This is a genomic window from Microbacterium sp. W4I4, from assembly GCF_030816235.1.
GTDB lineage: Bacteria > Actinomycetota > Actinomycetes > Actinomycetales > Microbacteriaceae > Microbacterium.
In genome coordinates, this window is the sequence record NZ_JAUSXT010000001.1 from 285426 (window position 1) to 343096 (window position 57671).

The following is a 57671-nucleotide window of genomic DNA, read 5'->3' on the forward strand; positions in this document are numbered from 1 at the left end:
AGAGCTGCTCGTGGAGTTCTTCGAGGACGAGGACCGCGGATGCAAGGACGTGCGAAAGCACGTCTCGTGGTACTTCAAGGGCTACCCGGTCGGCGGTGAGGTGCGCGCGGCTCTCACGCGGGCGTCGACCTTGCAGGAGATCGACGACCTGCTCGGTACCCTGGGCGACTCGCCGTACCCGGGAATCGGCGCGGAGGGACAGCGTGGGCGTGCAGGGTCTCCCAAGCGCACCGCACTGCCTGAGGGCTGGCTGGACTCGCGAGAGATCGGCGAGGGCATCGGCGACATGATGCGCGGCGCGGAGGTCGAGAACAGTGGTGGTTGATCCGGCGGGGGATTCCGGTACACCGGGCTACAGCACCCACGACGCCGAGCGCGTCTTCGCCGAGACGCACCGATCCTCGCGCAACGACTTCTCCCGTGACCGCGCCCGTGTGCTGCACTCCGCGGCGCTGCGCCGCCTCGCTGCCAAGACACAGGTGCTCAGCCCAGCCAGCACGGCCGATTTCGCCCGCAATCGCCTCACCCACTCGTTGGAGGTCGCGCAGGTCGGCCGTGAGCTCGCGAGCGCACTGGGCGTGTCCGAGGACGTGGTCGACACGGCCTGCCTCAGCCACGACCTGGGCCATCCGCCGTTCGGGCACAACGGCGAACGCGCACTCAACGACTGGTCGGCCGACATCGGCGGGTTCGAGGGCAACGCGCAGTCGCTGCGCATCCTCACTCGGCTCGAGACGAAGGTGATGGACGACGACGGGCACTCCGTCGGCCTGAACCTCACCCGTGCAAGCCTGGACGCGGCGTGCAAGTATCCGTGGACGATCGACAACCCGATGCCGGATCCGGGCGGACGCCTGAAGTTCGGCGTGTACCCCGAAGACGAGCCGGTCTTCCGGTGGATGCGGGAGGGCGCCCCCGGACGCCTGCGCTGCATCGAGGCCGAGATCATGGACCTCTCCGATGACATCGGATACTCGGTGCACGACTTCGAGGACGCCATCCTCAACGGCTACCTGGACGTCTCCCAACTCTCCGACCCCGTCGAGCACGACGCGCTCATCGACCGGATCCAGCAGTGGGTCGGCTACGACTACACCCGCGAGGAGCTCGCCGACGCCCTGTACCGGCTGGCCCGCCAGCCGATGTGGCTGAGCACCTTCGATCGGTCCCGCCGCGATCTCGCGAGGCTCAAGAACCTCACCAGCGACCTCATCGGCCGATTCGCGCGGGCATCCGTGGCGGCGACCCGCGAGGCGCATCCCGGCCCGTCCATCGCCCGCTACAACGGCCACGTCGTGGTGCCGCGGGTGGTGGAGACCGAGATCGCCGTGCTCAAGGGCATCATGGGTCAGGCGATCGTCACGATCGAGGCCCGCAAGGGCGTGTACAAGGAGCAGCGCCGCGTGCTGGGGCGACTCGCGGATGCCCTGTGGTCCACGGACGCGCTGTGGTCGGCCGGCGCCGATGTGCTCGAGCCCGCCTTCGCCGCCGATTTCCTGGACGCGACGACGGATGCCGAGCGTGCCCGCGTCGTCGTCGACCAGATCGCGAGCCTCACTGACCAGACCGCAGTCGACTGGCACAACCGCCTGGTCGGCGAGATCGACCCGGCCGAGGTCGGCATCTGGACGCCGAGGCACGTACGCCCCGCTGCGCACCGTCGACCTGCCGCGCGGGTGTCCGCCGAAGGGGCGCACTGATGGCACGGATCCTGCAGGCCGACGTCGAAGAGGTGAAGTCCCGCACGAACATCGCGGACATCGTCGGGGAGCGCGTGGCGCTGAAGTCCGCGGGGGTCGGGTCGATGAAGGGGCTCTGCCCGTTCCACGACGAGAAGAGCCCCAGCTTCCACGTGCGCCCGCAGGTGGGCTTCTATCACTGCTTCGGATGCGGCGCCTCCGGCGACGTGTACTCGTTCCTGCGTGAGATGGACCATGTCAGCTTCACCGAGGCCGTCGAGCGACTGGCCGGGCGGGTCGGATACGCCCTGCACTACGAGGACGGCGGGGCGGCTCCGGAGACCAGCGGGCGCAGCCGGCTGTACGCGGCGAACACCGCGGCGGCGGAGTACTTCCGCGGCCGGCTGCTCAGCCCCGAGGCCGAGAGCGCCAGGCGGTTCCTCGGGGAGCGCGGCTTCGACGCCGGGTCCGCTGCCCACTTCGGCGTCGGCTACGCGCCGCGCGGCTGGGACCACATGCTCAAGGCGCTGAGCGATCAGGGATTCACCCGCGAGGAGCTCAGCAATGCCGGACTGGTCTCCACCGGTCAACGCGGCGTGTACGACCGCTTCCGCGGGCGGGTGGTCTGGCCGATCCGCGACGTCACCGGGCAGACGATCGGCTTCGGCGCACGCAAGCTGTACGACGACGATCAGGGCCCGAAGTATCTCAACACACCCGAGACGCCGATCTACAAGAAGGCGCAGGTGCTCTACGGACTCGACCTCGCCAAACGCGACATCGCCCGCGGTGACCCGCGTCGCGTGGTCGTCGTGGAGGGATACACCGACGTCATGGCCGCCCACCTCGCCGGCGTCACCACCGCCATCGCCACCTGCGGCACGGCGTTCGGCACCGAGCACATCAAGGTGCTGCGCCGCGTGATGGGCGATGACTCCGCGGCCGGTGAGATCGTCTTCACCTTCGATGGCGACGAGGCGGGCCAGAAGGCCGCGCTGCGCGCGTTCTCCGAGGATTCGCGCTTCACGGCGCAGACGTTCGTCGCCGTCGCGCCCGACGGTCTGGATCCGTGCGACCTGCGCCTGCAGCGCGGGGACGCCGCGGTGCGCGGGCTGATGGATGCCAAGGTGCCGATGTTCGAGTTCGCGATCGATCGCAAGCTCGCAGGATACGACCTCTCCACAGTCGAAGGGCAGGTCGGTGCGCTGCGCGCCGCGGCGCCCATCGTCGCCGTGATCCGCGACGAACTGCTGCGTCCCGGTTACGAGCGCGTGCTCGCCCGTCGTCTCGGCATGGACCCGACCGACGTGCACCAGGAGGTGCAGCGGGCCGCACGAGGCGCCGCTGCGGCAGAGCGAGAACCCCAGCGCAGCACGCAGCAGAGCTCGACGGCAGCGGCCGCCGAAGCGCCTTCGACGCGCGTGCGTCTGGCGGACCTTCCTCGCACGGCCGACGTCGCCATCGAGCGGGACGCGCTGATGGGCATCCTGCAGTACGGGCATCTCATCGATCCCGAGCTGCTGGGGCGCGCCGTGGCGGAGCAGTTCCGGAACCCGGGACTGGATGCGGTGCGCGAGTCCGTGGCCGCGGTCGAGGACCGCACGCGGGTCGGCTGGTCGACGTCGGCCGCGGATGCGGTGCGCGAGCCCTACCGGAGCCTGGCGGGTGAGCTGCTGATGATGCCATTCCCCGCGAAGGACGAGGAACGGGCGCTGTTCTCGGCCACAGACCTCTGCCGCCGGTTGATCCTGCGCGCGATCGACCGCGAGAAGAACGAGCTGCTCGGGGCCGTGCAGCGCATCCCGGCGGACTCCGACGGGGGTCGCGCGCTGCGCATGCGACTGCGGGACATCGACCTGGAACGGATGAGATTCGTCGAGTCCTGACCACCGGGAGCGCGTTCAGCGGGCAGGATGGAGGAATGCCATCCGCCGACGACATCGCGATCGAGTGCTCCGACCTGGTCATCGACCGGATCGGACACGGCGGCGTGACCCGTGCGATCGACGGCGTCACCTTCACGGTGCGCCCGGGCGAGCTGATGTGCGTGGGAGGGGCGACCGGCTCCGGCAAGTCCACGCTCGTGGCCGCCCTCGCCGGCGTCCAGGACTCCTCGCTGAAGGTGGCCGGTGGGCGCGCCCAGGTGTGCGGCGTCGACATCCGCCGTCCCGGACGCAGGCGTCGGATGCTGACGGCTCGCAGCGGTTACGTCGCTCAGGGAGCCGGCGCGAACCTCCCGCCGAGGCTGACTGTCGGCGAGGTCATCGCCGAGCCGATCACCTCGCGGGAGAAGAAAGTGAACAGCCGGGCGCTCGCGATCCGTGTCGCCTCGCTCCTCGACGAACTGCATCTGCCTCTCGGCGCTGCCTCGAAGTTCCCCTACGAGCTCAGCGCGGGTATGCGTCAGCGCGTCGCGATCGCCCGAGCGTTCATGCTCGAGCCCCGTGTGCTGATCGCGGACGAGCCGCTCGCGAACCTCGATCTGGAAGTGCGGCCGGTGGTGTTCGACGCGATCACCCGGCGACGCACCGAACAGTCCATGGCCGCGCTGCTGGTCACCAACGATGCGGCCTTCATCCGGGAGCTGGATGCTGAGGCCCTGATGCTCCGTGGCGGTCACGTGGTCGCTCGAGGCATCGGGCGCAACCTGGTCTGGGCGCCGAACGCCGAGGCGGATGCCGCACGCTGATCGCGCCACGCCCGGGGTGTCGCTCGTGTTCGAAGCATGGTGCGGAGTTTGCTAAGCTGGATGAGTTGCCCGCCCGCGGGGAACATGATCCTCGGTAGCTCAATTGGCAGAGCAGCCGGCTGTTAACCGGCAGGTTCTTGGTTCGAGTCCAAGCCGGGGAGCCAACCCCACTGAAACCCCGCCCTCGTGGCGGGGTTTCGTCGTTGCGGAACCGCTCAGGCCTACGGCTTGAGCTCCTGGGCGAGCATCACGAGGATCCCGCTGGGGCCGCGCAGATACGTGAGCTTGTAGATGTCCTGGTAGGTCGCCACAGCGCGCAGCGGGTGGCATCCGTGCCGCGCGGCGATCGCCAGGGACTCCTCGATGTCGTCGACGGCGAAGGCGACCCGGTGCATGCCGATCTCATTCGGCTGCGTCGGCTGCGTCTCGATGGCATCCGGATGCAGGTACTCGAAGAACTCGAGCCGGCCGTGGCCGTCGGGAGTCTGCAACACGGCGATCTTGGCATGGTTGCCGTCCAGACCGACAGCCGTGTCGGCCCACTCACCGCTGACGGTGTCACGGCCGACCAGGCTGAGTCCGAGGTCGGTGAAGAAGGAGATCGCCTCCTCGATGTCGCGGACGGCGATGCCGACGTTGTCGAGCCTGATGATCATCGGTGATCCTCTTCCTGTCCATTCGTGGGTGTCAGAGCAGTTCGGCGCGCAGCTGTTCCGCCGACTTGGGGGAGAGCAGCCCGGGCGCCACATCGAACGGGGTCTTCGCACCGTGGTCGCCGCCAGCCGCCATCCTCGCCGCGGCCCGTGCGTAGGCGACCAGGACGCTGGCGGTGAACTCCGGGTTCGAGTCCAGCGTCAGGCGGAACTCGACGGTCTGATTCGCGCTGGCAGAGGTCGTCCCGCTGCGGATCACGAAGCCGCCGTGCGGCGCGCCGGCATGGGCGCGTGCGAGCTCTTCTGCGGTGATGAAGTGCACCGTGGTGTCGTACGGCGCGAAGTAGTCCGGCATGCTCACGATCGCCTCGCGCACGGCATCCGGATCCGCATCATCCTCAAGCACCACGAAGCACTCGCGCGTGTGCCTGTCGCGCGTGCTCAGTGCGGGGCGCCCCCCGGAGCGCACCTGAGCGATCGCGTCGTCGGACGGGATCGTGTACTGCACGCCGCCGGCGACTCCTGGAACGCGCCTGACCGCATCGGAGTGCCCCTGGCTGAGTCCGCGGCCCCAGAACGTGTGCGTCTCGCCCTGCGGGAGGATCGCCTCGCCGTACAGCCTCTGCAGCGAGAACAGGCCAGGGTCCCAGCCTGTGGAGATGACGGCCGTCGTCCCCGCCGCGCGGGCAGCCGCGTCGACGGCGGCGAAGTGCTCGGGAATGCGAGCGTGCGTGTCGAAGCTGTCGACGACACTGAAATCGGAGGCCAGTGATGGCGTCTGCACGGGCAGGTCGCTCTTCGATCCGCCGCACAGGACCAGCACGTCGATCCGGTCGCGCATCGTCGGAAGATCATCGACGGAGCGCACCGACGTGTCGGGGGAGAGCGTGGTGACCGAGACCGGATCGCGACGCGAGAACACGCCGACCAGATGCATGTCCTCGTTCAGGGCGACCGATCGCTCCACGCCCCGGCCGAGATTGCCGTAGCCGACGATTCCGATGCGGATCGGAGTGCTCATCATCCCTCCAGGTCGTCGACCCCGGGCATCCAGCTCGCCCCGCCGCGCGACCAGCCGCGCTTGCGGGCGATCTTCTGCGCCGTCTTCCAGTCGCCGTCCGACAGGCGATCGACGTACAGGATGCCGTCGAGGTGATCGAACTCGTGCTGCATGATCCGCGCGCGCCAGCCGTCCACCTCGATGCGCACCGGCGCGCCCGAGAGATCGATGCCGGTCACCATCACCCGGTCGGAGCGGCGCAGGGGGAACCGCTCACCGGGGAAGGACAGGCACCCCTCGGACTCCTCGTCGGGGTCGGGTTCGCCGGGCTCGAACGGCGTCATCCACAGCACCGGGTTCAGGATCTCGCCGCGCCACGGCTGCTCGTCGTCGTCGACATACGAGTAGACGTATATGCGCAGTGCCACACCCACCTGCGGGGCCGCGAGACCCACACCGGGAGCGATGTCCATCGTCTCGTACATGTCGGCGACGAGAGTGCGGATATCGTCGGTGATGTCCGCGACCTCCGCCGCGGGGGAGTGCAGAACGGGATCGCCCATGATGCGGATCGGAAGAACAGCCACGCCATAACCCTACTGGGCCGCTCCCGCCCGGTAGGGTGAAACGGTGCACGGGGTGGAGATGGCGACTGGTGTCAGCGACCAGCTGATCGGTGTCTTTCAGAACCCCGCACTGCTTCTGGGCATCCCGCTCGCTCTCGCCGGCGCCGTGTTCATGTCCCTCGGGGCGCAGTACCAGCACCGCGGCGTCGAGAAGGTCGAGAAGCTCACCGGCGTCGAAGGCGCCTCCGGGCTGAGCGGCGCCCAGCTGAAGAGCCTGCTGACCCGCCCCTCGTGGATCATCGGCACGATCATGCTCGGCTTCGCGATCATCTGCCAGCTCAGCGCGATGGCGATCGCCCCGCTGATCGTCGTGCAACCGCTGGGAGCGGTTGCCCTCGTCGTCACCACCCTGCTCAACGCCCGCGTGTCGGGTCATACGCCCACCAGGAAGTCGCTGATCGCGATCGGCAGCTGCCTCGGCGGCATCTTCCTGTTCGTGGCACTCGCGGCCCTCTACGCGGTCGAGCGCGAGATCAGCGACGAGGACCTGTTCACGATCCTCGCCATCCTGCTGGTGGTCATCATCGCTCTCGGCACCTGCTGGCTGATCCTGCGGCACCGCATGCGCGCACTGTTCTACGTGACGGGCGCCGGCATCCTCTACGGATTCGTCGCGACGCTGGCGAAGGCGGTCATCAGCCGCATCCAGACCGGCAGCTTCGGCTGGCTCACCATCGTGTGCGTCATCGCCCTGATCGCCGCGGCCGCGGTCGGCGCCTACTTCGTGCAGTCCGCGTACAGCTCCGGCCCGCCTGACCTGGTGATCGCCGGCCTCACCGTGGTGGACCCCATCGTCGCCGTGCTGATCGGCGCCCTGGTGCTCGGTGAGACGGATGCCGCACCGGTGCCGGTTCTCGTCCTGTTCGGGATCGCAGGAGCGATCGCCGTGTTCGGCGTCTTCGGGCTCGCCCGGTATCACCCGCAGGTGCTCAGCGAGAGCCAGGAGCTGGGCATCCAGCGCGGCAGCGCGCATCCGGAAGCGTCAGGAACCATGACGCGTCCGGGTGACGCGACGCCGCGGACGGATGAGCCGGAGCACCGAGGCCCCTCGATGGATTCAGGACCCCCGAGCGCTCAGTAGTCGCGGTCGATGAGCTCGGGTGCGACCTCGGCCGCTGCCGCCTCATCGACGAAGAACACCGTGCGGCGGCGTCCCTTCGCGCCGGCTGCCGGCACGCTCGCATAGCTGGCGCCTGCCAGGGCCAGACCGAGCGCAGAAGCCTTGTCTGCGCCGGTGATGACCAGCCAGACGCGCTTGGAGGCGTTCAGGACGGGACGCGTGAGCGTCACCCGCTCGGCGGGCGGCTTGGGGGAGTTGCGCACCGGAAGCGCGGCGGCATCGGTCGCCGTCACCTCTGGTCGATCCGGGAACAGCGACGCGATGTGACCGTCCGGGCCGACGCCCAGGAAGCACACCGCGAACGAGGGCCACGCCTCATCATCGGAGCCGAAACGCGCCAGTTCCGCGGCATAGGCGGCGGCGGCCTCGTCAAGGCTCAGGCCGTCCGACGGAGCAGCGACCTCGTGGATGTTCTCTGACGGAACCGAGATGTGATCCAGCAGCGCCTGACGCGACTGCAGCGAGTTGCGGTCGGTGTCGTCGCGCTCCACGAAGCGCTCATCGCCCCACCAGAAGTGCACGAGCGACCAGTCGATCTCCGCGGTGCGCGGATCCTGCGCAGCAGCGGCGAGCACCGCCCCGCCCATCGATCCGCCGGTGAGGCAGATGTGGGCGAGGCGGCCGTTGCGGGTGCGCGCGCGCACCCGGGTGAGGAACCGGTCGGCGACGCGCGCAGCCAGGGCTGCCGGTGTCGGCTCGACGACGACGGACTTGACCGATCCCTGCACCTTCACGTGCTCACGCTCCCTTGTCAGCGGGGCCCAGACGATTCCAGCCCTCGGTGATGACACGACCGTACAGCAGGTCGGCGTCGAGGCGACGCAGCTCCTCCGCCAGGCACTCGCGCAGAGTGCGACGCGGCAGATGCAGCTCGTGATCGGGCTGGTCGGGCTGGGTGAGGATCGCCACATTCGGCATCGGGCGCTCCAGCAGGATGTCTCCGCTGGCGCGCGTCAGGCGCACCGACTTGATGCCCTCCTGCCAGTGCTCGGGGTCCTCGTACGACCAGCTGACCGGCACATCCAGCGCCATGCGCAGCCAGGCCGCCAGCAGCGCGGTGGACGGCGATGCCGCAGCTCCCCGCACCTCGACCGCGGTCACCCGCTCGTACGGCGGCTGGTCGAGCACGGCGGCGAGCTGCTCGCGCCAGTGAGTGAGACGCGTCCATGCCAGATCCGTGTCGCCGGGTGCGTGGGTCCTGCCGAGCAGCGCGAGCCGGTCGCGCACGTCCGGCGACGTGGCGGCGTCCGTGATGCGGCGCTGGGCGATGCGTCCGAGCGGGGATGACGCGGCATCCGTCGGAGCCTCACCAGGCCACCATGCGACGACCGGGGCGTCCGGCAGCAGCAGGCCGGTCACGAGGCTCTCCTCGTTGCTGGCCGCGTCGCCGAAGGCGTGCAGCACCACGACCTCGCTCGCTCCGGCGTCGCCTCCGACGCGGATCTGCGCGTCGAGTCGGGCGTCGCCTTCGCCGGTGACCAGCACGATGACGCGCATCGGGTGCTCACGGGAGGCGTCGTTGGCGGCGTCGATGGCCGCTTCGGCGACGCCGTTGCGGGCGACGATGAGCAGGGTCAGCACACGTCCGAGGGCGACGGCGCCGCCCTCCTCGCGCACCTTCACCAGTTGCTTGGCGACCCGGCTGACTGTGGTGTCGGGAAGATCGATGATCACGGGCGTCTCCAGACTCGTCCATCACGGGCTAGAAGGGCGTCAGCGGATGCCGGCCCCCAGGATCCGGGCGCGTACTGCTCCAACGGGGCGCGCAGCGTCGCCCAGTACTCCTCCACAGGGTCGAGGATCTTCCAGGACAGCTCCACCTCCTCATGGCGGGGGAACAGGGGCGGATCGCCCAGCAGCACATCCAGGATCAGACGCTCGTACGCCTCGGGGCTGGCCTCGGTGAACGCGTGGCCGTAGCCGAAGTCCATCGTCACGTCGCGCACGTTCGCGCCGCTGCCCGGCACCTTGGAGCCGAAGCGGATGGTGACGCCCTCGTCGGGCTGCACGCGGATCACCAGGGCGTTCTGCCCCAGCTCGGAGGTCTGCGAGCGGCCGAAGAGGTGCTCGGGTGCCCGCTTGAAAACCACCGCGATCTCGGTCACGCGGCGTCCGAGCCGCTTGCCGGTGCGCAGGTAGAAGGGCACACCCGCCCAGCGGCGCGTGTCGATCTCCAGCTTGACGGCCGCGTAGGTCTCGGTGCTGGACTGCGGGGCCATGCCGTCCTCTTCGAGGAAGCCGTTGACCTTCTCACCGCCCTGCCAGCCTCCGGCGTACTGTCCGCGGGCCGTCGCCTGCGAGATGTCCGCCGGAAGGCGCACGGCCTCCAGGACCTTCTCCTTCTCGGCGCGCAGATGGTCGGCCGACATGCTGATCGGCTCCTCCATGGCGGTCAGCGCCAGCAGCTGCAGCAGGTGGTTCTGGATGACGTCGCGCGCCGCTCCGATGCCGTCGTAGTAGCCGGCACGGCCGCCGACGCCGATGTCCTCGGCCATCGTGATCTGCACGTGGTCGACGTAGTTGCGGTTCCACAGCGGCTCGTACAGCTCGTTGGCGAAGCGCAGAGCCATGATGTTCTGCACCGTCTCCTTGCCGAGGTAGTGGTCGATGCGGAAGATCGCGTCGGCCGGGAACGCCGACTCCAGCGCCTCGTTCAGCGAACGGGCCGACTCGAGGTCGCTTCCGAACGGCTTCTCGATCACCACGCGACGCCAGTGCAGATCATCCGCGGTCTGCTCGCCGACCAGGCCGGACTCGCGCAGCTGCTTCGCGACCTCGGGGAAGGCCTTCGGCGGGATCGACAGGTAATAGGCGTGGTTGCCCATCGTGCCACGCTCGACGTCGAGCTTCTCGACGGTCTCGCGCAGGCGGGCGAACGAATCGGGGTCGTCGAACGTGCCCTGCACGAAGCGGATGCCCTGCAGCAGCTGCTGCCAGGTCTCCTCACGGAACTCCGTGCGGGCGTGCTGCTTGACGGCCTCGTACACGACCTGTGCGAAGTCCTGGTCCTCCCAGTCGCGGCGTGCGAAGCCGACCAGGGCGAACCCGGGGGGCAGCAGGCCGCGGTTGGCGAGGTCGTACACGGCGGGCATGAGCTTCTTGCGCGACAGGTCGCCTGTCACACCGAAGATCACCAGCGCGCTGGGACCTGCGATGCGATTGAGGCGACGGTCATCGGGGTCGCGGAGCGGATTGCGTCCGCGCGAGATCGGGGCAGTCATCGAGGGGGATATCTCCAGATCTTCCGGATGGTTCACTGCGTCGCAGTGAACAGGGTGAGGACGTCATCGGCGGCATCCGTGATGGTCAGCGAAACGACGGGCCTGCCGTGCCCGGACAGGACGGCGGCATCGCCGGCCGCCTGGGCCTGGATCAGCTGTCCGAAGGTGAACGGACGGCCGGGAATCTCGAGGTCGACGTCCGTGCGCTCGAGGATCTGCAGGAACACGCCCTGCGCAGGACCGCCCTTGTGGAACTGGCCGGTCGAGTGCAGGAAACGCGGACCCCACCCGAAGGTGGTGGGCCGCCCGGAGTCGGCGGCGACCATCTCGCGGATGCCCTGCAGCTGACCCAGCTCGAGCCTGTTCACGTAAGCCTGGACCGAGACGTAGCCGTCATCGGGCAGCGCCGCCCAGAGCGCATCGAGCACGCCTTCGATCGTGCCCGAGGCGGCGAGTGCGACGTCGCTGACGCGCACCTCGATGCCGTCCTGGACGAATGCCGGTTCGGTGACCTCGGGACGTGCGTCGAGAAGTCCGCGCGCGGCGGTCTTGGCCGCCTCGACATCGGGCTGGTCGAACGGGTTGATGCCGAGCAGATGCCCGACGATCGCCGTGGTGTGCTCCCAGAGCAGGAACATCGCTCCCAGGCTGCCGCTGACGAGGATCTCGCCGGGGTGCCGATCCCGCAGGTGGAACTCGTCGGCATCCTCGACCAGACGCACGACCTGAAGATCCGACGGACGGGCTTCGAGTTCGGGGGAGACGGGGAGCAGGACGACGGGCAGGATGCCGGTGCCGTTCTTGCCGGTGGATTCGGCGACCAGCTGCTCGATCCAGTCGGGGAGCCCGTCGATGTACGTGCCGTCCGTCACGAGTCCCAGCTTGTCGCGGTGCGGCTTCGTGCCCGCGATGGCGGCGGCCAGTCGAAGCGCCGGGTTGTCGGGGGAGTCGATCGCGAACTGCAGCAGCGAGGCCTCGGCCTCATCCAGCAGCTCGCCGATGTCGGCTCCGGCCAGCCCCGCGGGGACCAGGCCGAACGCCGTGAGCGCCGAATAGCGCCCTCCGACGTTCGGGTCGGCGTAGAACACCCGGTATCCGGCCTCGGTCGCGGACCGGCCCAGTGCGGAGTCCGGGTCGGTCACGACCACGATGTGCTGGACCGGATCGATGCCGAGATCGCTGAACGCGGCCTCGAAGGCCCTGCGGTGCGAGTCGGTCTCCACAGTGGTGCCGGACTTCGACGAGACGACCAGCACGGTGCGGGCCAGATCGCCGTCGAGTGCGGACAGCACCTGTGCGGGCGAGGTCGAGTCGAGGATGGTGAGCTGCACGCCCACCGTCTTCGCGATGACCTCGGGGGCGAGTGAGGACCCGCCCATTCCGGACAGCACGACCCGGTCGACGCCCCTGGCCGCAAGATCCGCGCGGAGCGCGAGGATCTCGGCGACCAGGGGACGCGACACGGAGACGGCGTCCACCCAGCCGAGGCGGACGGATGCCTCGGCCTCGGCATCCGGCCCCCACAGGGTGGGATCGCCTGCGGTGACACGCGTCGCCACGAGATCGGCGACAAGGCGGGCGACGGTGTCGTCCACCGCCGTCCGCGCGCCCTGCGACACGTGCACCGAGACGGTCATCGCGCTTCTTCCAGACCCTTCGTCACCTGTGCCAGCAGATCGTGCCAGGAGTCGATGAACTTGGAGACGCCCTCGTCCTCGAGCACCTGGGTGACGTCGTCGAAGTCCACGCCGACCGCCTTCAGGCCCTCGAACACCTCGCGAGAGGCGTCGTAGGTGCCCGTCACGGTGTCGCCGCTGACGACGCCGTGATCGAACACGGCCTCCATCGTCTTCTCGGGCATCGTGTTGACGACGCCCGGTGCGACCAGCTCGGTCACGTACAGAGTGTCGGACAGGGACGGGTCCTTGACACCGGTCGAGGCCCACAGCGGACGCTGCAGTGTTGCGCCGGCGTCGAGCAGAGCCTTGGCGCGGTCGCTCGCGAACGAGGTCTCGTACAGCTCGTAGGCGAGGCGCGCATTGGCGAGACCCGCCTTGCTCTTCAGCGCCAGCGCCTCGTCGGAGCCGATCGCCTCGAGGCGCTTGTCGGTCTCGGTGTCGACGCGCGAGACGAAGAACGACGCGACCGAGTGGATCGTGGACAGGTCGATGCCGGCGGCCTTCGCGGTCTCCAGACCGGTCAGGTACGCATCGATGACGCCCGCGTAGCGCTCCAGGCTGAAGATCAGCGTGACGTTGACGCTGATGCCCGCGCCGATCGCCTGGGCGATGGCGGGAAGGCCGGCCTTGGTCGCGGGGATCTTCACGAGGAGGTTCTCGCGGTCGATGCGCTTCCACAGGTCCTTGGCCTGTGCGACGGTGCCGTCGGTGTCGTGGGCGAGGTCGGGGGAGACCTCGATCGACACGCGACCGTCGACCTGGTTCGACGCGTCGTAGACCGGGCGGAACACGTCCAGCGCGTCGCGCACGTCCTGCGTGGTCGCCGCGAAGACGGCGTCGACGGCGGACGAACCGGAAGCGGCGAGTTCCGCGACCTGCGCGTCGTACGACGTGTCGTCGGGGTTGGTGATCGAGTTGGCGAAGATCGTCGGGTTGGTGGTCACCCCGACGACGTTGCGGGACTCGATGAGCTGCTGCAGGTTGCCCGAGTGGATCCGGGTGCGGGACAGGTCGTCCAGCCAGATGCTGACGCCGGCGGCAGAGAGGTCTTCTGTGGGGGTGCTCATGCGTTCTCCTTGATGCTGTCGCGTGCCGCCTCGACGACGGCCTCGGCGGTGATGCCGAACTTCTGGAACAGGGTCTTGTAGTCGGCGGAAGCGCCGAAGTGATCGATGCCGACCGAGCGACCGCGGTCGCCGACGATTCCTCGCCAGCTGAGCACGGAGCCCGCCTCGACGGACACGCGTGCGGTCACCGACTTCGGCAGCACCGACTCGCGGTACGCCTCGTCCTGCTCGGCGAACCACTCCAGCGACGGGGCGGACACCACGCGGGCGTTGACGCCCTCGGCCGCGAGGGTCTCGCGTGCGGCGACGGCGAGCTGCACCTCGGATCCTGTGGCGATGAGGATGACATCGGGGGTGCCGTTCGGCGCCTCCGCGAGCACGTAGGCGCCCTTGGCCGTCGCGGACGCGGCCGCGAAGACGTCGCCGGAGGCCTCGCCCTCGCCGCGTGCGAACACGGGCACGTTCTGACGGGTCAGCGCGATGCCGACCGGGCCGCCGTGACGGCGCAGGATCTCGAGCCACGCGGCTGCGGTCTCGTTGCCGTCCGCAGGGCGCACCACGGTGAAGTTCGGGATGGCGCGCAGCGACGCGATCTGCTCGACCGGCTGGTGCGTCGGGCCGTCCTCGCCGAGGGCGACCGAGTCGTGCGTCCACACGAACGTGCTGGGGATGTCCATCAGCGCGGCCAGGCGCACAGCCGGGCGCATGTAGTCGCTGAAGATCAGGAACGTGCCGCCGAAGGCGCGCGTCGGTCCGTGCAGCGTGATGCCGTTCAGGATCGAGCCCATCGCGTGCTCGCGGATGCCGAAGTGCAGCACGCGGCCGTACGGGCTGCCCTTCCAGTCGTGCGTGGACCACTCGGCGGGGATGAACGACGCGGCGCCCGAGATGGTGGTGTTGTTGGAGCCCGCCAGGTCTGCGGAGCCGCCCCAGAGCTCGGGGAGCTCGGCGGCGAGGGCGTTGATGACCTTGCCGGATGCCGCGCGGGTGGACACCTCGGTGCCGCCTTCGAAGACGGGCAGCACCTTCTCGATGTCGTTCGGCAGGGCCTTGGCCTCGAGACGGTCCAGCAGCGTCTTGCGCTCCGGGTTCGCCGACGCCCACGCGTCGAACGACTTCCGCCATTCGGCGCGCGCCTCCTTGGCGCGGTCGCCGAGCTGACGGGTGTGCTCGATGACGGCGTCCTCGACGACGAAGGACTTCTCGGGGTCGAAGCCGAGAACCTTCTTGGTCGCGGCCACCTCGTCGGCGCCGAGCGCGTTGCCGTGCACCGACTCGGTGCCCGACATCGTCGGGGCAGGCCAGCCGATGATGGTCTTCAGGATGATCAGGCTGGGCTTGGCCGTCTCGGCCTGCGCCTGCAGGATCGCATCATCCAGCTCCTGGACATCCTCGACGTACTGCCCGGTGCGGCGCCAGTCCACTTCGAGCACCTGCCAGCCGTATGCCTCGTAGCGGGCACGGACGTCCTCGGTGAACGCCACGTTCGTGTCGCCCTCGATGGAGATCTGGTTGGAGTCGTAGAAGGCGATGAGGTTGCCGAGCTGCTGGTGACCGGCGAGCGACGACGCCTCGCTGGTGACGCCCTCCTGCAGGTCGCCGTCGCCGGCGATCACGTACACATGGTGGTCGAAGGGGCTGGTGCCCTCTGGTGCCTCGGGGTCGAACAGGCCGCGCTCGTAGCGGGCCGCGTACGCGAAGCCGACGGACGAGGCGAGGCCCTGGCCCAGCGGGCCGGTGGTGATCTCGACGCCCTTGGTGTGGTGGTACTCGGGGTGGCCGGGGGTCAGCGAGCCCCAGGTGCGCAGCGCCTCGAGGTCGGAGAGCTCCAGACCGAAGCCGCCCAGGTAGAGCTGCACGTACTGGGTGAGGGAGGAGTGGCCGACCGACAGGATGAAGCGGTCGCGTCCGAGCCAGTCCGTGTCGGCAGGATCGTGACGCATCACCCGCTGGTAGAGGAGATAGGCCAGCGGTGCGAGGCTCATCGCCGTGCCCGGGTGGCCGTTACCGACCTTCTGCACGGCATCCGCCGCCAGGATCCGAGCGGTGTCCACCGCTCGTCGGTCGATCTCGTCCCACTGAAGTTCTGCCACGGTCATGCTCCTTCTGACAACTGCGGAGGCGCCCGTATTCCTGCGCGATCCGCGTCGTCACGGAGAAGAGGTGCACAGCGCCCGGGCGCGCGAGTATTTTCAGCATACTCGGGCGCAAACACGTCCTGTGGGCGGATTTCACCTCGTGACGGGGTGTGTCGGGACAGGGAGGAATCCGCCCGGATCGTGGGGATTCCGGGGTCCTCTGGAGCGCGGTGGAACGCTCTAGACTGGAAGGAGTGTCCATTTGCGTTCAGAAGGAGGGGATCGCGATCTCTTCGATATCGCAGACCGTCGGGTCGAAGCACTCGGTCGGTCAGAAGATCCGCGGCTATTTCATCCTCACCAAGCCCCGCGTGATGGAGCTTCTGCTCGTATCGACCGTTCCGGTGATGATCCTCGCGATGGGCGGTCTGCCCGACCTGCGCGGTCTGTGGCTGATCATCGCCACCGTCATCGGCGGCGCCATGAGCGCGGCCTCTGCGGCATCCTTCAACATGTACCTCGATCGCGATATCGACGTGCACATGAAGCGCACCGAGAAGCGTCCACTGGTCACCGGTGAGGTCTCGCCGCGCGGCGCACTGGTGTTCTCCTGGGTGCTCGCGGTGGTCTCCACGATCTGGCTGCTGGCGTTCACGAACTGGCTGGCAGCCAGCCTCTCGGTCGTCGCCATCTTCTTCTACGTCGTTATCTACACGATGATCCTCAAGCGCCGCACCGAGCAGAACATCATCTGGGGCGGAATCGCGGGCTGCTTCCCCGTGCTCATCGGCTGGACGGCCGTGACCGGGTCGCTGGACTGGCCGCCGATGGTGCTCTTCGTGCTGGTGTTCCTGTGGACGCCCCCGCACTACTGGCCGCTGTCGATGAAGTACAAGAGCGACTACGACGACGTCGACGTGCCGATGCTCGGCGTCACCCGCTCGGCATCCCAGGTGGGTCTGCAGGTCATCCTGTACGCCTGGGCGACCGTGGCGTGCTCGCTGCTGCTCGTGCCCGTCGCGCAGATGGGCGTCGTATACACCGTCTCAGCACTGGTGTTCGGCGGATGGTTCATCTACGAATCGCACCGTCTGTACAACCGCGCCGTGCACGGTGACGAGGCACGACCGATGCGCGTGTTCCATGCGTCGATCACGTACCTGACCCTGATCTTCTTCGCCGTCGCGGTGGATCCGCTGCTGCCGTTCTGATCGCGCACCGATCTCGGACATGAAGAACGCCCCGGCCTGATGGTCGGGGCGTTCTTCGTGCGGTGCGGGGGGCGATCAGTCCTCGTACGGATTGGCCGCGACCGGTCGCTTCAGCGTGGTGACCATGACGGTGTACGCCGCAGCGGACAGCGAGGCGAGGACCATGTGGACCCCGACGAGGATTCCGGGCAGTCCGGTGCGGGACTGGATCACGCCCACCAGGACCTGAACGAGGATCGCGCCGATCAGCACCAGCAGCCACCTGCGCGGCGGCAGGCGCAGCATCCACGCGGCGACCGTGAGCGTCAGCACCAGCGCCGCCAGGATGTAACCGGGCCAGGAGTGCACGTGCGCGAGGATCGTGGCATCGAACCCCTCGCGTTTGATGGCGGCGTCTCCCGAGTGCGGGCCGGAGCCGGTGGTGAGCACGCCCACGGCGATCGTCACGGCCAGCGCGAACCCGGTCAGGTGGCTCAGCCACATGAACCAACCCGGCACGGCGAGCTCCCGCGGACCGGGCTGCGTGCCCAGTCGGACGAGGAACAGCGCGGTCACGCACACGAGCAGCAGGGATGAGGCGTAATGGAAGCCCACGATGAACGGGTTCAGGTCGCTGATCACCGCGAACCCGCCCATCACCGCCTGAGCCATGACGCCGATGAGCACGACCCACGCGAGCACGGCCAGGTCCCGGCGCTGCACGGTCTGGCGCAGCGAATCGACGGCTCCGGCGAGCACGGCGAGCAGCAGCGCCGCCGACATCAATGCGGCAGCGGGCAGTCCGAGTGCGGAGGCCGCCATGTAGACGCCGATGGCGACCACGATGCCGCCGACCGCGAACCAGACGGCGCGCACGACCAGGCGACGGCCGCTGACGGCGTGCAGGGTGAACATCAGCACGGCGAGGGCGAGCAGGCCGACCACGCCGGTCATGGTGCGGTTCCCGAACTCGATGGCCCCGTGCAGGCCCTGGATCTCCAGGATGGGCACCAGCGACTCCGGTGTGCAGAGCGGCCATTCCGAGCAGCCCAGTCCCGACCCCGTCAGGCGGACCGCGCCGCCCGTGGCGATGATCAGCACCTCCGCCAGGAACGACAGCCAGGCCAGCACCCGAAGCGGGCGGCCGAAGGCGGAGCCCGATGAGATCGCGGTCTGTGCGGGCGTGGCGATTTCAGTCATGGGGCCTCCGGCCCATCGGCGCCCGAGCGGATACCGCCCGGCTCACCGACGAAACCTGTAGAATCGGATTGTTGTGATGGGTGCGCGAAGCGCGGCGTCCATCACTGACAGTTTAGGCGCGATGTGAGCGCCGATGATGGGGCCCACCAGCGGCATCCGATCTCCGAAGACTCGACGGAGATCAGGTGTGTCGGGGCGGATGACACCGTTGAGGCCCATGTGAGGAGAGTGTGATGTCGGATGTGTTGATCGACCGCCCGGAGCTGGAAGGTCTGGGGGTGTACGAGTTCGGCTGGCACGATCCCGATGCCGCCGGAGCGAGCGCGAGACGTGGACTCAGCGAGTCCGTCGTGCGCGACATCTCCGCCCTCAAGAGCGAACCCGAGTGGATGCTCAAGTCCCGTCTGAAGGGCCTGTCGCTGTTCGAGCGCAAGCCCATGCCGACGTGGGGCGCGGACCTCAGCGGCATCGACTTCGACCACATCAAGTACTTCGTGCGCTCCACGGAGAAGCAGGCTCAGTCCTGGGAGGATCTCCCCGCCGACATCCGCGAGACGTATGAGCGGCTCGGCATCCCCGAGGCCGAGCGTCAGCGCCTCGTCGCCGGCGTCGCCGCGCAGTACGAGTCCGAGGTCGTCTACCACCAGATCCGCGAGGACCTGGAGCAGCAGGGCGTCATCTTCATGGACACGGACACCGCGCTGCGCGAGCACCCCGAGTTCTTCGAGGAGTACTACGGCACCGTGATCCCGGCCGGCGACAACAAGTTCGCCGCGCTCAACACGGCCGTCTGGTCGGGCGGCTCCTTCGTGTACGTCCCCAAGGGCGTGCACGTCGAGATCCCGCTGCAGGCCTACTTCCGGATCAACACCGAGAACATGGGCCAGTTCGAGCGGACGCTGATCATCGCCGACGAGGACAGCTACGTCCACTACATCGAGGGCTGCACGGCTCCGATCTACAAGTCGGACTCGCTGCACTCGGCCGTCGTCGAGATCATCGTGAAGAAGAACGCCCGCGTGCGCTACACGACGATCCAGAACTGGTCGAACAACGTCTACAACCTGGTCACCAAGCGCGCGATCGCGCACGAGGGCGCGACCATGGAATGGGTCGACGGCAACATCGGCTCCAAGGTGACGATGAAGTACCCGTCGATCTACCTCGTCGGCGAGCACGCCAAGGGCGAGACGCTGTCGGTCGCCTTCGCGGGTCCCGGTCAGCATCAGGACGCCGGCGCGAAGATGGTGCACCAGGCGCCGTACACGCAGTCCTCCATCGTCTCCAAGTCCATCGCGCGCGGTGGCGGACGATCGGCCTACCGCGGCGAGGTGCGGGTCGACCCGGGCGCGCACCACTCCTCGAACTCGGGTCGTCTGCGACGCGCTGCTCGTGGACACTCAGTCCCGTTCGGACACCTATCCGTCGATCGACATCCGCGTCGACGACGTGAAGCTCGGACACGAGGCCACGGTCTCGAAGGTCAGCGCGGAGCAGCTCTTCTATCTGCAGTCGCGCGGCATCGCGGAGACCGAGGCCATGGCCATGATCGTGCGCGGCTTCATCGAGCCGATCGCCCGTGAGCTGCCGATGGAGTACGCGATGGAATTGAACAAGCTCATCGAGATGGGCATGGAAGGCAGTGTCGGCTGAGATGACGCCCTCTACCCAGGCGCCCGAAGCGACGCCGCGTACAAACACGCATATCGACCCCGCCGCCCAGGTGGCGAGCGCCGGTTTCGTGCCGGTGCAGACCCGATCCGAACGGCCCCGCTCGTTCGATCCCGAGGATTTCGGCGCGCCCACCGGCCGCGAGGTCAACTGGAAGCACACCCCCGTCGCGCAGCTGAAGTCGCTCTTCGCGACGGCGCCGGCGAACGAGGGTGTCGCGTACACGATGAGCCATGAGCAGTACCTGGCTCCGGCTCTGCCGTTCGGCTCCGCGCCGCGCGGTGAGTTCTTCCGTCCCGAGGACGTCGTCTCCGCCGTCGCCTGGCAAGGCGCGGCGGATGCCATGCACGTGCGCATCCCCGCCGAGGAGGAGGTCGCCGAGCCGATCGTCCTGCAGATCGACGGTGTGGGCGGTCGTGCCGACGCGCACCTCGTGATCGAGGCGGAGCGGCACAGCGTCGCCACGATCGTGCTGCGCCACGCGGGCACCGCGGAGTACGCGCAGAACCTCGAGATCATCGTCCGCGAGGGAGCGAAGCTCACTCTCATCAGCGTGCAGCAGTGGCAGGATGACGCCATCCACGCCGCAGCCCACCAGGCGCGCGTCGACAGCGATGCGGAGTTCACGCACTTCGTCGTGAGCTTCGGCGGGGGCGTCGTCCGCGTCAACCCGAGCGTCGAGCTCGCCGGCACCGGCTCGCACGGCTACCTCTACGGCCTCTCCTTCGCCGACGCCGGTCAGCATCTGGAGAGTCAGGTGTACCTGCATCACAAGGGTGCGCGGACGACCGGCGACGTGCTCTACAAGGGTGCGCTGCGCGGTGCGAGCGCGCACAGCGTGTGGGTCGGCGACGTGCTGATCGGACCGGATGCCAGCGGCACCGACTCGTACGAGGCGAACCGCAATCTGGTGCTCACCGAGGGAGCCAGGGCCGACTCGATCCCGAACCTCGAGATCCAGACCGGCGACATCGCCGGGGCCGGTCACGCCAGCGCGACGGGTCGCTTCGACGACGAGCAGCTGTTCTACCTGCAGTCCCGCGGCATCACCGAAGCCGAGGCGCGGCGCCTCGTCGTGCTCGGCTTCCTCACCGAGGTCGTGCAGCGCATCCGCATCCCCTCGCTTCAGCAGGAGCTGCTGGATGCCATCGAGGCGGAGCTGGTGGGGGTGACCGCATGAGCGCGCAGCGCGCGTGCAGTGCCTCCGAGCTCGAGCTGGACACGCCGCTGCGCGTCGAGCTCGACGGCGTGGCGATGGCCATCGTGAAGGACTCCGACGGCGAGATCCACGCCATCGGCGACCGCTGCACCCACGGTGACGTCTCCCTGTCCGAGGGATTCGTCGAGGGCAAGACACTGGAGTGCTGGGCCCACGGCTCGGCGTTCTCGCTCGAGTCCGGAATCCCCCTCAACCTCCCCGCTTACGAGCCCGTTCCCGTCTACGTCGTCGCGATCGACGGCGACGACGTGCTCATCGACCCCACTGTCATTAAGGAAGTCTGAAATGTCTGTTCTCGAGATCCGCGACCTGCATGTGGCGGTCCAGACCGATCAGGGCCTTTCGCCGATCCTCAACGGCATCGACCTGACCATCAACACCGGTGAGACGCACGCCATCATGGGCCCCAACGGCTCCGGCAAGTCGACCCTGGCGTACACGATCGCCGGGCACCCGAAGTACACCGTCACCCAGGGCACCATCACCTTCGACGGTGAGGACGTCCTGTCGATGACCGTCGACGAGCGCGCCCGTGCCGGACTGTTCCTCGCGATGCAGTATCCGGTGGAGATCCCCGGCGTCACGGTGACGAACTTCCTGCGCACCGCGAAGACCGCGATCGACGGCGAGGCCCCCTCGATCCGTCAGTGGACCAAGGACGTCAAGTCGTCGATGACGAACCTGCGCATGGACCCGAAGTTCGCGCAGCGCAACGTCAACGAGGGCTTCTCCGGCGGCGAGAAGAAGCGTCACGAGATCCTTCAGCTCGAGGTGCTCAAGCCCAAGTTCGCCGTGCTCGACGAGACGGACTCCGGTCTGGACGTCGACGCGCTGAAAATCGTGTCCGAGGGCGTCAACCGCGCCAAGGAGGCCACCAACCTGGGTGTGCTGCTGATCACGCACTACACGCGCATCCTGCGGTACATCCGTCCGCAGTACGTGCATGTGATCGTCAACGGCAAGATCGTCGAAGAGGGCGGCCCCGAGCTCGCAGACCGACTCGAGGACGAGGGTTACGACCGCTTCCTCGACCCCGCTGCTCCGATCGAAGCGTAGGCTGAGGGCATGACCGCAACGCTGACCGATCAGAAGTACGAGGACGTCACCGAAGCGCTCAAGGACGTCATGGATCCCGAGCTCGGGATCAACATCGTCGACCTGGGACTCATCTACGACCTCGCTTGGGATGACGAGAACGACGCGCTCGTGATCCACATGACGCTCACGAGCGCCGGCTGCCCGCTCACCGATGTCATCGAGGAGCAGACCGCGCAGGCGCTGGACTCCGTCGTCGATCGCTTCCGCATCAACTGGGTGTGGATGCCGCCGTGGGGTCCGGAGAAGATCACGGACGACGGGCGCGACATGATGCGCGCGCTCGGCTTCGCGATCTGACCGATCCGTCACAGGAGCAACATCATGGTGACGCCGGTGCGGGCGCTGCCGCTGGCGAAGCTGCGCGAGCGCAGCAGTGAGAAGTGGGCGGGAGTACCCGGCAGACGTGCTGCCGCTGTTCGTCGCGGAGACGGACTTCCCGCTCGCGCCGGCGGTCACCGCCGCGCTCGAGCGCGCGGTGCGCACCGGTGACACCGGCTATGTGGCGTCCCGTACGCCGCTGGCCGCGGCGTACGTCGGCTTCGCGGAGCGCCGCTTCGGCTGGAGCGTGGATCCGCGTCGCATCCGCACCACCGCCGATGTCAGCATGGGCATCGTCGAGATCCTGCGCCGCGTCATCCGGCCGGGGGAGCGCGTCATCGTCAATCCGCCGATCTACCCGCCGTTCTTCGATCTGGTCGAAGAGGCCGGCGGGGTCGTCGAGCGGGTTCCGCTGCGCGACACCGGGGAGAGCTGGGTGCTCGACCTGGACGGCATCCGACGGGCGCTGTCCGCCGGCGCACGGGCGATCCTGCTCTGCAATCCCCACAATCCCACCGGCACGGTGCCCTCCGCCGCCGATCTGGATGCCGTGGCGCGCCTGGCCGAGGAGTACGGCGCGACTGTCGTCTCGGATGAGATCCACGCGCCGCTCGTGCAGCCGGGAGTCGTATTCACTCCGTTCCTGGCCAGCGGCGACGCCGCGCAGCGCGTCGGTTACGCCGTCACCAGCGCGAGCAAGGCTTTCAATCTCGCCGGCCTGAAATGCGCGCTGATGATCAGCGCGTCCGATGAGACCACGGCGGTGCTGCGCTCCCTGCCCATCGAGGTGGAGTGGCGCACAGGTCAGTTCGGGATGCTCGCGGCCGTCGCGGCCTTCGCACCCGAGAGCGACGAATGGCTCGACGGACTCCTGGTCACGCTCGATGAGAACCGGCGACTGCTCGCGGATCTGCTCGCGGAGCATCTGCCGGGGTCGCGGTACCGGATGCCGGATGCCGGCTACCTGGCGTGGATCGACCTCACAGATCTCGGCTGGGGCGACAACCCGTCCAAGCAGATCCTGCGCCAGGCGAAGGTCGCCCTGCATTTCGGCCCCGCGTTCGGTTGCCGAGGGCGCCGGGCACGTGCGCGTGAACTTCGGGACCAGTCCGGAGATCCTCACCGAGGCGATCGAGCGGATCGCGGGGGCGCGCGACGCCATCAGTGCGGCACGGCGGTGAGCGCGACCGCATCCGCGACGATCTGGGATCGCGAGCGTTTCGGCATCACCGTCGGCACGGTCGTGCTGATCTTCCTCGGCGCCATCGAGGCGCTGGCGGTCACCACGGTCATGCCAGTGGTGGCCGCGGACCTGCACGGCGAGGAGCTCTTCGCCGTCGCGTTCTCCGCGACGCTCGCCACCGGGGTGATCGGAATGGTCGCCGTCGGGGCATGGAGCGACCGCTCTGGACCCCGAGCTCCGCTGTACACGGCGGTGGCGCTGTTCGCCGTGGGACTGATCGTGTCGGGGTTCGCGCTGGACATGCACGTCTTCATCATCGGTCGGCTGATCCAGGGTCTCGGTGCGGGCGGGCAGACGGTCGCGCTGTACGTCGTCGTCGCGCGGATCTATCCGCCGCACCTGCACGGCCCCATCTTCGCCGCATATGCGGCGGCGTGGGTCGTCCCCTCGATGGTCGGCCCGTTCCTCGCCGGTGCGGTGACCGAGTACCTGCACTGGAGATGGGCCTTCCTCGGCGTCGCGGTGCTCACCGCCGCGGCGTTCGCTCTCGTGGCCGCTCGGCTTCGAGGCGTGTCGCTCGACGCCGATGCAGGGGAGCAGACGCCGGGCGACGCCGCGGCGACCGTGATCGTTCGACGCGGCGGCGTCGGACTGCGGATGCTGCTGGCCGTCGTCGTCGCCGCAGGCGCCGTCACGGTGGGCCTGTCCGCCGACGCCCCGACGAACATCGGCGGGCCGGTGGCCGCGGGGGCGATCGTCCTGATCGCGTTCGCCCTCCTGCCGCTGCTGCCCAAGGGCACGCTGCGCGCGGCATCCGGTCTGCCCAGCGTGATCCTGATGCGCGGTCTCGCGGCCGGTGCGTTCTTCGCTGCCGAGGCGTACGTGCCCAGGCTGCTGATCGACCGGTTCGAGTTCTCCCCGACCATCGCCGGTCTGGCCCTGACGCTCTCGGCGCTCGGCTGGTCGGCTGCGTCGGCTGTGCAGGGTCGGCACGGCGACCGCCTCGGCAGTGCGCGCATCGTCTGGATCGCCGTCGCGCTGCTGATGATCGGCATGGGCAGCGTGCTGTTCGTGAGCATCATCACAGCCGATCCGTGGGTCGTCGTGATCGGCTGGGGATTCGCCGGCGCGGGGATGGGACTGCTCTATCCGCGGCTGACCGTCCTCACCCTCGCGTACTCGACGACGGCGAACGAGGGCTTCAACTCCTCGGCGCTGTCCATCTCGGATTCGACGGGATCCGCGGTGATGATCGCCCTGGCGGGACTGGGGTTCGTGCTTCTGCCCATCGTGGGCTCCGGCTACATCACCGTGTACGCGATCGCCATGGCGGTGCTGCTGGTCTCGCTCCTGCCCGGCCTCAGGATGGGCGACGCAGGACGCTGACGGCGTCGAAGGCGCGGATGCCGGCGGTGAAGACCGCATCGGCCTGTGCGGTCGGGTCGGATTCGTCGGAGGCGACCGCGCCGATGCTCTGCGCGTGCATGCGCTGCTGGAGCAGCATGACGTGACCCAGGATGAACTCGAAGATCGCATCGGCGACATCCGCATGCTCCGGGGCTCCGCCGAGGGACGCCAGCAGCGCATCCTGCGCGCGTCGGGCGCCGAGGCGCAGCGCGTATGTGCTCAGGACCACCTCGGCGCCGTCGCGGTAGGCGAGCAGCGCGTCGCGGATCGATGCGGCGGTGCGAATCAGGGAGAGGGCCTCGTCGGGATCGGGCACGGTGAGCAGGATCCGGTCGGCGACGGCTCCGAGGAGCTCCTGCTTGCTGTCGAAGTGCCAGTAGAGCGCGCTGGGCTGCACCTCGAGCTCGGTGGCGAGCCGTCGCATCGACAGATCGGGGAGGCCGACGTCGTCGAGCAGACGCAGAGCGCGGTCGATGATGCTCTGTCGGTCATGTCGCGCGGTGGCCATCGCATCAGTATAGTGAACACCGTTCAGGTGAACAGTGTTCAGGACGAGCGTGATGGCCGTCCGAGAGGAGAACCCCGATGACCGAAGCACCCCGCCCGCTCGGAGCGGACCTGGCCAGGATCGCCGTCTTCGCCGCCTTGATCATCGTGCTCGGCACGGTGACGGTGCCCGTGCCCGGTGGCGTCCCGATCACCGCGCAGACGCTCGGCGTGATGCTCGCCGGACTCGTTCTCGGAGCCAGGCGAGCACCTCTGGCGGTGCTCGTCGTGATCGTGCTGGCCGCGGCGGGTCTGCCGGTGCTGGCCGGTGGACGAGGAGGACTCGGCGTGCTGGTCGGCCCGACAGCGGGCTACCTCGCCGGGTGGATCGCGGGCACCGTCGTCATCGGCCTGATCGCGCACAACGGGCGATTCACCTGGTGGCGTGCGGCGATCGGCGTGATCCTCGGCGGCATCGTGGTCGTGTACCTGTTCGGCATCCCTGTGCAGGCGCTCGTCACGGGCGTGCCGATCGTCCCGACCGCCCTGTCCAGCCTGGTCTTCCTGCCCGGCGATCTGCTGAAGGCGGGCGCAGCCGTCCTGCTCGCCGTCGCCCTGCGCCGGGCCTATCCGCGGGCATTCCCGGCTGTAAGCGCACCAGCGCCTACGTCCGTCGCACATGCGCGCTGAGCGGACCGTCGTCGACACGGCGATCGAGTGCGACGGAGTCGGAGTCGAGGTCGATGGCGCGGTGCTGCTGCGGGACGTGAGCCTGCGCCTATCCGCAGCACGCACCGCCGTCATCGGGGCGAACGGCTCGGGAAAGTCCACGTTCGCCCGGGTGCTGAACGGGCTCCGCACGAGCACCTCCGGCAGCATCCGGGTGCACGGGCTGGATCCGGCACGGGATGCCGCACGGCTCCGCCGTCGGGTGGGCTTCGTGTTCACGAACCCGGAGGCGCAGATCCTGATGCCCACGCCGGCCGAGGACGTCGCGCTGTCGCTGCGCGACCTTCCCGCCGCGGAGCGGACGGCACGGGTGACGTCGATCCTGGAGCGCTACGGTCTCGCCGAGCGCGCCGAGGTGCCGGCATCCGCCCTGTCCGGCGGACAGCGGCAGCTGCTGGCCATCGCCTCCGTCCTTGCGACCGAGCCGCAGCTCGTCGTCGCCGACGAGCCGACCACCCTGCTGGATCTTCGCAACGCGCGGCGCATCGGCGAGCTGCTGCTCGGTCTGGAGGTGCCCGTCGTGCTCGTCACGCACGATCTGGAGCTGGCGGCTCAGTGCGATGAGGCCGTGCTGTTCGAGGACGGGCGCGTGCGCGCGGTCGGTGCACCGGGCGACGTGATCGCGGAGTACCGCCGGAGCTGCGCGTGATCTCGCTCTATCGGCCGGGTGCCGGCCTGCTGCATCGGATGCCTCCGCTCGCCAAACTCGGCGGGCTCGCCGCGATCGCCCTGGCGTTGTCGTTCGCCCCGATCGGAGTGGCGGGCTCCGTCATCGTCCTCCTCCTCGTGTCCGCGCTCTATCCGGTCGCGGCGCTGCCGGTGAGTGCGCTGGGCGAGGGATGGTGGCGTCTGCGCTGGCTCATCCTCGTTCTCGGCGGTGCGCTGTGGGTCTTCACCTCGTGGCAGGCTGCGGTCGTCAGCACCGGACGCGTCGTCGCCCTGCTGCTTCTGGCCGACCTGGTGACGCGCACCACGCGGATGGGAGACCTGCTGGACGCCCTGCGTCGCGTCCTGCGGCCGCTTCGCCGCGTCGGCGTGGATCCGGAGACCGTCGCGATGACGCTGTCGCTGACGATCGCGATGATCCCGGTGATCGCCGCACTGGCCGGCCAGGTGCGCGATGCGCAGCGGGCGCGGGGGATGCGGCTGGGCCCGCGCGCCGCGCTGCCGCTGCTGGTGCTCACCATGAAGCACGCGGACGACGTCGGGGATGCCCTCGTGGCACGGGGGATCGCGCGATGACGGTGCGGGTCGGCGGACATCTCGTGCGCGGTGCGGTGGTGGACGATCAGTCGCGGTGCGTGCACTACCGCACCGACCTCGACGTGGTGGCCCTGCGCTTCCGCTGCTGCGGTGAGTGGTATCCGTGCGTGCACTGTCACGACGAGGCGGTCTCTCATCCACGCGTCGTGTGGGAGCCGGAGGCGGCGGATGTGCACGCGGCGCTGTGCGGTTCCTGCGGGACGACGATGCCGATAGCGCAGTACCGTCTCAGCGCCGCGTGCCCGGCATGCGGTGCGGGATTCAACCCGGGATGCGCGCGACATCACGCACTGTACTTCGGGTGAGCGCGGGCACGGGGAGCGGAGTCGTGAGCATCCCCGTGATGCGCAGGGCGAGCAGCCAGGATCCGACGGCGATGACGGCCGTCATCGGTGAGGTGCCCACCACGAGCAGGAGAGCGACCTCCGCTGCACCGATGAGCACGGCCACCGCGGCGCGGGCGGGCGTGGTGTCGATCGGTGCGCTGAGGCGCTCCAGACGCGACAGCGGCACGGCCAGCAGCGCAGTGGTGCTGAGCGCGAGCACGAGCCACAGCGGGCGGCTGAGCCACCATTCGCCGGAGGTCGGCACCGGCAGCTGATCGCCCGTGACCATGGCGCTCAGCGCGGTGAGGCCGGCGAGAGTCAGCAGCACCGGCATGTGCCACAGGTAGACGGTCATGGCCCGAGCGGACATGAATCCGGTGAAGGCCGCGACCGGGCGACGGTCGGCGAACGCCGTCAGCTGCTGCTTGAACAGCGAGAACGCCGCGGTCTGGATGACACCCACCAGCAGCAGGGCGGTCGTGGGCGGGTTGGTGTTCGCGATGAGGTCGGGGGAGTGGAAGCCCGTTCCGAACGACACCATCAGAAGCCCGAAGGCGACAGCCGCGGCGGTGATGCGGATACGACGGGAGAGCGCGTCGATCCGGCCGTCGGCGAGAAGGAAGCCGACCTGCTGCATGGTGAGCCAGACGAAGAGCAGGTTGAGGTAGCCGATGCCGTCCGAGCCGGTGATGACGCGTGCGACATCGACCACGAGGGATACGGCGGCCAGCGCGGCGAGCGTCCGCAGCGGCGCCCGCTCGTGCAGGCGGGCCATCGCGGGGAGCACGGCCTGGAGCACGAGGAAGACGCCGAGGAACCACAGCGGCTGCCCATAGCGGTAGCCGGCCATGTCCACGAGATCCGGATCCAGCCCGGCATCCGCCAGCAGTGCCAGCAGCAGTCCCGCGGTCGCCACGGAGGCGATGGCGGGGATCAGCAGGCGCCGCACGCGGGAGACCACGAAGGCCGCACCGCTCGCGCCCCGACGGCGCTGTGCGCGCAGGGCGGTGATGCCCGCGAAGCCCCCGACGACGAAGAACATCGGCATGACCTGCATGACCCAGCTGACCGGTACGATCCAGTGACCGACATCCCCGGCGTTGGCGAACACGGGACCGTCCGGCGACAGCGTCACCCCGACCATGAGCGAGTGCAGAGTCACGACTCCGGCGATGGACAGTGCGCGGACGAAGTCGACCGCGCTGTCGCGGTGTGAGGTGACGGTGTGCATGGAGTTCTCCCGGTCTGTTGCCAGGAGAATATGGACGCGGTGGGATGCCGCACATCACGCCACGGAGTCGAACTCCCTCATACCCAGGGGTGAGGACGCGGTGGCGTGCTCACGCGGGCTCGACGAGCCCGGCGTCGTAGGCGAGGATGACCGCCTGCACGCGATCGCGCAGGCCCAGCTTGGCGAAGACCTTGCCGACGTGCGTCTTGACGGTCTGCTCTGCGATGAACAGCTCCGCCCCGATCTCGGCGTTGGAGCTGCCACCGCCGATGAGGGTGAGCACTTCGAGCTCGCGCTCGGTGAGATCCTGCAGACGTGCCCGCGCCTGGGGCGTGCGCGGCCGGCGATCGGCGAAGTGCTCGATCATCATCCGCGTGACCCGCGGGGCAAGCAGCGCGTCGCCGGCGGCGATCACCCGTACGGCGTGAACCAGCTCGTCGGGCAGGGCGTCCTTGAGCAGGAAGCCGCTGGCACCCGCCTGCAGGGCGTCGTACACGTAGTCGTCGATGTCGAACGTGGTGAGCATGAGGATCCGCGGGATCTTCGCCGCGGGGTAGGAGGGCCCGAGGATGCGCCGGGTCGCCTCGATGCCGTCCAGCTCCGGCATCCGCACGTCCATCAGGATCACGTCGGGATCCAGACGCGCCGACAGGGTCACCGCCTCGAGACCGTCGGCGGCCTGCCCGGTGACGTGGATGCCCTCGTGGGCATCCAGCAGGGCGGCGAATCCCGCCCGGACCATGGCCTGATCGTCGGCGATGAGGACCTCGATGCTCACATGGTTCCTTTCCGGAGGGGATCGGCGGCGTGCCGGGGGATGCGTGCGGCGACGGTCCAGCCGTCACCGTCGGGACCGGCGTTCAGCTCGCCGTCGAGCAGCGTGGCGCGCTCGTTCATGCCGCGCAGTCCGTGGCCGGCGGCATCGGAGGTGGATGCCGCAGTCGATGCCGGACTGTTGCGGACCACGACGGAGACGTCCTCCGCGTCGGCGGTGACGTTCACGTCGATCGCGGACGAGGGTGCGTGGCGCACGGCGTTGCTCAGGGATTCCTGAACGATGCGGTAGATCGCGATCTGGCTGGCTGTGGAGACGTCACCGCTCACGATCTGGTTGAGGGCGATCGATGCTCCCGCGTGACGGGTCGTCTCGACCAGTGCGGGGATGTCGCCGATGCCGCGCTGCGGCGCGAGCTCGGCCGTCTGATCCTCGGTCCGCAGCACACCCAGGATGCGGCGCATCTCCGTCAGCGCGCCCCGGGCGGATGCCGCGATCGACTCGAACTCGGCCACCGCTTCATCCGACAGCTCGGGCGCACGGTAGCGCGCGGTGGAGGCCTGCACCTGGATGAGCGACATGCTGTGCGCGACCACGTCGTGCAGCTCCCTGGCGATGCGGGTGCGCTCCTCGGCGAGTTCACGGCGGGACTGCTCGGCGGCGGCGTTCTCGCGCTCCCTGGTGAGCTCGGCGCCCAGCTGGATGCGCCCGGCCAGCAGCACGCCGACGATGAACGCCGCGGTCGCGAGGGACGCGACGACGATCAGGTCCGCTCCCGCGGCGTTGGCACTGGCGGCCTCCGGCAGCAGCAGGGGAGAGGCCAGCGTCACCATCAGACCCAGCAGCAGCGCGAGCGATCCTCGACGCCAGCCGTGCAGCATCGTGATCGTCAGGACGAAGACGACGAAGACGATCAGAGTCGGAACCGACCAGGGCCAGGGCCAGAACCGATCCCGATCAGGCGAGACCACGAGCGGCTGGGTGAACGCGGCGACCGTGAAGACCGCGATGCTCGTGCGCGGATAGCGCAGTGCCAGTGCCGGCGCACCGGTCAATGCGGCGCCGACCAGGAACACCACGAGAACGTTGACTCCGTAGAGGGCGGTGTGGATCGGGACCATGATCGCGTACAGCGCGACGAGGATGCTTCCGAGCGACCAGAGGGCGAAGCGACGCCCAGGGCGAGGACGTCGAGGGGCGCTCATGTCCTTCATCCTGCCACTGTCGCGTCGAGCCGGGCTGCTTCGGCGTCGGTCGCCGGGGTCTCGCGCGCCTCGCGGGTGCGTCGCCGCCAGGCGATGACCCGGTCGATCACGATGCCGATGGCCAGAGCGATGGCGATGCCGATCACCACGCTGAGGAAGGGGCTGCCCTTCAGCCAGTTCCCGGCGATCATCCCGATGACGATGCTGTACGCGGCCCAGGTGAAGCCGCTGATGACGGACAGCGGCAGGAATCGACGCCAGGGGTAGTGCACCGCCCCGGCGGTCATGTTCACCGCCACGCGCCCCACGGGCACGTACCGGGCGCCGAGGATGAGCCCTGCGCCGCCGCGCTCGAGGGCACGAGCCGAGGCGTCGAAGGCCGCGATGACGCGTGGCCGTCGCATCCATGCGAACCGTTCGGTGCCGACCGCTCGTCCGAGGCGGTAGGCGATGTTGTCTCCGAGGACAGCCCCGAGCCCGCCCACGACCCCGAGCAGGATGACGTCGACATCGCCGCCGGATGCCGCGACCGCGGCCGCGGCGATCAGCACGGTCTCGCTGGGCACAGGGGGGAAGAAGCCGTCGATGACCGCCACGGCGAAGAGCACGAGGTACAGCCACGGCGAGGCGACAGCCTGCATGATGAGGTCGTTGATGATGTCCACCCGTTGAAGGTACGAAGCGGGTGCCCAGCTGCACATCACTCTGCAGTATCGACCGTGTCATACCGCAGAGGGGTCTTACATGCGGCGCGAACTATACTGAGAGGCTGGCCCTTCGGCCGCTTCCCCCTCGACGATCGGAATACCGCTGTGCTTGCCGTGCATGAACTCGAGATCCGTGTCGGAGCGCGCGTGCTCATGTCGGACGTGTCGTTCCGCGTCGCCGACGGTGACAAGATCGGTCTCGTCGGACGAAACGGCGCGGGCAAGACGACGCTGACCAAGGTTCTCGCGGGCGATCTGCTGCCGTCGGACGGAAAGGTCACCAGCTCAGGAGACCTCGGCTACCTTCCGCAGGATCCGCGCACGGGTGATCCGGAGATGCTGGCGCGCACCCGCATCCTCGATGCTCGCGGGCTCGGCACCCTGCAGCTGGGCATCTCGCAGGCGTCGCATGACATGGCATCCGATGACCCGAAGATCGCCGAGCGCGCGATGCGGAAGTTCGGCAACCTCACCGAGCGCTTCGAGGCGCAGGGCGGATATTCGGCCGAGGCCGAAGCGGCGTCCATCGCGAACAACCTGTCGCTGCCGGATCGCATTCTCGACCAGCCGCTGAAGACCCTGTCCGGCGGTCAGCGCCGGCGTATCGAGCTGGCGCGCATCCTGTTCTCGGATGCGAAGACCATGATCCTCGACGAGCCGACCAACCACCTCGATGCCGACAGCGTCGTGTGGCTGCGGGAGTTCCTCAAGAACTACAAGGGCGGGCTGATCGTGATCAGCCACGACGTCGAGCTCGTCGGCGAGACCGTCAACCGGGTGTTCTACCTGGACGGCAACCGCCAGGTCATCGACATCTACAACATGAACTGGAAGAACTACCTGCGCCAGCGCGTCGCCGACGAGGAGCGCCGCAAGAAAGAGCGCGTCAACGTCGAGAAGAAGGCCACCCAGCTGCAGATGCAGGCCGCGCGCTTCGGCGCGAAGGCCTCCAAGGCTGCCGCCGCGCACCAGATGGTCGCGCGCGCCGAGAAGATGCTCTCCGGTCTCGATGAGGTGCGTTCCGTCGATCGGGTCGCCAAGCTGCGCTTCCCGAAGCCGGCCCCGTGCGGAAAGACGCCGCTGATGGCATCCGGACTGTCGAAGTCGTACGGATCATTGGAGATCTTCACGGATGTCGACCTCGCGATCGACCGCGGCTCGAAGGTCGTCGTGCTGGGGCTGAACGGTGCGGGCAAGACCACGCTGCTGCGCCTTCTCGCCGGGGTCGACGAGCCCGACACGGGGCAGCTCGAGCCCGGTCACGGCCTGAAGATCGGCTACTACGCGCAGGAGCACGAGAACCTTGACGTCGATCGGTCGGTGCTGGCGAACATGATGTCCGCAGCGCCCGACATCAACGAGACCGAGGCGCGCAAGGTGCTCGGATCGTTCCTCTTCACCGGCGACGACGTCCTCAAGCCTGCAGGAGTGCTCTCCGGCGGCGAGAAGACCAGGCTGTCGCTGGCGACCCTGGTGGTCTCCTCGGCGAACATGCTGCTGCTCGACGAACCGACGAACAACCTCGACCCCGCATCGCGCGAGGAGATCCTCGGTGCGCTCGCGCACTACGAGGGCGCCGTCGTACTCGTCTCACACGACCCAGGTGCCGTGGAATCGCTGAACCCCGAGCGCGTGCTGATCCTGCCTGACGGCGTCGAGGATCTCTGGAGCAAGGAGTACCAGGACCTCATCGAGCTCGCCTGAGCTTCAGCGGCGCTCAGCGAGCTCCCGGGCGCTGTGCGTCGCCGCGGCGGGCGATGATGAAGGTCTGCTTGCCGTTGATGTAGGCGAGACGGTCGGACGGATGCCTCGCTGCCAGGTCGTGCTTGCAGTGCGGATGAGCATCATGTGCACCGCCGCGAAGGTGCGAGCCCAGGCGTCGGATGCCGGGGAGAGGTCGACGACGCCTCGTCGCAGTCCGAGATCGGAGCCCGCGAACGCGGCGGCGAGATCTGCGCGATGCACAGTTCCACGCTATCGCGAGTCGTCCCTTCAGGCCGAGGGCGGACTCCGGTCTCAGGAGTATCCTCGGCGCAGCAGCATCCCGGCCGCGCGGTCGAAGTCGGCGCCGGAGGGGATGTCGAAGTCCAGGGCGTTGGCATTGCGGGTGATGATGGCGAACACGGCTCCGACGGCGGCGACGTCCTCCAGTTCCTCGACGGTCAGCCCGGCATCCAGCGCTGCACGGACATGTGCTGCCGACAGCTGGTCCGGATCGTTCGTCAATCGTTCGAGGAACGTCAGTGCTGTCCGGAGCCGCCCGCTGATCGGTGCGGTGCGATAGTCCGAGAGAGCAGCATCCGCCACAGCCGGATCCATGCCGCGCACCGCGATGGCGCGGTGCGCGCCGATGCAGAACGGACAGGTGTTCCACGACGCGACCATCGCCGCCATCAGTTCGCGCTCCGATACCGACCACGGGCTGGGGGAGCGCATCGCCTTCTGCGTCCATCGCCCCAGTGCCGGTCCGGTGAACTTCTTGTCGTAGAACGCGACCCGCGCGGCATCCGGCAGCCGGTACCCGGCGACGTGAGAGATGAACCGGATCAGCAGCCGGTGCGCCGCCGTGTCGCCGCGCTCGACGTCAGCCAGCCGCATCGGATGCCTCCCGTATGGCCGCGATCGCGGCATCCCACCGCCGAAGACCGGCGGCGACACTGGCCGACATCACCACTTCGAAGGCGGCCTTGTCCGACCCCATCGCTGCCCGAACCGCATCGACTTGTGCATCCGTCACGCGAAACGACGCCTCGCCGATCGTGCGCGCGAGCACAGCCGCCGGCGACGATCGATCGACCGCCTCACCCGGGTCGGTGCGCAGAACCGAGTTGCGGGTCGCCGCGTCGAGAACACCGGTTTCGACGACGCTCCTGCGCAACGCAGCGGCCAGCGAGGCATGATCTTCGTGCACGACCATGGGCAGAGCCTACGCCCGTATGTCGGGCGTGTCAGGACCTTCAGCCGTGCAGGGCGTCGAGCAGGGCGTCCTCGTCGTCGGCGTCGTGATCGCGGCGGCGCTTGACGCGCTTCGGACGCTCACCGGCATCCTCCTTCGCCTTCACGATCTCGGTGCGGATGATGTAGCCGATGAACGCGAAGCCCATGACCGCGAACAGGATCCACTGGATCGCGTACGACAGGTGCGGACCCGGATCCTCGGTGGGGGAGTCGAAGCCGCCGAGACGCTCGGCGGGGGCGGGGGTCTCGGATGCCAGCTGCCCGTACGCGCCTGTCACGAGCTCCGGGTTCGCGAGCTCGGCGATCGTGGGCAGGTTGATGGTCGGCACCTGGCCGTCCGGGGCGCCGCGCCCGGAAGACGGCAGTCGCTCACCGGGGCGCAGACGCACGATGACTGTCGCCTCACCCGAGGGCGGAGCGGGTACGACGCCGGGAGAGGAGTCCTCAGCCGGCGGCACCCATCCGCGATCCACGAGCAGCACGTGTCCGCTGCTGTCCTGGAACGGCACGAGAACTTCGAAGGCGCTGGTTCCGCCGTGCGGGCGGTTTCGCACGAGCACCTGCTGGTCGGCGAGATACTGCCCGTGCAGCTCGACAGGATGCCACTCGGAGTCGGCCGGAAGGCTGCCGTCCGCACCGATCAGATCGTCGAGCGGCGCCGGCTTCGCATCGTAGTTGCGCTCCACGAGGGCGATCTGCGACGTCGTCTGCTCGTTGCGGGCGAACTGCCACTGGGAGAGCAGTGCGCACACGACGGCGAAGGCGGCCGCGACCAGGAGATACGCTCCCCAGCGCAGCAGACGCTCCCTCACTCCGGAAGTCCTTCGTGGACCTCGACGGGGAAATCCCGCGTGCGCAGGTAGTCGCTGAGGAAGCCGACGTGCTCATCGCAGGCGAGCCAGATCTTGCGGCGATCCTCGCTGTGGATCCGCGGATTGCGCCACACGATGTGATGCGTCGCGGCGGCGCGGCACGAGGCGCGCGCGCATTCGAACGCAGCGGTCATATCGGGCCGCTCCGGTCGTCACCGGCGTCCGTCGTGTCGGGGTGCTGCTCGTGGATGGTGATGACCGGCGGCGTGTGCGCCGCGGCATCCGGGACAGGCGGGGCGGTGTCGAGCTCCAGCACGGGCGATTCGACCGCCATCGGGATGCTGTCGCTGCCGGCGTTCGCGGAGATCACCGCGATATACGGAAGGAAGATCGCACCGGCCGCGAACACGAACGTCCACCAGCCCACCGGATACACGACGGCCATCAGGACGAAGCACACCGTGCGGATGCCCATGGTGATCGCGTAGTGGCGCACGCGACTGCGCGCCTCGTCCTGCGGTGACTGCGGGAGCGAGGTGACAGAGGCGGCGTTCCTGGTGTGTCTCACGGTGCTCCCAGCCTACGCCGCGCGGGGCCTTCCGGATGCCCTTGCGCGGGCTCGGCGCCGCCCGTGCGGTCGGTAGGATGGCCTGCGTCCGTCCCCCTCAGGCAGGAGCCCTCATGAGCACTGATCGCGTCGTCCTCGTCACCGGCGGAAACCGCGGCATCGGCCGCGCCATCGCCGAGCGCTTCGTGCGCGAGGGCTATCGCGTCGCCGTGACGGCCCGCAGCGGCGAAGGCCCCGAGGGCACTCTGACCGTTCGGGCGGACGTCACCGACGCCGCTACCGTGGATGCGGCGTACACCGAGGTCGAGCAGAAGCTCGGGCCGGTGGAGATCGTCGTCGCCAACGCCGGCATCACCAAGGACACGCTCCTGATGCGCATGAGCGAGGACGACTTCGACAGCGTCATCGCCACCAACCTCGGCGGCGCGTTCCGGGTCGTCAAGCGCGCCTCGAAGGGCATGCTGCGCGCGCGCTTCGGCCGCGTGATCCTCATCTCCAGCGTGGTGGGCCTGTACGGCTCGGCCGGACAGGTCAACTACGCGGCATCCAAGAGCGCTCTGGTCGGGTTCGCACGCTCGCTCACCCGCGAGCTCGGCGGGCGCGGCATCACCGCGAACGTCGTCGCCCCCGGATTCATCGAGACGGACATGACCGCCGAGCTGCCCGAGGAGACGCAGAAGCAGTACAAGGCCAGCATCCCCGCCGGGCGCTTCGCCACGCCCGACGAGGTCGCCGCGGCCGTCACCTGGCTGGCCGGCGATGACGCAGGCTACATCTCCGGCGCAGTGATCCCCGTCGACGGTGGTCTCGGCATGGGTCACTGACCCGACACGCAGCCCCGCACCGGTCAGCGGTCGACGGCGACGAGGATCTGCTCGGCGAGCCGCTGCGGCATCGAGAACTGCGGCCAGTGGCCTGAACCGAGCGTGATCACCTCGACATCCTCGAGAGCACGGTACTCGTCGAGTGCGGCACCCCACTCGGTGAGCATCTGCTCGAACGCGTCGCGGTCGATCCCGCCCATCAGCAGTGTCACGGGCACCGCGAACCTGCCCGGGTTCGAGAGCTCGATCGGATCCGTGGGCACGCGCGCGGGGACGCTCTTGGTGAGCGGCGCGGTGCGAGCGCGCGTCGCGGCGTCGAGATCATGCACGTCGGGCTCGTCGAAGAAGTCCCAGCCAGGGAAGGGGACGACGCCGTCGACCACGTCGAACTCGCTGATGCTGAATCCGGATGCCGGGGGAGCCGTGTCGACGAAGACCACTCGCGCCACGCGCCCGGGCCTGGCGTCGGCTGCGCCCCAGACCACATTGCCGCCGCCGGAGTGGCCGACCAGCACCACGCGGCCGTCGATGCGGTCGATCACGTCGACGACCGCGTTCACCCAGTCGGACATGCCGATCGCGGACGACTCCGAGGCGGGTGCGCCCGTGCCGGGCATGGTCAGGGGATGTACGCGGCGGCCGGCGGCGATGAGTGGAGGTGTGACGTCCGCCCAGGAATCGGCGTCGAGCCAGAGGCCGGGGATGAGAATGATGTCCATGCCGTCGACGGTAGCGACGGCCACCGACATCGGCAACGGTCAGGGCAGCAGGGGGATGACGTCGGACAGGTCCTGCGGGCCGATCACCAGCGATGCGGCCGCGCGCACGGCCGGCTTGGCGTTGAACGCGATCCCCAGCCCCGCGACCGACATCATGGTCAGATCGTTCGCGCCGTCGCCGATCGCGATCGTCGCGCGCGGGTCGACGCCGAGCTCGGCCGCCCACTGCTGCAGCGATTCGGCCTTGGCCGCGGCATCCACGATCGCTCCGTCGACGACCCCGGAGAGCGCACCGTCGACGACCGCCAGGCGGTTCGCGCGCCAGCGATCGACACCCAGCCCGGGAGCGACGTGGTCGAGGATCTCGTGGAATCCGCCGGAGACGACCCCGACGACGCCGCCGCGCTCGTGCACGGCCGAGGTGAGCGCCTGCACGCCCTGCGTCGGCTCGATGCGGGCGAGCACCCGCGCGAACGCATCGGTCGGCACACCCGTCAAGGCCGCCACTCGGGAGCGCAGGCTCGCGGCGAAGTCCACCTCGCCGCGCATCGCGGCCTCCGTCGCCGCCTGCACCTCCTCGCGCCGTCCCGCCTCGTCGGCGAGCAGTTCGATCACCTCATTGCGGATGAGAGTGGAATCGGCATCGAGGACGACGAGGAAGCGCGCAGAAGTCACCCGACGAGCGTAGCGGGCGCGTGGCTCTGCAGAAGCGCGGGGGCGCGTCTGTGTCAGCGCGTGATGTGGAAGCCCTTGCCGACGACGGTGATGCCCGACTCCGTGACCGTGAATCCGCGCTGCAGATCGCGCTCTCGATCGACGCCGACCGTGGCGCCGTCGTCGAGGATGACGTTCTTGTCCAGCACGGCGCGGTGCACCCGGGCGCCCAGGCCCACCTGCACATGGTCCAGGAGCACGGAATCGGTGATCGTCGATCCGCCTGCCGCCACCGTGCCGACGCTGACCACACTGCGCTCGAGATGGGTTCCCGAGAGCACCGAGCCCGCCGACACGATCGAGTCGATCGTGTTGCCGATGCGGCCCACCGCGTCTCTCACGAACTTCGCCGGCGGCATGTTGACGTTCTGCGTGCGGATCGGCCAGACGGTGTTGTACAGGTTGAAGATGGGCAGGGTGGCGATGAGATCCATGTGCGCATCGAAGTACGAGTCGATGGTTCCCACATCTCGCCAGTAGGAGCGGTCGCGCGGCGAGGATCCGGGAACGTCGTTGTGCTTCATGTCGTAGTAGCCGGCCTCGCCGCGGTTCACGAAGTAGGGGATGATGTCGCCGCCCATGTCGTGCCCGGAGCTGGCGACCTCGCCGTCGGCCTCGACGGCGGCGATGAGCGCGTCGGTGTTGAAGACGTAGTTGCCCATCGAGACGAGCACCTCGCCGGGCGAATCGGCCAGTCCCTGGGGATCGCTCGGCTTCTCGAGGAAGTCGCGGATGAGGCCGGTCTCGGGATCCGCATCGATGACACCGAACTGCGATGCCAGCGCCAGCGGCTGCCGGATGCCGGCCACCGTCGCCTGCGCGCCGGATTCGATGTGCGCATCCACCATCTGCTGGAAGTCCATCCGATACACGTGGTCGGCGCCGATCACGACGACGATGTCGGGCTTCTCGTCGTTGATGAGGTTCAGGCTCTGCAGGATGGCGTCCGCCGAGCCCGAGAACCAGCGCTTGCCCAGGCGCTGCTGTGCGGGGACCGAGGTCACGTACGAGTCGAGCAGAGCCGACATCCGCCAGTTCTGCGACACGTGCCTGTCGAGACTGTGCGACTTGTACTGCGTGAGCACGACGACCTGCCTGAACCCCGAGTTGATCAGGTTCGATATGGCGAAGTCGATGAGCCGGTACTGCCCGCCGAACGGCACGGCAGGTTTGGCGCGATCCGCCGTGAGGGGCATCAGCCGCTTGCCCTCGCCGCCGGCGAGGATGATCCCGAATACCTTCTTGGGTGCCGACATGGCTCCACAATAGAGCGCGCGCGGCCCGATGTACTACCGTGCAGACATGCGAGTCGACATCATCACCAAGGAGTACCCGCCGGAGATCTACGGGGGCGCCGGTGTGCATGTCGCCGAGCTCGTCACCGCACTGCGCGCGAGCATTGACGTGCAGGTGCGGGCCTTCGGAGCCGACCGCGATGAGGCCGGCACCTTCTCCTACCGGACGCCGGCGGAGCTGTCGGGGGCGAACCCCGCGATCCAGACGCTCGGCACCGATCTGGCCATGGTCGGCGACGTCGCCGGGGCCGACGTCGTGCACAGCCACACCTGGTACGCGAACTACGCCGGGCATCTCGCATCCCAGCTGCACGGCATCCCGCATGTGCTCACCGCGCACAGCCTGGAGCCGCTGCGCCCGTGGAAGGCCGAGCAGCTCGGCGGCGGGTACGCGGTCTCCAGCGGGATCGAGCGGACCGCCTACGAGAACGCCGCCGCGATCGTCGCCGTGAGCGCGGGGATGCGCGCCGACATCCTGCGCAGCTATCCGCAGGTGGATCCGGCGCGCGTGCGCGTGATCCACAACGGCATCGACGTGGAGCGCTGGCGGCCGATCGAGAATCCGGAGTTCCTCGCGAGCATCGGCATGGACCCCACGCGTCCGTCGGTGGTGTTCGTCGGTCGCATCACACGGCAGAAGGGGCTGCCATACCTGCTGCGCGCGGCGCAGCTGCTTCCGCCCGAGGTGCAGCTGGTGCTCTGCGCCGGCGCCCCGGACACCCCCGAGATCATGGCCGAGGTGCAGGAGCTCGTGCGCCTGCTGCAGCAGAGCAGGCAGGGCGTCGTCTGGATCGAGCGGATGCTGCCGCGCGACGAGCTCGCGGCGATCCTCACCGCGGCGACGACCTTCGTGTGCCCGTCCGTCTACGAGCCGCTGGGCATCGTGAACCTCGAGGCCATGGCCTGCGGGGCCGCCGTGGTCGGCACGCGCACCGGTGGCATCCCCGAGGTCGTGGCGGACGGTGTGACCGGGCGGATCGTCCCCATCGATCAGCTGCAGGACGGCACGGGAACCCCGGTTGATCCCGAGCAGTTCGTCGCGGATCTCGCCGACACCCTGACCGAGGTGACGGGAGATCCCGAGCGAGCCGCGCAGTACGGCGCCGCCGGTCGGGAGCGTGCCAGGGATGAGTTCAGCTGGGGTGCGATCGCCGACACCACGCGCGCGCTGTACGAGGAGCTGACCGCCTGAGCCGATAGGCTTGAGCACATGTCGAGCGCCCTGGAATTCACCGATGTCGTCGTGCGCCGTGAAGGTCGCGACATCGTCGACCACGTCACCTGGCAGGTATCCGACGAGCAGCGATGGGTGGTGCTCGGGCCGAACGGCGCGGGCAAGACGACGCTCCTGCAGCTGGCGGACACCCTGATGCACCCGACGTCCGGCGTCGTGACGATCCTGGGGGAGCAGCTCGGCCGCACCGACGTCTTCGAGATCCGGCCGCGCATCGGCTTCGCCTCCTCGGCGATGGCCAGGCGCATCCCGCGCGACGAGACGGTGCTGAACACCGTCATGACCGCCGCATACTCGGTGCTGGGCCGCTGGAACGAGGACTACGAGGGCATAGACGAGCGCCGGGCGCGCCGCGTGCTGGCGGACTGGAAGCTGGAGCACCTGTCCGAGCGCCTGTTCGGCACCCTGAGCGACGGCGAGCAGAAGCGCGTGCAGATCGCGCGAGCGGTGATGACCGATCCCGAGCTGCTGCTGCTGGATGAGCCGACCGCCAGTCTGGACCTCGGCTCCCGCGAGGAGCTGCTCCAGCTGCTCAGCGGCTATGCGGCATCGCCCACCACGCCGGCCATGGTGATGGTGACGCACCATGTGGAGGAGATCCCGGAGGGCTTCACGCACGTGCTGCTGCTGCGCGAGGGACGGGTGGTCGCGAGCGGCCCGATCGCCGAGACGCTGACGGCCGATGCGCTCAGCGAGGCCTTCGGCATGCCGATCGTGCTCACGGCCGATGGCGGCCGGTACGCGGCACGTGCGGAGTGATCTGCTAAACTTGACCCTCGGTGCGTTCGCGCCACAGACTTCCCTCGTTCCTGGCACAATCCAGGACACCATGTAAGGAATCCCATGAAGACTGACATCCACCCCGAGTACCAGGCCGTCGTGTTCCGCGACCTCGGATCGGGCGAGACCTTCCTCACCCGTTCGACCGTCTCGAGCGACAAGATCATCGAGCTGGACGGCGTGGAGTACCCCGTCATCGACGTGGAGATCTCCTCCGCTTCGCACCCGTTCTACACGGGCAAGCAGCGCATCATGGACTCGGCCGGTCGCGTCGAGAAGTTCAACCAGCGCTTCAAGGGCTTCGGCGGCTCCAAGTAAGTCGTCTCCTCGATGGCCCCGCTTCGGCGGGGCCTTCGTCGTATCCGGTGCGTGCTCAGCCGCGGACCGGCCAGCTCCCGTCGAGAGTCTCCTCGGGCTCGAGTCGGCCGACCTTGATGAAGTACTCCGTCAGACTCGCGGCCTGATCGCGCGCCCAGCCGATCTGCTGCGTGTGCAGCTCGTGCACCGTCTCGGGCAGCAGGAACTGCCGTGCCTGCGCGAGAGCGACGCGGCCCGCGGCCACGGCATCCGCTGCTGCTTCGTGCGCGTCGTCCAGCGGCACCGCGTAATGCTCGGCGACGACCGTCAGCGTTCGCTTGCCGCGGCGATACCGGTCGTAGTTCTTGTCGATCAGCAGCGGGTCGATCACCGGATGCGGCGCGTGCAGCGCGGGCAGACCGTGCCGGACGGCCTCGTTCGCGAGCAGCGAGAAGTCGTATGAGGCGTTGTACGCCACGATCGGCAGGCCCTGGGCGAACAGCATCGACAGAGCGCCGCTGATCTCGGAGACCACCTCCGACGCAGGGCGACCGTTCGCACGCGCGTACTCGGTGCTGATGCCGTGCACGGCGGCGGCTCCGTCGGGGATCGGGATGCCGGGATCGGCAAGCCAGTCGCGCGCCGCGATCTCGCGTCCGTGACGATCGAGCACGCCGACGTGCGCGGTGACGATGCGATCGTTCCGGACATCGACCCCGGTGGTCTCCAGGTCGAAGACGCCGACGCGGGTGAGCCAGTGCGGAAGCCGGTCTGCGGTGGTCATGCACTCACCGTACGATCGGCCACCGACGTCGGTCGGACGGCCCGCCGTGGTGCCCCTACACTGTGCTGGTGACATGGACCATCTGGCTCTCGCTGCTGCTCGCGTGCGTGGTGATCAGCTTCACTCCGGGAGCCGGAGCGATCAACACGATGAGCAATGCGCTCACGCAGGGGTGGCGACGTTCGCTGTGGGGTGTCCTGGGGCAGCAGGCCGCCCTGGTCGTGCATGTGGTGATCGTGGCCGCCGGAGTGGGACTGCTCGTGTCGCGGTCCCCGCTGCTGTTCGAGATCATCCGATACGCCGGTGCGGCCTACCTGATCTACCTCGGCATCCGACTCATCCTCGCAAGACCGGAGGGGGATGCCTCCGAGCTCGCCTCGAGGTCTCGTGAGCATGCCTGGTCGCTCTTCCGGCGCGGATTCTGGGTGAATCTGCTGAATCCGAAGGCGATCGTGTTCTTCCTCGCGTTCGTCCCGCAGTTCATCCGTCTCGATCGTGACCCGCTGCCGCAGTACCTCATCCTGATCGGGACGGTGATGGTCGTCGACGTGCTGGTGATGTGGTTCTTCTTCGCCGCGGCGGCCAAGCCGTTCCGCCGCTACACGCGGCACGCACGTGGTCAGCGCGTGCTCAACACGGTGTTCGGCGTGCTCTTCGTCGCCGTGGCCGGGCTGCTGATGTTCGTGCACTGAGGCCGCCCCGGGCGTTCGCCCTGCACATCCCGGCGTTTCGACGAGTTCTCCACCGTCGCCGGTGTTCGAGCGTCGGGCGTCGGATGCCGGCGTGCACGCTGTTCTCAACCCGGGCTCGCCCCGGTGACAGAGGAGAACGACATGACCATCAACAACGACACCGTGATCATCGCCGGGAACATCGGCAACGACCCGACCACCAACGAGACCCGCAACGGCAAGACCGTCATCAACTTCCGCGTCGCGTCCAACGGCGGCTACTTCGACCAGCGCACCGGTGCGTGGACCGAGGGCACGACGAACTGGTACGCGGTATCGGCGTTCGGCAACATCGCCGACCATGCCAGGGCCTCGCTGCACCGTGGCGACCCCGTCATCGTCGTCGGCCGACTCAAGGTCAAGGAGTGGGAGACGAACGGGAAGAAGGGGATCGACGTCGAGATCAATGCGGATGCCATCGGCCATGACCTGAACAAGGGCACGAGCGCCTTCGTGCGGCGTCCTCGTGCCACGAGCACGGAGTATTCGGCCGCCGCCGAGACGGCGCCCGCAGGCGACGCCGAGCCGTCCGACGAGCCGAGTGCGTCCGAGCGCGCGAGCTGGGAAGCCGAGGGCATGGCGGTCGTCGACGCAAGCGCGTCCGACGACGCATCCCGGGAGGACGAGCTCGCCTACACGTGAGTGCATTCCGCGACGACGGAGGCGGTGGTCCTCGGCTCGGGCCTTAGACTTCGGAGCATGCTTCGAGGGTCATCCGTCTCCGTCGGCCCGCGCAGCCGCGCGGTTCACGGGCTGTTCGGAGTCCTCGCCCTGGTCGCGGTGCTGACCTCGTGCACAGACATGCCGCACGGCTCCTCGACCGCTCCCCGGACCTCCTCGGCCGCATCGTCGACGCCGCCGTCGGTCATGCCGCAGCCGTCGTCGTCGTCGCCGGCGCTCGTTCCGGATGGCACGGCTGCCGACAATCTGCCGGTGTTCACCGTGGTCACCGCACAGGTGTGGGCGTCGGATCAGCGCGTTCACGGGCGTGCGTACATCGACGCGCTCGTCGGTGCCGGCTTCGACAGGAGCCGCATGCAGGTCACTTCGGACGAGACCACGATCGGACGCGCGGCGGAGAGCATCCAGTTCTCGATCGCCTGGGGCGAGGATCAATGCCTGATAGGCCAGGTGGGGCCGTCCACGGGAGATCCCGTCACCGTGGTGATGCCGCAGCTGCAAGGAGGCCGCTGCCTGGTCGGCATCACCCGCGAAATCGACTGGTGATCGATGCCGCACTGCCCGAGCCCGAACAGGCTCGGGCCGCGGACGAAGGCGGGTAGGCTGGATAGTCGGCTCCCCGGAGCCGTTCCGCATGCCTGCCGACAGAAGGAGACCTGCTTCGTGGCCGAGTACATCTATTCCATGGTGCGAGCCCGCAAGGCCGTGGGTGACAAGCTCATCCTCGATGACGTCACCATGGCGTTCCTCCCCGGCGCGAAGATCGGCATGGTGGGCCCGAACGGCGCCGGAAAGTCCACGATCCTGAAGATCATGGCAGGTCTGGACACGCCCTCGAACGGTGAGGCCAAGCTGTCGCCCGGGTTCTCCGTCGGCATCCTCATGCAGGAGCCGGAGCTCGACGAGACCAAGACCGTCATCGAGAACATCCAGGACGGCGTCGCCATCAAGGCCAAGGTCGACCGCTTCAACGAGATCTCTGCACTGATGGCCGATCCCGACGCCGACTTCGACTCGCTGCTCGCCGAGATGGGCGTGCTGCAGGAGGAGATCGACGCGGCCGACGGGTGGGACCTCGACTCGCAGCTCGAGCAGGCGATGGACGCGCTGCGCACCCCACCGGCGGATGCGGAGATCGCCCCGCTCTCCGGTGGTGAGCGCCGTCGCGTGGCGCTGGCGAAGCTGCTGCTGCAGAAGCCCGACCTGCTGCTGCTCGACGAGCCCACCAACCACCTCGACGCCGAGAGCGTGCTGTGGCTGGAGCAGCACCTGAAGGACTACAAGGGCGCCGTCATCGCCGTCACCCACGACCGGTACTTCCTCGACCATGTCGCCGAGTGGATCGCAGAGGTCGACCGCGGTCGTCTGCTCGGCTACGAGGGCAACTACTCCACCTACCTCGAGCAGAAGGCCGCCCGTCTGGACATCCAGGGCAAGAAGGACGCCAAGCTCGCCAAGCGGCTCAAGGACGAGCTGGAGTGGGTGCGCTCCAGCGCCAAGGGACGCCAGACCAAGTCCAAGGCGCGTCTGGCCCGCTACGAGGAGATGGCTTCCGAGGCGGAGCGCACCAGGAAGCTCGACTTCGAGGAGATCCAGATCCCCGCAGGTCCCCGCCTCGGCTCGATCGTGATCGAGGCGAAGAAGCTGCAGAAGGGCTTCGGAGACCGCATGCTGATCGACGGGCTGAGCTTCAGCCTGCCGCCCAACGGCATCGTCGGCGTCATCGGTCCGAACGGCGTCGGAAAGACCACACTGTTCAAGACCATCGTGGGCCTGGAGCCGCTCGACGGCGGAGACCTGAAGATCGGCGAGACCGTCAAGATCAGCTACGTCGACCAGTCGCGTGCGAACATCGACCCGAACAAGACGCTGTGGGAGGTCGTCTCGGACGGTCTCGACTTCATCACCGTCGGCAAGATCGAGATCCCGTCGCGTGCCTATGTGTCCAAGTTCGGCTTCAAGGGGCCGGACCAGCAGAAGAAGGCCGGCGTGCTCTCCGGTGGTGAGCGCAACCGTCTGAACCTCGCCCTCACGCTCAAGGAGGGCGGCAACCTGCTGCTGCTCGACGAGCCGACGAACGACCTGGACGTCGAGACCCTGAGCTCGCTGGAGAACGCGCTGCTCGAGTTCCCCGGCTGCGCCGTGGTCATCACGCACGACCGGTGGTTCCTCGACCGCATCGCCACGCACATCCTCGCCTACGAGGGCACCGACGAGAACCCGTCGCAGTGGCACTGGTTCGAGGGCAACTTCGACGCCTACGAGAAGAACAAGATCGAGCGCATGGGACCGGATGCGGCGCGCCCGCACCGCACCACCCACCGCAAGCTGACCCGCGACTAGGGTCGGGGCGGTTCTTGGGCGAGTCATCGGCTGCACCGATCGAGCAGATCGGCGAGGACGGGCGACTGCACATCCCGATCCAGCTGCGCTGGGGCGATCTCGACGCGTTCAACCACGTCAACAACACCTCGATGCTGAAGCTTCTGGAAGAGGCGCGCGTGCGCGCCTTCTGGAAGCCGGCACCGGGGGAGAGCGCCCCGGCCACAGCGATCCTCGACTCCAGCCTGTCGGCAGGTCTGCTGACGCTGATCGCGCGGCAGGAGATCCAGTACCTGGCGCCGGTGCCGTATCAGCGACACCCTCTCGACATCCAGATCTGGTTCGGCAAGCTCGGCGGCTCGAGTGTCGACGTCTGCTACGAGGTGCACAGCGACCCCGCCGCGGAGCAGCAGGCGCTGTATGCGCGCGCGACGACGGTTCTCGTACTCGTCGACGCGAAGTCGGGGCGCCCTGTGCGGCTCTCCTCGGAGATGCGCGCGGCCTGGCAGCCCCTCGTCGCGGAGCCGCTGACGTACCGGCGCGGCTGAGTCGACCATGCCTTCGGCGGCATCCGGCCGACGGAGAGCACCCGACATCCGCGTCAGAGCGTGGCCATTCACATGCCCGCACGGGAATGGATGGGCTTTCGCCGGGGTGCGCGGGAATCGTCCTTGACTTCCCTGCAGAAGGAGGGCTACGTTTGCGCCAGATCGGCTACGGCCGGTCGTAGGGGATCTGAGACGGACGCCGGGGTTCGGGGGAACCGCTCGCGGAAGGTGCGCCGGCGCGTTGTTGTTGTCGAATACGAACGACAGGGCGCGTCATGGGCTGGAGAGTCGGGGCAATGCGTTTTCACAACGCAGCCTTCGGTGCGCTCGCCTATGCGACGGCGATCGCCGTCGCGCTGAGCGTCGTTCTCCCCGTCGGCGCACCCAGCAGCCCGGCATTCAGCATCTTCGCTGCGGGCGACTCGGTGCAGACGCCCGAGACGCGGATGGGCGACGCGATCGGCGCCGTACCCGTGGCTGTGGAGACAGGGGCCGACGAGCCCGAGATCCGCGTGGAGGTCTACGGGGTTCCGGACTCCGGCACGGCGCAGCCCGTGGTGGGCCAGCCCGCCTCACTCGGCTCCCGACCCCTGGATGCGACGGCACCCACCGACCCGCCCGCGCCCGCCGATGCGACGACGACTGAGCCCGCGCCGGCACCGCAGGAGCCCGTGTCTGCGGACCCTGCGACCACGGACCCCGCGCCAGCCCCCGCGGAGGAGGCTGCGCCCGAGCCGGTCGCGCCTCTCGTGACCGCGGATCCGGCCCCCGCCGATCCCACGCCCGTGGATGCCGTCGTCGAGACGACCGCTCCGACGGGCGGCGACACCTTCGCGCCGTCCGATGCGCCGCAGCCGGCCGACGGCATCGGCGCGACCGAGCCTGCGGCATCCGCCGTACCCGCACCCTGGCTGATCTCGATGACGGGGACGGCCGGAACCCTCGTGGTCAACCCGGACGGCACCGTCACCTTCCAGGGCGTCACTCGTCCTCTCGCCGAGATCTCGGAGATCCGGATCACCGGCACGGACGGCGACGACACCCTCACCATCGACCTCGGCGCAGACGATCCGGGCATCGCCGTCGTGTTCGATGGGGCGGCAGGGTTCGACACTCTCGTCACCCGCGGCGCGCAGGGGCTCGACTCCCGCGCCGTCGACGCCTCGAGCGGCACGCTCGTCTTCGGGACCTCGGTGGTGACCTACACGAACATCGAGCCGATCACCGATACCACTCCGGGCAGCAAGACGCATACGCTCACGGCCGGCGACAACGACGCCGAGCTGCTCGCCGACCCGGATGACGTGACCCGGTTGCTCCTGCGCTCGGTCGGCGGCGACGCATTCGAGCAGATCAGCTTCGTCGCCCCGTCGCTCGCGGGCGAGACTCTGACGCTCGAGGGCGGGGACGGACACGACTCGCTCGTCGTGCGCGGGGGCATCGATCTCGGCTTCGCATCCTTCGTCGCCCACTTCGAATGGATCACGTTCGACGGCGCCCAGTACACCGGCGGAGCCCTCACCCTCGACGCGCAGGCGAGCAACCAGGACGGGGTGCCGCTGAACCTCGCCGACTGCACCGACTTCGACGACTTCAGCATCATCGGCTGCCTCGACCACGACGCCACGGCCCAGGTCATCATCGAAGACAGCACCATCGACGCGGTCGGCGACGTCACGTTGCGCGCCCACGCCGATGTGGTGCCCGACGCCACCGCACCCACCGCATACGCGGTGATCGTCGACTCCACCGCCACAGTCGCGGTGCGCGGCGCCTCCCGCATCACCGCATCGGGGGCGCTGTCGGCCACCGCCGAATCCGTCGTCGGACCCTTCGAACTCATCAAGCAGTACGGCGACGCGGCCATCATCAGCTCCACGGCCGCATCCACGATCGGCGGGACCTCGCTCATCGATGTCGACGGCGCGGTGAATCTGGCAGCGACCTCCACCGTCACAGCGGCGGCCACGCCGCAGACCGATTCGTCACGATCCGAGGGCACCACACCCGGCACGTTCGACGCGGCAGTCGCCGTCGTCATCGTGAACGCCGATGCCATCAGCCGCTTCACCGACACGGCGCACGCGGTGATCGGCGGAGCTCTCGGCATCAGCGCGACGAACACGGCCACTGTCACCGCCACGGGTGATGCCGCGAACGCCGGCAGCGGCGCCGGAATCGCCATCGTGTACCTCGCCCAGAACACCGAGGCCGCCATCGACTCGACGTCGCCGATCGCGACCACGGCGGCATCCCTGACGATCCTCGCCGATCAGACATCGACCGTGACCGCGCGCTCCAAGGCGGGCAAGGGCGGCGCGACGCAGAACAACAAGGCCAGCAACGGGGCCGACCGCGGAGCCGGTCAAGCATCCACCGACGACGGCGCGATCGACGTCGCCGGCGCCCTTTCCGTCGTCGTGCTCGACAACGACACCAGCGCCCACATCACCGGTGGCACCGTATCGACCAGCGGCGCGCAGGCGGTCACGGCACGGGCGAAGAACATCGTGATCTCCGATGGAGACGCCGGCACCACGGACGGCTCCGGTTCGGCCGGTGGCAGCGGGCTCGGCCTGGCGATCGGCATCGGCATCATCGTCGCGAGCATCCTCACCGAGGCGTTCCTGAGCGATGTCGTCCTGAACGCACCCGGAGGCGTCGCCGTCACGGCGTCCGACCCGGCAGCCGGCGACTCGAGCTACACGGCATCGGGCGTCTCCGGGCAGAACGGCGGCGGCTCCGCATCCATCGCCGGCTCCCTCGCCGTGGTCAAGAAGGACGCGCGCACCTCGGCGCAACTGCGCGGCACCGGAGACTTCGGAGGCAGCGCCGTGTCCGCATCCGCGCGCGGCAGTCACACCAGCTCTGCCAAGGCCACGGCCAAGCAAGCCGGCGGCGGATCGAACGGCACCGCGGTCGGCGTGGGCGCCTCCGTCGCGCTCAGCCTCATCAGCACCACTGTCGAATCGGGCGTCGCCGTCGGCGCCGCTCCGACCGGTCTCAGCGCGCTCACCGTCACCGCTGACGGCACCGACGCAGCCAGCACCGAGACGATCGGCGGCGCAGGCGGAGGGAGCACGGCATCCCTCACCGGCGTCGCGAGCATCGCGATCCACAACGTCCGCACCGTCGCCGGAATCCTCACCGGTCCGGCGCTCTTCGTGGCGGGGCCCGTCATCGCGACGGCCACGCAGACCGCCACCGCGGTCACCACCGCCACAGGTGCGACGGGCGCCGGCGCAGGCGCGACGCTGGCTGCGACCATCGCCTTCGCGCTCACCTCAGCCGACCACGAGGCGTCGGCCACGATCGACCGCGGACTCACCGCACAGGGCGCCGTTACCGTCACCGCCGAGAACACATCCAGCACCCGCACCTCCGCGGAAGCCAGCGCGGAGGGCGCGCCCGGAGAATCCGGCGGCACCGGCAAGGACACCACGGGCAAGGACGCGAACGCCAAGTCGAACGCGAAGCTCACGAATGCGTCCGGCCGCACCAGCGGGGGAGCCGGAGGCGGATCGACGACCCCCGCGGCACAGAACGAGGACGGCACCTCCGTCAGCGTCGCGGCGGCGCTCGCATTCAACCTGGTGCGCTCGGCCACCTTCGCGATGCTGTCGGCCGGGCAGACGCTCGTCACGACCGGCACGGCGACGTTCATCGCCCGCAGCAACACGGATGCCACCGCGACGGCCAAGGGCACGGCCACCAACTCCACCTCGGTCGGCATCGGCGCAGCTCTCGCCGTGAACAGGGTGCGCCTGATCAACCAGGCGGGCATCGGCATCGGCGCGTCCGTGCAGGCGGCGGGACTCACGATCACCGCCGCCGTGCGACAGGTCGGCACCGACGCGGTGCACGCGTTCGAGGCGACAGCCGAAGCCGGTGCGGGCAACACCGGGGGCAGCCTCGGCATCGCCGGTGCGTTCGCGCTCAACCTCGTCGAAGAGGACACCTCCGCCGCAGTCCTGGGCGACCCGGCACCGGGACCGCACCCCGGACCGACCCCCCTTCCCGGGGTCGCCATCGTCGGCGGCGGTGCCGTCGTCATCACCGCCGGCTCGAAGAGCACCGACAAGGCATCGGCCAAGGCGACCCAGTCCGGCGGGGCCACCGTGGGCCTCGGCGCAGCCATCGCCCTGAACCTGCCCACCCACCGCGTGTTCGCCGGGATCTCCCAGGTGAGCGACCCGACGCGCGGCCCACCAATGACCGGAGCAGGAGCACTGACGCTCACCGCCACACACGATGTCACGTTGACGACCCAGGCAGAGGCCGGCGGCAAGTCGGGATCCGTGACCATCGTGCCCTCCGTCGCCATCGTGGTGGCATCCATCCGCACCATCGCCTCGCTCGGAGCAGGCAGCACCCTGACAGCCTCGAGCATCACCGCCTCCGCCACCCAGAACGTCACCGCGACAACGACCGCCACCGGGTCGACCGTCGCAGGCAGCTCCGCCGGGATCGGCGTCTCGCTCGCCCTGGCAGTGCTCGACGACATCGTCGCCGAAGCATCCAGCGCTCGAAGCATCGACACCACCGGCGCCGTCTCCCTCACCGCCCATCAGCGAGTCGAGGTCGAGACCAAGGCCACCGCAGCCACCAAGGGCGCATCCCCCTCGGAGGGCTCGAGCGGAGGCGGCAAGGACGTCAACCAGAAGGCCGACGCCAACCTCGCCAAGGCCAACCAGAGCAAGCAGCAGAACGCCGGCGGCGGCTCGTCCACGAGCTCCACGCCGAAGGCCGCATCCGGCGAGAACGGCGGCAGCAGCGTCTCGATCGCCGGTGCGATCGCGATCAACGTCGTCGCGAGCACCGTGCGCGCCCTGTTCGCCGGCGGCATCACGATCGACGCCGGCGGAGCTGTGGCGCTGGAGGCGCGCGGCGACACGGATTCGAAGGCGGAGGCCGCCGGTGACTCCGCCACCGATGGCTCTGTCGGCATCGGTGCGGGAGTCGCGGTGCAGGTCGTCACGATCGTCGTGCGTGCGATCACCGGCGCCTCGACGATCACCGCAGCCGGGCTGACGGTCACCGCAGGGATGCTCAGTGGCGATGACGACGACGTCGTGCGGCGCTGGAACGGCAGCGGCTGGGAGCTCGTCGAGTCCGGGAAGCAGCTGCCCGGGCCGTCCAAGGACGACCTCGCGTTCGTGCGCACCAGCGCGGGCGACGGCGGCGACGACGGCCTCTACAAGTTCGACGGCTCGAACTGGAGCCTCGAGACCGACGTGAGCCTGACCGGCACCGTCGCGACGCTGCCCGCCGGCGCGACCGACGGCGAGTACTACCTGCTGAAGACCGCGAAGGACGGCCACCCCGCCGGCAGCGTCTGGAAGCGCGACGGCGGCGCCTGGGTGTTCGTCACGAAGCTCACGGTGAAGGAGAAGTCCGAGCTGCCGAAGGACGAGATCGACAAGGACTCGTGGTTCCAGCTCACCCAGGCCGACGGCGCGAACGTCGCGGGCTTCTACAAGCGCGACGACCAGCACAAGTGGATCCACCAGGCATCGGCCACGGTCGGCTCGGGCGATCAGCTGCCGCCGAGCCCCGCCGTCGACACCCTGTTCCGCCTGTTCGAGCACGAGGTCACCAGCATCGCCCGTGCCGGGGCAAGCAAGGCCACCAGCGTGGGGGTGGCCGGTGCGCTCGCGATCAACATCCTCGACAGCACCGTCGATGCGCTCATCAGCACCGGCGCCGTCGTCACCCTCGGTTCCGCGGCGGGCTCGGTGACCGCGCGCAGCAATGAGCGCGATGCGGTGCAGGCGACCAGCCGCGCCGAGGTGGGCTCTGCGACCGGTGTGGGCGCCTCGTTCGCCCTGCAGGTCATCGACGGCAGCGACGTGCGCGCCGAGGTGCAGAACGGCGCGGCGCTGACCGGCGGAGCGGGACTCACCGTCGCGGCGAACGGCCTGCGCGACATGAGCACGAAGGCAGAGGGCGGCACCGAGGGCGGCACGGCGGTCACGCCCGTGGTTGCGCTCGTCGTCAGTGTCGACGACGACGTGACGGCCCGCGTCGGCACCTCCGGCACCGACTACATCGGCACCGGCGCCATCTCGATCCGGGCGGTGCACACCCTGTGGGTCAAGACCGAGGGCAAGGCGGATGCCGCGGGCAAGAGCACCGCGGTCGGCGTGGATCTCGCGATCAACGCCGTCGTCGAATGGGACACGCTCGCCGAGATCACCCGCGACATGCAGGGCACGAGCGTCGAGGTGCTCGCCCTCTCCGAAGCGCGCACCGAGGCCCGGTCGGTCGCGAGTGCGAAGGGCGCGGAGGAATCGGATTCGAGCGGCGACCAGAAGTCGAACGAGCAGGTCAACGGCGCCGGCAACCCCAACACGCAGGGGACGAAGGACTCGACCGCGGGCCTGCCGTCCTCCAACGGCGGCACGAACGGCTCGAACGGCGCCCAGGGCGCCGATGGCGCCCAGTCCGGGCAGTCCGGCACCTCCGGTTCGCAGCAGAGCAGCACCACCGCTGTGGCGGCGGCGGTCGCGGTCAACTGGCTGGTCGCCACCTCGATCGCCCGGATCGCAGCGAACACGGTCGTGACCGCGACGACCGGTGCCGTCGTCGTGAGGTCGGAACTGCTCCTGCGGGCGTACGCATTCGGAGTCGGATCGGCGATCGACCTCGACTCCGGCGGCACGAAGGTCGGCGCGACGATCGGCCTCAACGTGCAGGATGCCGACAACGTCGCCGCCATCGGCGGCGGCGCCCAGGTCACGGGACAGACCGGCATCACGGTCGCCGCGGTTCTCCCCGACGGCGCGCGCAACGACTTCATCGTCTGGTCCTTCGCAGCGGGCGGAGGCAAGAGCACGTCCGTCGCCGGAAGCGCCGCCGTGCAGATCCTGCTGCTGACCACGGAGGCGAGCGTCGGCGCGGGAGCCGATCTCGATGCTCCCGCGGGTGGCGTCGCCGTCACCGCCGACCAGGCGATCGGCCTGCAGAACCTCGCGATCGCGGGCGCCCTTGTCCACCGGCTCGGGATCGGCGATCGGCGGTGCGTTCCTGGTCGACTTCCTCGAGGTCGGCACGCGAGCCTGGATCGATTCGACCGTCGGCACGCCGACCGGTGTCGACGCGACGGGCGCGATCGCCGTCACCGCGAAGAGCACGCTTGTCCCGCTCGTGCCCGAGGTGCCCGACCCCATCAAGGGCAAGATCGACTGGCTGAAGCTCACGAACGTCGCGATCGCCGGCGCGGCGAGCTCGGGTGGCGCGGCGGTCACGGGCGCGTTCATCGTCAGCATCCTGAACTTCTCCACACGCGCCTGGATCGGCGATGGCGCCGAGATCAACCAGGTCGGCAGCGCCGGCGGCTCCGCGCAGGACCTGACCGTGCGCGCGGAGGACGACCTCGAGATCGTCGATGTCGGCGGCACACTGGCGCTGAGCAAGGACTCCGCCGGGGTGGGGATCACGGTGGTCGTGGAGATCTCCAACTCCGATGTCCGGGCGTGGATCGGCGCCGACGCCTCGGTCCGCGCGGGCGGTTCCGTTCTCGTCGAAGCCGTCTCGTCGGAGGACTGGTTCGTGCTCGCCGTGGCCGGAGCCGCGAGCGCCGGCTCGGTCGCGGCGACAGGCTCGGTTCTCGTCATGGTCGCAGGCCAGGGCGGATCGTCGCCGCAGACTCTCGCCGAGATCGGTGACTCGCTCGTCGACGCCGCTGACGACATCACGGTGCACGCGCAGAAGACGACATCCGCAGACCTCGCGAGCGGCAACCTGTCGGTGTCGACGAGCGGCGCGGGGGTCGGCGCCTCCGTCGCGGTGGTCGTCCGCGACAGCCACGTCGCCGCACGTATCGACGACGGCGCCGACGTCAGGGCGCGAGACGATCTGACCGTCGAGGCCGAGCAGACCGGGGATCACCTGCTCCTGGCGGTCGGCGGTGCAGGTGGACAATCGGTCGGGGTCGGCGGGTCCGTCACGATCACCGTGCTGGACGACACCACGACGGCGGAGATCGGTGACGCCGCCCGGGTCAACTGCGTCGGAACATCGTGCACGAACGCCGGTCCGACCCTCACGCAGGACGTGGTCGTCCGTGCATCCGACGATATCGAGCTGTTGGCTCTCGCCGGCGTGCTCGCCGTCGGCGGCACGGCGGGCATCGGTGTGGGCGTCGATGTCCAGGCCGTGACGAAGACGACCGCAGCATCGATCGGCGCCGCCTCGATCGTGCGGGCGAACGGCGACATCGTCGTCGAGGCGGCCTCTCACGACGACTTCAAGTCGATCTCGGTCGGTGGGGGAGGCGGCGGCACCGCAGCGGTGAACGTCAACGTCACCGTTCCCGTCATCACGATCACCACCACGTCGACGATCGGCTCGGCGGCCGACCTCCGCGCCGGCGGCAACGTCATCGTCTCGGCCGACTCGGCACTCACGCTGTTCTCGATCGCCGGGAACATCTCGGTCGCCGGCACGGCGGCCGTCGGCGCGGGCGTGGCGGTCCCGGTCGTCACCAAGACCACCTCCGCGACCATCGGCGCAGGCGCCAGGGTCACCGCGCTGGTACTCGCCGGCCACATCACGCACGCGACCGTCAACGCGGGAAGCTACGCGACGACGGGCACCGACACCCGATTCGACCCGCGCGGCACCCTCGGCGGCTGGCCGGTGCCGTTCCCGCAGAGCCCGTTCGACGGCAAGGGGCTCCAGGCCGATGGGGCGACCATCAACCTCGGCTACAACCACGGCTTCAAGTACGGCCAGCAGGTCATCTACGACGCCGGCGGCGGCGGTGCGATCGCCGGCCTCATCGACGGCGGAACGTACTTCGTCATCCCCGTCTCCGCCACGGCCATCCAGCTGTGCACGAAGCGCGGACCTCCGCTCACCGCGGGATCCAGCGAGTTCTCCTGCGCACCGGGATTCACCGTCACCGGACTGTCGCTCCCCGCCGGCGTGATCATGGGCGAGAACCACCGATTCGTCCCGACCACCGAGCCCGGAGTCGCCTCCGACGTCTCGGCCCGGTTCACCGCCGAACGCGCCGTGCACGTCGGCTCGAACTACATCGTGCTCCCGTACGTGCTCTACGAGGACGACGGCACCACTCCGATGGTGCTCCACAACGGCGACCCGGTCGTCTACAGCGCCGGCGGAGGAACCCCGATCGGCGGTCTGGTCGACGGACAGACCTATTACCTCTTCACGGCGAACCCCGCCGACGCCGTCGATCTCAGCCACGTGCAGCTCGTGCGCACGAAGTGCGAGGCGACCGGCAAGAAGGAAGACTGCAACACCGCGGCCGACATCGCGCGCGGGACGCCCATCGACTTCACGTCGACCGGCAGCGGACGCTCGCACAGCCTCGTCCCCTCGGGAGTGCTCCCCGCCGGGCCCGGCTCCGAGATCGGTCCGCAGATCATCACTGCACCGGTGCGCGCCGGATTCGGCGGCGTCGCGGTCACGGCATCCAACAGCGACTACCTCGGCTCGATCGGCATCGCCGCCGGCGGCGCGGGGCACCGCGGCCGTGAGCCTGTCCGGCTCCATCGCCGTGGTCACCGTTCACACCACCGCGACGATCGGCGGCGGCGCCAGGATCAACTGCGCCGACGGCGACGTCGCCTGCGTCACGAACAGCGGCTCGGCGGACGGCAGCCAATCCGTGCTCGTCTCGGCCGTCAACAGCTTCCGCACACTCGGCATCGCGGCATCGATCGCCATCGGCGGGTCGGCCGGGGTGGGCGCCTCGGTGGCGGTCCGGGTCGTCGAGCTGCACACGGATGCCTCGATCGCGGGCGGCGCCGTGGTCAACGCCCGCAACAACATCGAGGTGCGCGCGGACGCACGCACTGCTGTCGTCTCGGTGAACGCCGCGGCGGGCGGCGGAACCGTCGGCGTGGCGGGCACCGTCGGCGTCACGGTCATCAAGGAGTACACGAACGCCTTCACCGGCATCGGCGTGACGCTGCGGGCGGACAACAACATCGGAGTGTTCGCGAACGACGCCTCGCAGCTGATCCTGATCACCGCCTCGATCGCCGCCGGCTACGTCGGGGTCGGCGTCGGCGTGGGTGTCGCGGTCATCGACAAGACGACGCGCGCATACATCGGTCAGAGCAGCACCGTCATCGTCAAGGCGCTCGGTGGCGGGCTCAGCGGCGTCTCGAACGGCACGATCGGCGCGAACGGCCTGCCCACGACGATCTTCCGAGGGCTCGTCGTCCAGGCGCAGTCGACGGAGAAGCTCTTCGGACTCGTCGCGGGCGTCGGCGCCGGCTTCGTGGGCGTCACGGCCAACATCGGGGTCAACATCTTCACCGTCACGACCCGCGCGTACCTCGACCTCGGCACGAGGGTGAACCAGGGCGCCGGGACCATCGCCGCGGGGGTCGACGACGCGCAGGCGGTCGCGGTGATCGCCACCGACGTGTTCGATTCGCTCACCTTCGCGGGCGGCGTCGCCGGCGGATTCGTCGGCGCCTCCGGAGGAGTCGACATCGGCGTCGCCTCGATCACCGTCAACGCCTATCTCGCCACCGGAACCGATGTCTGGGCGAAGGGCGACGTCCGCGTGAACGCCCTCGCGATCAAGCACGTCCAGTCCTACGC

53 protein-coding genes, 1 tRNA gene and 2 pseudogenes (2 of these 56 cut by a window edge) are annotated in these 57671 nt (G+C 69.0%); 30 read left to right on the top strand and 26 right to left on the bottom strand.

The window, feature by feature from the left end:
• The 5 genes from dusB to QF046_RS01415 all read left to right on the top strand — a co-directional run.
• Positions 1–325 carry the 3' portion of a tRNA dihydrouridine synthase DusB gene (gene dusB, locus QF046_RS01395; RefSeq protein ID WP_307365453.1) on the top strand. The gene continues 854 nt to the left of window position 1, outside the view, so 325 of the gene's 1179 nt are visible here — the last part of the coding sequence; the start codon falls outside the window, past its left edge; it ends in the stop codon at positions 323–325.
• On the top strand, positions 315–1700 hold the full coding sequence (locus QF046_RS01400) for a deoxyguanosinetriphosphate triphosphohydrolase (RefSeq protein ID WP_307365455.1): 1386 nt from the start codon (positions 315–317) through the stop codon (positions 1698–1700). Before dusB ends, QF046_RS01400 begins: the two co-directional genes overlap by 11 nt.
• Positions 1700–3565 carry a DNA primase gene (gene dnaG, locus QF046_RS01405; protein WP_307365457.1) on the top strand — a complete coding sequence of 622 codons (1866 nt, stop codon included), beginning with the start codon at positions 1700–1702 and terminating at the stop codon, positions 3563–3565. Before QF046_RS01400 ends, dnaG begins: the two co-directional genes overlap by 1 nt.
• Before the next feature lie 35 nt (positions 3566–3600).
• Entirely contained in the window at positions 3601–4368 is a 768-nt protein-coding gene (locus QF046_RS01410) for an ATP-binding cassette domain-containing protein (RefSeq protein WP_307365459.1), read from the top strand.
• A gap of 88 nt (positions 4369–4456) precedes the next feature.
• A tRNA-Asn gene (locus QF046_RS01415) sits at positions 4457–4532 on the top strand.
• Positions 4533–4589: 57 nt separating this feature from the next.
• On the opposite strand, the gene QF046_RS01420 is transcribed toward QF046_RS01415, so the two are convergent.
• Genes QF046_RS01420 through def form a run of 3 tightly spaced genes read right to left on the bottom strand, consistent with a single transcriptional unit; the run spans position 4590 to position 6608 of the window.
• A complete protein-coding gene (locus QF046_RS01420; RefSeq protein ID WP_307365460.1) occupies positions 4590–5024 on the bottom strand; it encodes a VOC family protein in 435 nt (144 codons plus the stop codon).
• A gap of 31 nt (positions 5025–5055) precedes the next feature.
• Positions 5056–6042, bottom strand: a complete 987-nt coding sequence (locus tag QF046_RS01425) for a diaminopimelate dehydrogenase (RefSeq protein ID WP_307365462.1) — start codon at positions 6040–6042, stop codon at positions 5056–5058.
• A complete protein-coding gene (gene def / locus QF046_RS01430) occupies positions 6042–6608 on the bottom strand; it encodes a peptide deformylase (RefSeq protein ID WP_307365464.1) in 567 nt (188 codons plus the stop codon). Before def ends, QF046_RS01425 begins: the two co-directional genes overlap by 1 nt.
• A gap of 58 nt (positions 6609–6666) precedes the next feature.
• On the opposite strand from def, the gene QF046_RS01435 reads away from it, so the two are divergent.
• Positions 6667–7728, top strand: a complete 1062-nt coding sequence (locus QF046_RS01435; RefSeq protein WP_307372620.1) for a DMT family transporter — start codon at positions 6667–6669, stop codon at positions 7726–7728.
• Here the strand turns inward: QF046_RS01435 and pgl are convergent.
• Genes pgl through tkt form a run of 6 tightly spaced genes read right to left on the bottom strand, consistent with a single transcriptional unit; the run spans position 7722 to position 15827 of the window.
• A complete protein-coding gene (gene pgl / locus QF046_RS01440; RefSeq protein ID WP_307365466.1) occupies positions 7722–8501 on the bottom strand; it encodes a 6-phosphogluconolactonase in 780 nt (259 codons plus the stop codon). The two genes, QF046_RS01435 and pgl, sit on opposite strands and share 7 nt — an antisense overlap.
• A 4-nt stretch (positions 8502–8505) precedes the next feature.
• Positions 8506–9441 carry a glucose-6-phosphate dehydrogenase assembly protein OpcA gene (locus QF046_RS01445; protein WP_307365468.1) on the bottom strand — a complete coding sequence of 312 codons (936 nt, stop codon included), beginning with the start codon at positions 9439–9441 and terminating at the stop codon, positions 8506–8508.
• A complete protein-coding gene (gene zwf, locus QF046_RS01450; RefSeq protein WP_307365470.1) occupies positions 9438–10988 on the bottom strand; it encodes a glucose-6-phosphate dehydrogenase in 1551 nt (516 codons plus the stop codon). The genes QF046_RS01445 and zwf overlap by 4 nt, the downstream gene beginning before the upstream one ends.
• Before the next feature lie 32 nt (positions 10989–11020).
• Positions 11021–12625, bottom strand: a complete 1605-nt coding sequence (locus QF046_RS01455; RefSeq protein WP_307365472.1) for a glucose-6-phosphate isomerase — start codon at positions 12623–12625, stop codon at positions 11021–11023.
• A complete protein-coding gene (gene tal / locus QF046_RS01460; RefSeq protein ID WP_307365474.1) occupies positions 12622–13734 on the bottom strand; it encodes a transaldolase in 1113 nt (370 codons plus the stop codon). The genes QF046_RS01455 and tal overlap by 4 nt, the downstream gene beginning before the upstream one ends.
• Positions 13731–15827: a transketolase gene (gene tkt / locus QF046_RS01465; protein ID WP_307365476.1), complete on the bottom strand. Its 2097-nt coding sequence runs from the start codon at positions 15825–15827 to the stop codon at positions 13731–13733. The genes tal and tkt overlap by 4 nt, the downstream gene beginning before the upstream one ends.
• A gap of 281 nt (positions 15828–16108) precedes the next feature.
• On the opposite strand from tkt, the gene QF046_RS01470 reads away from it, so the two are divergent.
• Positions 16109–17023 (top strand): heme o synthase, encoded by a 915-nt coding sequence (locus QF046_RS01470; RefSeq protein ID WP_373425746.1) that lies wholly within the window; start codon positions 16109–16111, stop codon positions 17021–17023.
• Between the two features lie 75 nt (positions 17024–17098).
• Here QF046_RS01470 and QF046_RS01475 read toward each other — a convergent pair whose 3' ends face one another.
• The gene (locus tag QF046_RS01475) at positions 17099–18202 is read right to left on the bottom strand and encodes a heme A synthase (RefSeq protein ID WP_307365478.1); all 1104 of its coding nucleotides are present in this window, start codon (positions 18200–18202) and stop codon (positions 17099–17101) included.
• Between the two features lie 233 nt (positions 18203–18435).
• Here QF046_RS01475 and sufB point away from each other — a divergent pair.
• The 7 genes and pseudogenes from sufB to QF046_RS01505 all read left to right on the top strand — a co-directional run.
• Positions 18436–19512 (top strand): annotated as a pseudogene (sufB, locus tag QF046_RS01480) (Fe-S cluster assembly protein SufB); the annotation flags it as partial.
• A pseudogene (locus QF046_RS18240) lies at positions 19505–19705 on the top strand (SufD family Fe-S cluster assembly protein); the annotation flags it as partial. The pseudogenes sufB and QF046_RS18240, both read left to right, overlap by 8 nt.
• Positions 19706–19856: 151 nt before the next feature.
• Complete coding sequence (gene sufD, locus QF046_RS01485; RefSeq protein WP_307365480.1) at positions 19857–21053, top strand: Fe-S cluster assembly protein SufD; 1197 nt, start codon at positions 19857–19859, stop codon at positions 21051–21053.
• Complete coding sequence (locus QF046_RS01490; protein WP_307365482.1) at positions 21050–21376, top strand: non-heme iron oxygenase ferredoxin subunit; 327 nt, start codon at positions 21050–21052, stop codon at positions 21374–21376. Before sufD ends, QF046_RS01490 begins: the two co-directional genes overlap by 4 nt.
• 1 nt (position 21377) lies before the next feature.
• Entirely contained in the window at positions 21378–22148 is a 771-nt protein-coding gene (gene sufC / locus QF046_RS01495; RefSeq protein ID WP_307365484.1) for a Fe-S cluster assembly ATPase SufC, read from the top strand.
• 9 nt (positions 22149–22157) lie between these two features.
• Complete coding sequence (locus tag QF046_RS01500) at positions 22158–22487, top strand: metal-sulfur cluster assembly factor (protein ID WP_307365487.1); 330 nt, start codon at positions 22158–22160, stop codon at positions 22485–22487.
• Positions 22488–22593: 106 nt separating this feature from the next.
• A complete protein-coding gene (locus tag QF046_RS01505; protein ID WP_307365489.1) occupies positions 22594–25077 on the top strand; it encodes an aminotransferase class I/II-fold pyridoxal phosphate-dependent enzyme in 2484 nt (827 codons plus the stop codon).
• Here QF046_RS01505 and QF046_RS01510 read toward each other — a convergent pair.
• Positions 25052–25606 (bottom strand): TetR family transcriptional regulator, encoded by a 555-nt coding sequence (locus QF046_RS01510; protein WP_307365491.1) that lies wholly within the window; start codon positions 25604–25606, stop codon positions 25052–25054. The genes QF046_RS01505 and QF046_RS01510 overlap by 26 nt on opposite strands.
• Positions 25607–25683: 77 nt before the next feature.
• On the opposite strand from QF046_RS01510, the gene QF046_RS01515 reads away from it, so the two are divergent.
• Genes QF046_RS01515 through QF046_RS01530 form a run of 4 tightly spaced genes read left to right on the top strand, consistent with a single transcriptional unit; the run spans position 25684 to position 27881 of the window.
• A complete protein-coding gene (locus QF046_RS01515) occupies positions 25684–26274 on the top strand; it encodes a biotin transporter BioY (RefSeq protein WP_307365493.1) in 591 nt (196 codons plus the stop codon).
• A complete protein-coding gene (locus QF046_RS01520) occupies positions 26264–26962 on the top strand; it encodes an energy-coupling factor ABC transporter ATP-binding protein (RefSeq protein ID WP_307365495.1) in 699 nt (232 codons plus the stop codon). The genes QF046_RS01515 and QF046_RS01520 overlap by 11 nt, the downstream gene beginning before the upstream one ends.
• Positions 26959–27555 (top strand): energy-coupling factor transporter transmembrane protein EcfT, encoded by a 597-nt coding sequence (locus QF046_RS01525; RefSeq protein WP_307365497.1) that lies wholly within the window; start codon positions 26959–26961, stop codon positions 27553–27555. The genes QF046_RS01520 and QF046_RS01525 overlap by 4 nt, the downstream gene beginning before the upstream one ends.
• Positions 27552–27881, top strand: coding sequence for a CHY zinc finger protein (locus tag QF046_RS01530; protein ID WP_307365499.1), 330 nt, complete (start codon positions 27552–27554; stop codon positions 27879–27881). The genes QF046_RS01525 and QF046_RS01530 overlap by 4 nt, the downstream gene beginning before the upstream one ends.
• Here the strand turns inward: QF046_RS01530 and QF046_RS01535 are convergent.
• The 4 genes from QF046_RS01535 to QF046_RS01550 all read right to left on the bottom strand — a co-directional run bounded on the left by QF046_RS01535 (position 27838) and on the right by QF046_RS01550 (position 31778).
• On the bottom strand, positions 27838–29133 hold the full coding sequence (locus QF046_RS01535) for an acyltransferase (protein ID WP_307365501.1): 1296 nt from the start codon (positions 29131–29133) through the stop codon (positions 27838–27840). The two genes, QF046_RS01530 and QF046_RS01535, sit on opposite strands and share 44 nt — an antisense overlap.
• 109 nt (positions 29134–29242) lie before the next feature.
• Positions 29243–29911, bottom strand: coding sequence for a response regulator transcription factor (locus tag QF046_RS01540; RefSeq protein ID WP_307365503.1), 669 nt, complete (start codon positions 29909–29911; stop codon positions 29243–29245).
• Positions 29908–31113, bottom strand: a complete 1206-nt coding sequence (locus QF046_RS01545; protein ID WP_307365505.1) for a sensor histidine kinase — start codon at positions 31111–31113, stop codon at positions 29908–29910. The genes QF046_RS01540 and QF046_RS01545 overlap by 4 nt, the downstream gene beginning before the upstream one ends.
• 5 nt (positions 31114–31118) lie before the next feature.
• On the bottom strand, positions 31119–31778 hold the full coding sequence (locus tag QF046_RS01550; RefSeq protein WP_307365507.1) for a DedA family protein: 660 nt from the start codon (positions 31776–31778) through the stop codon (positions 31119–31121).
• A 147-nt stretch (positions 31779–31925) separates the two neighbouring features.
• Here QF046_RS01550 and QF046_RS01555 point away from each other — a divergent pair, with 147 nt between their 5' ends.
• Positions 31926–33524 (top strand): ABC-F family ATP-binding cassette domain-containing protein, encoded by a 1599-nt coding sequence (locus tag QF046_RS01555; RefSeq protein WP_307365509.1) that lies wholly within the window; start codon positions 31926–31928, stop codon positions 33522–33524.
• 3 nt (positions 33525–33527) lie between these two features.
• Here the strand turns inward: QF046_RS01555 and QF046_RS01560 are convergent, their stop codons facing one another.
• The 6 genes from QF046_RS01560 to QF046_RS01585 are packed head-to-tail and all read right to left on the bottom strand — an operon-like array spanning position 33528 to position 36158.
• Positions 33528–33785 carry a hypothetical protein gene (locus tag QF046_RS01560; RefSeq protein WP_307365511.1) on the bottom strand — a complete coding sequence of 86 codons (258 nt, stop codon included), beginning with the start codon at positions 33783–33785 and terminating at the stop codon, positions 33528–33530.
• A 51-nt stretch (positions 33786–33836) separates the two neighbouring features.
• Positions 33837–34418, bottom strand: a complete 582-nt coding sequence (locus QF046_RS01565; RefSeq protein WP_307365514.1) for a carboxymuconolactone decarboxylase family protein — start codon at positions 34416–34418, stop codon at positions 33837–33839.
• Positions 34405–34737: a hypothetical protein gene (locus tag QF046_RS01570; protein ID WP_307365516.1), complete on the bottom strand. Its 333-nt coding sequence runs from the start codon at positions 34735–34737 to the stop codon at positions 34405–34407. The genes QF046_RS01565 and QF046_RS01570 overlap by 14 nt, the downstream gene beginning before the upstream one ends.
• Before the next feature lie 40 nt (positions 34738–34777).
• Positions 34778–35590, bottom strand: a complete 813-nt coding sequence (locus tag QF046_RS01575) for an SURF1 family protein (protein ID WP_307365519.1) — start codon at positions 35588–35590, stop codon at positions 34778–34780.
• Positions 35587–35784 (bottom strand): hypothetical protein, encoded by a 198-nt coding sequence (locus tag QF046_RS01580; protein ID WP_307365521.1) that lies wholly within the window; start codon positions 35782–35784, stop codon positions 35587–35589. The genes QF046_RS01575 and QF046_RS01580 overlap by 4 nt, the downstream gene beginning before the upstream one ends.
• Positions 35781–36158 carry a DUF3099 domain-containing protein gene (locus QF046_RS01585; protein ID WP_307365523.1) on the bottom strand — a complete coding sequence of 126 codons (378 nt, stop codon included), beginning with the start codon at positions 36156–36158 and terminating at the stop codon, positions 35781–35783. The genes QF046_RS01580 and QF046_RS01585 overlap by 4 nt, the downstream gene beginning before the upstream one ends.
• A 113-nt stretch (positions 36159–36271) precedes the next feature.
• Here QF046_RS01585 and QF046_RS01590 point away from each other — a divergent pair, with 113 nt between their 5' ends.
• Complete coding sequence (locus tag QF046_RS01590) at positions 36272–36982, top strand: beta-ketoacyl-ACP reductase (RefSeq protein WP_307365525.1); 711 nt, start codon at positions 36272–36274, stop codon at positions 36980–36982.
• Between the two features lie 23 nt (positions 36983–37005).
• Here QF046_RS01590 and QF046_RS01595 read toward each other — a convergent pair whose 3' ends face one another.
• The 3 genes from QF046_RS01595 to QF046_RS01605 are packed head-to-tail and all read right to left on the bottom strand — an operon-like array spanning position 37006 to position 39671.
• Positions 37006–37701 (bottom strand): alpha/beta fold hydrolase, encoded by a 696-nt coding sequence (locus QF046_RS01595; RefSeq protein ID WP_307365527.1) that lies wholly within the window; start codon positions 37699–37701, stop codon positions 37006–37008.
• Between the two features lie 39 nt (positions 37702–37740).
• A complete protein-coding gene (serB, locus tag QF046_RS01600) occupies positions 37741–38376 on the bottom strand; it encodes a phosphoserine phosphatase SerB (protein WP_307365529.1) in 636 nt (211 codons plus the stop codon).
• A gap of 53 nt (positions 38377–38429) precedes the next feature.
• Entirely contained in the window at positions 38430–39671 is a 1242-nt protein-coding gene (locus tag QF046_RS01605) for a glucose-1-phosphate adenylyltransferase (RefSeq protein WP_307365531.1), read from the bottom strand.
• A gap of 46 nt (positions 39672–39717) precedes the next feature.
• On the opposite strand from QF046_RS01605, the gene glgA reads away from it, so the two are divergent.
• The 3 genes from glgA to QF046_RS01620 all read left to right on the top strand — a co-directional run bounded on the left by glgA (position 39718) and on the right by QF046_RS01620 (position 42042).
• Positions 39718–40902 carry a glycogen synthase gene (gene glgA / locus QF046_RS01610; RefSeq protein WP_307365533.1) on the top strand — a complete coding sequence of 395 codons (1185 nt, stop codon included), beginning with the start codon at positions 39718–39720 and terminating at the stop codon, positions 40900–40902.
• A gap of 18 nt (positions 40903–40920) precedes the next feature.
• Positions 40921–41703, top strand: a complete 783-nt coding sequence (locus tag QF046_RS01615; protein WP_307365535.1) for an ABC transporter ATP-binding protein — start codon at positions 40921–40923, stop codon at positions 41701–41703.
• Between the two features lie 84 nt (positions 41704–41787).
• A complete protein-coding gene (locus QF046_RS01620; protein ID WP_307365537.1) occupies positions 41788–42042 on the top strand; it encodes a type B 50S ribosomal protein L31 in 255 nt (84 codons plus the stop codon).
• 55 nt (positions 42043–42097) lie between these two features.
• Here the strand turns inward: QF046_RS01620 and QF046_RS01625 are convergent, their stop codons facing one another.
• On the bottom strand, positions 42098–42805 hold the full coding sequence (locus QF046_RS01625) for an exonuclease domain-containing protein (protein ID WP_307365539.1): 708 nt from the start codon (positions 42803–42805) through the stop codon (positions 42098–42100).
• 68 nt (positions 42806–42873) lie between these two features.
• Here QF046_RS01625 and QF046_RS01630 point away from each other — a divergent pair, with 68 nt between their 5' ends.
• The 6 genes from QF046_RS01630 to QF046_RS01655 all read left to right on the top strand — a co-directional run bounded on the left by QF046_RS01630 (position 42874) and on the right by QF046_RS01655 (position 54754).
• Positions 42874–43497: a LysE family translocator gene (locus tag QF046_RS01630; protein WP_307365541.1), complete on the top strand. Its 624-nt coding sequence runs from the start codon at positions 42874–42876 to the stop codon at positions 43495–43497.
• Between the two features lie 141 nt (positions 43498–43638).
• The gene (locus QF046_RS01635) at positions 43639–44178 is read left to right on the top strand and encodes a single-stranded DNA-binding protein (RefSeq protein WP_307365543.1); all 540 of its coding nucleotides are present in this window, start codon (positions 43639–43641) and stop codon (positions 44176–44178) included.
• A 57-nt stretch (positions 44179–44235) separates the two neighbouring features.
• Entirely contained in the window at positions 44236–44763 is a 528-nt protein-coding gene (locus QF046_RS01640; RefSeq protein WP_307365545.1) for a hypothetical protein, read from the top strand.
• A gap of 117 nt (positions 44764–44880) precedes the next feature.
• The gene (ettA, locus tag QF046_RS01645) at positions 44881–46560 is read left to right on the top strand and encodes an energy-dependent translational throttle protein EttA (RefSeq protein ID WP_307365547.1); all 1680 of its coding nucleotides are present in this window, start codon (positions 44881–44883) and stop codon (positions 46558–46560) included.
• Between the two features lie 14 nt (positions 46561–46574).
• Positions 46575–47087 carry a thioesterase family protein gene (locus QF046_RS01650; RefSeq protein WP_307365549.1) on the top strand — a complete coding sequence of 171 codons (513 nt, stop codon included), beginning with the start codon at positions 46575–46577 and terminating at the stop codon, positions 47085–47087.
• 296 nt (positions 47088–47383) lie between these two features.
• Positions 47384–54754, top strand: coding sequence for a hypothetical protein (locus tag QF046_RS01655; RefSeq protein ID WP_307365551.1), 7371 nt, complete (start codon positions 47384–47386; stop codon positions 54752–54754).
• 570 nt (positions 54755–55324) lie between these two features.
• Here the strand turns inward: QF046_RS01655 and QF046_RS01660 are convergent.
• Entirely contained in the window at positions 55325–55594 is a 270-nt protein-coding gene (locus tag QF046_RS01660) for a hypothetical protein (protein ID WP_307365553.1), read from the bottom strand.
• Positions 55595–56589: 995 nt separating this feature from the next.
• On the opposite strand from QF046_RS01660, the gene QF046_RS01665 reads away from it, so the two are divergent.
• Positions 56590–57671: the 5' portion of a Calx-beta domain-containing protein gene (locus QF046_RS01665; RefSeq protein WP_307365555.1), read on the top strand. The gene runs 21460 nt beyond the window's last position; only the first 1082 of its 22542 coding nucleotides appear in the window; its start codon is at positions 56590–56592; its stop codon lies beyond the right edge, outside the window.

Bases quoted from the DNA above. Each gene is read 5' to 3' on its own strand.
- QF046_RS01620 (WP_307365537.1), top strand. From the start codon at position 41,788: ATGAAGACTGACATCCACCCCGAGTACCAGGCCGTCGTGTTCCGCGAC.
- QF046_RS01590 (WP_307365525.1), top strand. From the start codon at position 36,272: ATGAGCACTGATCGCGTCGTCCTCGTCACCGGCGGAAACCGCGGCATC.
- QF046_RS01660 (WP_307365553.1), bottom strand. From the start codon at position 55,594: ATGGTCGCGGAGGTGGTCTTGGTGACGACCGGGACCGCCACGCCCGCG.
- QF046_RS01580 (WP_307365521.1), bottom strand. From the start codon at position 35,784: ATGACCGCTGCGTTCGAATGCGCGCGCGCCTCGTGCCGCGCCGCCGCG.
- QF046_RS01510 (WP_307365491.1), bottom strand. From the start codon at position 25,606: ATGGCCACCGCGCGACATGACCGACAGAGCATCATCGACCGCGCTCTG.
- QF046_RS01500 (WP_307365487.1), top strand. From the start codon at position 22,158: ATGACCGCAACGCTGACCGATCAGAAGTACGAGGACGTCACCGAAGCG.
- QF046_RS01515 (WP_307365493.1), top strand. From the start codon at position 25,684: ATGACCGAAGCACCCCGCCCGCTCGGAGCGGACCTGGCCAGGATCGCC.
- QF046_RS01605 (WP_307365531.1), bottom strand. From the start codon at position 39,671: ATGTCGGCACCCAAGAAGGTATTCGGGATCATCCTCGCCGGCGGCGAG.
- tal (WP_307365474.1), bottom strand. From the start codon at position 13,734: ATGAGCACCCCCACAGAAGACCTCTCTGCCGCCGGCGTCAGCATCTGG.
- glgA (WP_307365533.1), top strand. From the start codon at position 39,718: ATGCGAGTCGACATCATCACCAAGGAGTACCCGCCGGAGATCTACGGG.
- sufC (WP_307365484.1), top strand. From the start codon at position 21,378: ATGTCTGTTCTCGAGATCCGCGACCTGCATGTGGCGGTCCAGACCGAT.
- QF046_RS01625 (WP_307365539.1), bottom strand. From the start codon at position 42,805: ATGACCACCGCAGACCGGCTTCCGCACTGGCTCACCCGCGTCGGCGTC.
- QF046_RS01410 (WP_307365459.1), top strand. From the start codon at position 3,601: ATGCCATCCGCCGACGACATCGCGATCGAGTGCTCCGACCTGGTCATC.
- QF046_RS01545 (WP_307365505.1), bottom strand. From the start codon at position 31,113: ATGAGCGCCCCTCGACGTCCTCGCCCTGGGCGTCGCTTCGCCCTCTGG.
- zwf (WP_307365470.1), bottom strand. From the start codon at position 10,988: ATGACTGCCCCGATCTCGCGCGGACGCAATCCGCTCCGCGACCCCGAT.
- QF046_RS01655 (WP_307365551.1), top strand. From the start codon at position 47,384: ATGCGTTTTCACAACGCAGCCTTCGGTGCGCTCGCCTATGCGACGGCG.
- QF046_RS01490 (WP_307365482.1), top strand. From the start codon at position 21,050: ATGAGCGCGCAGCGCGCGTGCAGTGCCTCCGAGCTCGAGCTGGACACG.
- QF046_RS01475 (WP_307365478.1), bottom strand. From the start codon at position 18,202: ATGACTGAAATCGCCACGCCCGCACAGACCGCGATCTCATCGGGCTCC.
- QF046_RS01455 (WP_307365472.1), bottom strand. From the start codon at position 12,625: ATGACCGTCTCGGTGCACGTGTCGCAGGGCGCGCGGACGGCGGTGGAC.
- QF046_RS01520 (WP_307365495.1), top strand. From the start codon at position 26,264: ATGCGCGCTGAGCGGACCGTCGTCGACACGGCGATCGAGTGCGACGGA.
- QF046_RS01615 (WP_307365535.1), top strand. From the start codon at position 40,921: ATGTCGAGCGCCCTGGAATTCACCGATGTCGTCGTGCGCCGTGAAGGT.
- QF046_RS01535 (WP_307365501.1), bottom strand. From the start codon at position 29,133: ATGCACACCGTCACCTCACACCGCGACAGCGCGGTCGACTTCGTCCGC.
- QF046_RS01565 (WP_307365514.1), bottom strand. From the start codon at position 34,418: ATGCGGCTGGCTGACGTCGAGCGCGGCGACACGGCGGCGCACCGGCTG.
- QF046_RS01640 (WP_307365545.1), top strand. From the start codon at position 44,236: ATGCTTCGAGGGTCATCCGTCTCCGTCGGCCCGCGCAGCCGCGCGGTT.
- QF046_RS01435 (WP_307372620.1), top strand. From the start codon at position 6,667: ATGGCGACTGGTGTCAGCGACCAGCTGATCGGTGTCTTTCAGAACCCC.
- dnaG (WP_307365457.1), top strand. From the start codon at position 1,700: ATGGCACGGATCCTGCAGGCCGACGTCGAAGAGGTGAAGTCCCGCACG.
- QF046_RS01595 (WP_307365527.1), bottom strand. From the start codon at position 37,701: ATGGACATCATTCTCATCCCCGGCCTCTGGCTCGACGCCGATTCCTGG.
- QF046_RS01530 (WP_307365499.1), top strand. From the start codon at position 27,552: ATGACGGTGCGGGTCGGCGGACATCTCGTGCGCGGTGCGGTGGTGGAC.
- QF046_RS01420 (WP_307365460.1), bottom strand. From the start codon at position 5,024: ATGATCATCAGGCTCGACAACGTCGGCATCGCCGTCCGCGACATCGAG.
- sufD (WP_307365480.1), top strand. From the start codon at position 19,857: ATGACGCCCTCTACCCAGGCGCCCGAAGCGACGCCGCGTACAAACACG.
- QF046_RS01425 (WP_307365462.1), bottom strand. From the start codon at position 6,042: ATGAGCACTCCGATCCGCATCGGAATCGTCGGCTACGGCAATCTCGGC.
- QF046_RS01635 (WP_307365543.1), top strand. From the start codon at position 43,639: ATGACCATCAACAACGACACCGTGATCATCGCCGGGAACATCGGCAAC.
- QF046_RS01570 (WP_307365516.1), bottom strand. From the start codon at position 34,737: ATGGTCGTGCACGAAGATCATGCCTCGCTGGCCGCTGCGTTGCGCAGG.